Source organism: Pontibacter lucknowensis (assembly GCF_900156415.1).
In the GTDB taxonomy this organism is placed as follows: Bacteria; Bacteroidota; Bacteroidia; order Cytophagales; family Hymenobacteraceae; genus Pontibacter; species Pontibacter lucknowensis.
The window spans coordinates 288,358-345,467 of record NZ_FTNM01000001.1 but is presented as its reverse complement, the minus strand read 5'-3'; the positions used below and the strand labels follow the sequence as shown (position 1 = coordinate 345,467).

The window sequence follows — 57,110 nt, the reverse complement described above, 5'->3', positions numbered from 1 at the left end:
TGCCAGAAAGTTGAGTTGGCGGCATGCTGGCTCAGGTTAGTCTGCAGGTTCTCCTTTGTAAGCTGGGTGAGGTCATTCTTCTCAAAGTAATACTGTTTCCCGTTCTCCCCACGTATCGCGTATAAATTAAGCTCACCTCCTGTAATGGTTTTCAGGAATACATGGCGCATCTCTCCAAAGTAGGTCACCTTCCGGGCGACGAACTTCGTACTGTCACTATACCCAAATTCTGTTAAAGCCCCGGCAGCGTATGTCTCAAGCAGGCTTTTTTTTGATTTTTGATACCCAACCTGGAAGGGCTTTCTCGGATCAAACTGTATATACCCATCTGTATAAACAGTATCACCCTGCACAATGTAGCCTCGTGACTGAGCCCTGGAAGAAGACCAGCCCAGAAGAAGCACAAAAAGCATGGAGAAGGTAAAGCAACTAATTTTGCTGTTCATTGAATAGGGAGTAGGAAATCGAAGTGATTTTGAGATAAATTTGCGAGACTAAAAATAGATATAATATTATATAGTTTTTTAGCCGAACAGATTAATTAATTTAGGAAAATGCCGAAATACAATTTAACATGGCAGGCATCTGACGTGCAGTTACTGGAGGCTTTGTTGCTGGCGACAGGGGGTGAGGGAGGTGCTACACTACAGGACGTTTTGCTGATGGGCGACGCTGTCGATGGCACTGTTTATTCACTGGAAGAAATAACGGAGGGATTGGAGAAACTTACTGCTGTTGGTTGTATCACGGTACAGAAAAATAAACTATCCTTGTCGCCTGAATTTCTAAAAGAGTATGAACAGGCTACTTTGGACGAAGGGCTAGAGGAGGAATCTGTCCGGCCCCTGGAAAAGCTACTCCATCAGAAGGCGGTTACAATGGAGGCGATAGAGCAGGTGCGGGCTAATGTGCTGAAGAAGTACAAGTTAAAAAACTACTATCAGCAGTACCTGGAGCAGTATGGAGGCTAATGTACTAAGCTGAAAGAATTGGTGCTTTACAGGTGTGCCAACTTAATTTAATCTTCAGTATTGTGAAGGCTTGTATGGGCTTGAGAATAACAGAAAAGCCGCTGGATTCCCAGCGGCTTTTCTGTTTGTATGCTATTCAATCAGTAGCCTATTAGCTGATTTTCTCAAATCCCAGGTATGGGTGCAGCACCTTCGGCATGTTGATACCGTCCGGCGTCTGGTTGTTCTCCAGGATAGCAGCTACGATACGCGGTAAGGCGAGGGCGCTACCATTAAGCGTGTGCAGCAGCTGCGTCTTGCCTGACTCTGTTTTATAGCGCAGTTTCAAACGGTTAGACTGGTAAGTCTCAAAGTTAGAAGCGGAGCTTACCTCCAGCCAGCGGTTCTGAGCGGTAGAATACACTTCCATGTCGTAGGTGAGGGCAGAGGTAAAGCCCATGTCGCCGCCGCACAGGCGCAGCACACGGTATGGCAGCTCCAACTTCTGCAGCAATCCCTGGATGTAGCTGCTCATTTCCTCCAGCGCTTCGTAGGATTTTTCAGGCAGCGTAATCTGTACAATTTCTACCTTGTCGAACTGGTGCAGACGGTTCAATCCGCGCACATCAGCACCCCACGATCCGGCCTCTCTTCTGAAGCATGGCGTATGCCCTGCGTTCTTGATCGGTAGTTGCTCCACCGGCACAATCACGTCACGGTAAATGTTGGTGATTGGCACCTCGGCAGTCGGGATCAGGTATAGGTTGTCTTCTGTGGCGTGGTACATCTGGCCGTCTTTGTCGGGCAGCTGGCCAGTACCGTAACCAGAGGCTTCGTTCACCAGGATTGGCGGTTGTACTTCCATGTAACCGGCTTTCATGGCCTCATCCAGGAAGAAGTTGATGAGCGCACGCTGCAGGCGGGCACCTTGCTTTTTGTACACTGGAAAACCAGCGCCGGATATCTTGTTGCCCAGCTCGAAATCGATGATGTCGTACTGCTGGATCAACTCCCAATGTGGCTGCGCGCCTTCGTGCAATTGCGGAATTTCACCGTGTTGGAGAACTACTTCATTGTCTTCGGCTGTTCTACCTTCAGGAACACTTGCATGCGGAAGGTTTGGTAACTTGTATAATGCTTGCTGTATTTGCTCTTCGATGGCAGATAGCTGCTCAGCCAGCGATTTAGTCTGCTGCTTTAACTCGGATGTTTCTGCTTTGGAGGCTTCGGCTTTTTCGCGGTCGCCGTTTTTCATCAGTATACCGATCTCTTTAGAGATTGCATTGGCACGGGCCTGCAGCTCATCGTGCTGGCTCTGCACCTGTCGGCGCTGCTGGTCAAGAGCTACAATGGCCTCCACTTCCTGAGCGGCATTTTTGTAGTTTTTCTTGGTCAGTCCAGCTATCACCAGCTCTGTCTGCTCTCTTAAAACGTTTAGCTGTAGCATAGTTTGGGTCTTTGTATAGCTGCAAAAATATACTTTTTTAGGTTGTAAGCGGCATTTACGAAATCTTTTAAGGAAAAACTGAAACATTTTCAACAAAAACTCCGCTAATATTTGTTAATTAATAAGCATTGCAATAACATTGCAGTGCAATTTATGGCAGGCCCTTTCCTGAGCCGCACAAAACTCTATCGCATTCATTCATTTTCCGAATTATAAGTAAAGCTCTCGCTGCGTTCGCCCAAGCGTGCCAAGCAGGTTAATTTAACTACCATACCACATTTATGTACAAAATTGAAGAATTGAAAGATAGGCTTCTTTCAGAACTCAAGGAAATTGCAGAAGACCTGGGTGTCAAGAATTTCAAGAAACTCAGCAAACAGGATCTGGTTTACAAAATCCTTGATCAGCAAGCCATTACCCCTCCCGAACAATTGCCGAAAAAAGTAAAATCCTCCCCTAGCACAGCCGCCGCAAGCGAAACCGAAGCTACTGAAAACACAATTACTACCAGCGAAGAGCAACCGGCACCTGCCCCCGCAGCGCCAACCGAACGAAGACCTGCCCGCGAAGCAGCCCGCCGCGAACAAACAAGCCCGACTTTAGTGCAACAGCCGGCACCTACCAAGGACCATGGTCCGCAGCGTGAGCGCGTAACAACCCGCCGCGATAACCGCAATGATGCCGGTAATCCGCGTGAGCAGCGTCAGGAGCCGCGAGCAGAGCGCACAGAGGCACGTCCGGAACGTGCTGAGAGACCGGAGCGTACAGAAAGACCAGAACGTGTTGAGAGAACGGAACAACGTCCTGAACGCACTGAAAGAAGCGATAACCGTGCAGAGCAGCGTGAGCAGCGCCCTGAGGTAGGCAATCGCAGCGATAGCCGCACCGAACAGAACCGTGGCGGTGACAATTTCCCTCGTCGCCAGCAACATGCGGCCGCAAACAGTAACAACTTCCGTGAGTTTGACGGAATAATCCTAAATGAAGGTGTGCTGGAATTGATGCAGGATGGCTACGGCTTCCTTCGCTCTACGCACTATAACTACCTGGCTTCCCCAGATGATATCTATGTGTCTCCTTCTCAGATCAAATTGTTTGGTCTTAAGACCGGTGATACTGTAAAAGGACAGATCCGTCCGCCGAAAGAAGGGGAGAAGTACTTTGCTCTGTTGAAAGTGGATTCTGTGAACGGACGTACCACGGAAGAAATCCGTGACCGTATTCCTTTCCAGCACCTGACGCCGCTTTTCCCGGAAGAGCGTCTGAAGCTTACTACCAGGCCAAGCCAGCTTTCTACCCGTATACTTGACCTTTTTGCCCCAATCGGTAAAGGGCAGCGTGGTATGATCGTGGCACAGCCAAAGACAGGTAAAACGGTATTGTTGAAAGAGATTGCCAACGCCATTTCTGAAAACCACCCGGAAGTATACCTGATGATCCTGCTCATAGACGAGCGCCCTGAAGAAGTAACCGACATGGCACGCAGCGTGAAGGCAGAGGTGATCGCCTCTACTTTCGACGAAACTGCAGAGCGCCACGTGAAGGTTTCGAGCATCGTGCTGGACAAGGCCAAGCGTATGGTAGAGTGCGGCCACGACGTAGTAATCCTGCTCGACTCCATTACACGTCTGGCGCGTGCCTACAACACGGTAGTGCCTTCGTCAGGAAAGATCCTGTCGGGTGGTGTGGATGCCAACGCACTGCACAAGCCGAAGCGCTTCTTCGGTGCTGCCCGTAACGTAGAAAACGGCGGATCCCTGACCATCATCGCTACTGCCCTGATCGACACAGGTTCTAAGATGGACGAGGTGATCTTCGAAGAATTTAAAGGTACCGGTAACATGGAACTGCAGCTGGACCGCAAACTGGCCAACCGCAGAATCTACCCTGCTATCGATGTACCGGCTTCGGGTACACGTCGCGAAGACCTGCTTATGGACCGCGACGAACTCAACCGCATCTGGATTCTGCGCAAGTTTATGTCCGACATGAATTCCGTAGAAGCCATGGAATTCCTGAAAGACAGAATGCAGGGTACTAAGAGCAACGAAGAGTTCCTGATCTCGATGAACGGATAAGGTTACCCCAATAAAAGAAAACGCCCCTTTGCTACTAAGCAAAGGGGCGTTTTCTTTTATTGGGGCTGATTGAGCGATTACATTAAATAGCTAAATGTATTAACTCAATCACTCAATCTCCCTCAACTCCAAAAAGGATAATCAGGGGTAGCCAAGAGATAGACAGTATACGTCAGCACCACGCCATATACAATGTGTGCGAAGATAAGCGTGATCAGGTAAGTGCGAAGGGAGATGAGCGGCGGACGAGGGTGCACCAGGAAGAACAGATACCAGATGAACATCGCCATCAGGCCATGGGCTAGCCCGAAAAGCAAACCCCATGAGGCATTGATGAGACCTACCTCTGAGTGCCACAGCGCAATGTAGAACAGCGCAAAAATGATCCCGACCAAGTAATGCGCCACGGTGCCGTATACCTTGGTGCTGGTCGCCATCGAGAGAGAGCCGTCGGGTTGGGTGCGGTTGGTAAGCATGGTGCCCAGTATCCGGATCACCTTCATAACACGGTGCGTCACAAACGAGAGCAGGTACAGAAAGGCAGTCATGGCGGCGGTAGCGGCAATGCCTCCTATTACAGCGTAGAGTAGTTTCATGGTGCGACAGTTTTTGCTGTTATACGAAATCAGACTGTGTAGTTACAGGAAGCCGGCCGATACGGACCTTAGCCACTATACATGGAGCGCAGTAGCAGTATCAGGAAAAATGCAAAGCTGATGCAGAGCGACGAGATCTTGTTCATGCGCATCGTATTCTCGAAGTTAACTTCTTTTGAATTCTGCCACGACTTCCGCACCCAGCTCAGAAAAAAGAAAGTGATGGGCGCGGTGCAGAGCAGGAAGACCAATATGCTGATCAGTTGCCCCTGCGCCAGGTATAGCCCGACCAGTAAGGCCGCTCCCAGGCCCAGGGCTATACCTGCAAACACAAATGTGCCCCGTATACCTAGTAGCAAGCTCAGTGTTTTATCACCTCGCTCACTGTCTTCCTGATGCTGATAAATTTGAGTAAGAGGATATGAGCCACAGAGAAAGAGCGTGCTTACCAACGCAAACCAGATATTAGGCGATTGCCAGATGAGCTCAAGGTCGAGATCGGCCCCGACCTGTACCATCACAAAAGTAAAGGCGCCCTGAAACACTGTGACGACCAGCGTGCTGATGACAGGATATTTTTTTAGCCGAATATCCCGATCGCTGTAAGCTTTGGAAACCAGCAGGTATAGTCCGACCATCAGGGCAAACAGAGGCGAAAGCATAAAGCTGAGCAACAAGGCTAGCACATCGAATAAAAGTACCAAGTGAAACAGCTCCTGCGTGACTTTGGGAGGTCTGCGGAGCCCACCGATGCTGCTTTCGTCGCGGTCGTGGTAGGAGTTGTAGCCGTTGCTGGCAGGGTATACCAATATGTGCAGAATCAAGAACACGGCCGCTGCCCGCCACAAGGTATAGCCATCCACCACACTGAGCGCAAACCAGTACACCGGCATCAGGTATACCGAAAACGGTATCCGCATCAGGGTCAGAGCACTGCTGTATTTTCCGATAACAGGTATAGCGAGTGGTTTCATAGTTTCATCAATTCTCAGGACAGCCCAGCAGGTAGATGACTTGTCTGCCCGGTCCGCTCCCCACTATGCCGCTGCGCCAGGTATAGCCGGGCGGGGTATCGACGCGGGACAGCAACTCGTCCAGCATCCGGGGGTTGTACAGTCTGAAAAGAGATACCAAGCCATCCCAAAGTATACCTAACGGGATGATTGGTATAAGGTACGTGAACAGTAGCCTGCTAAGTTTAAAAGGACGGATAAAAGGAGTTACCAGCAGGATAATGATCGGGAAGGTAAGCAGAAAGATGATCAGTTCGGTCCAGGTTTTGCCGCCTCCCTCAAAAATGCCGATCGGCGCCCGTTGATCGGCCGCATTCTGCAAAATAGCGACCGCCTGCTGTGGTCTGAAATGGTGAAAAGATGAAAAGATGGTGCGTACTCCTTTTATCTGAGGAGGTACATCCGTAGTATCAACAGGAGAGGCAATGAAATCGATCAACCCACCGGACTGGTCCTGCAGGAACTCGTAAGCACCTAGGTTGGGGTATCGGTCAGATAAAGTGACACGCACAGGCACGTTCATGCGCTGGCTCAGTGCTTCACGTATACCTGCTATGCCACCACCGGCACCCGAGCAAAGGTCAGTGAAGTGCGTTTGGCCACTGCGACGGAGCAGGTCCTCCAGCAGAGGTATGGCAGGGCCGTAAGCGCCAAGCTTTGAGATCATGAAGCGGAGGAAGTCGAGCATGCCCTGACGGAAAATGTGGGGAAACCAGGGCTGGTCTTCAAGCTCGAATAGGTGCAGGCGGAAGTTCAAGGGCAGCAGCGATTGTTTTGTTCGCATACTGCCTGATGTCTCTAAAAGTTGCTACGGAAGCGTTGTACCACGCTGGCTCATCCAGGGGTGCAGCTCCATGATCAGCTTGCCGGCTTTTACAGCAGGATCTGCTTCAGTCAATGCCTTTGCCTCTTCCAGGGAAGCCACATCAAAAATAAAAATACCACGCAGCTCGCCATTGTCCAGGAACGGGCCGGCCATCACCAGTTTACCATCAGCAGCCATCTTACGAATATGCGCCATGTGTCCGCGCTGGATGCTGTTCACCTCAGCCGTGTCGGTTGGCTGGTATGGGCCTTTTTTGAGCAGGGCCATGTAGTAGGTCTTCATCTGGCTCATGTCCATCTCGCCAGATTTTTTAGGTGTCTCCTGAGCTGTAGCGGCCGGAGCTTTTTTTACGGCAGGCTTTGCTTTTGATTGAGCCTGAGTAGCCAGCGTGCAGCAAACGCTGAGTGCCAGCGCCATTCCGGTTGTTTGTAGCAGTTTCTTCATGAAGATAAAGGTATAGTTTTTCATCTACTTTACCACAACTCCTGCGGCACCAGCCCCAATGCTGAAATTGTCACCAGAGTTGCTGAACAGCTGCCAGTATTCCTCCTGTGGTTTATCCAGATCAGGAGCTAAAATCAGGCGGTCGCCATTCACAAAAGTCAGCGCTATACCGTAGGCGTCTTTTATTTCAGCACTCTCAATCGCCAAAGCCTGACTACTGATCACCAGGCCCTGCAGACGCTGGTCGCGGAGGTTGGCGCCTGGCACTTTCCAGTCGAACTTGGGAGAGGGCAGGCCGGGCTCACGCTTGCGCATGAATACCTCACTGTGCTTGATCGTAGTGCCATCAGCCAACTCAAAGGTCCAAGGGCAGTTTACGGCCAGGGTATAGAGACCCACGTCCAGAATCAATCCTTTTGGGGTGGTGTAGCTGGTTTTGCCGAAGTGGAAGTACTGCACCAGTTCATTGCGGGTAGTCTTGGTCAGCGGCAAACCCTTGATCTTGTCGAAAGCTGCCTGTAGTTGCTCTTGCATGGAGGTATAGGTAATGCTATGCGCAAAGATAGGCAGGGTCCGTCAAAGTTATAACAGCTTCTGTATATCACTGACTAAGTTTTATGCGTTTCTGGGAAAGTATTTGTACACAAAAGGTATATTTGCAGTAGATTAGAAAGAAGCGTTCCGGAAAAATACGGGCAGTCTGCCCTGATGATATAACATGCTGCAAGAGCAAGAAAAAGAAAGAGAAAAGCCACCGGTTAAGAAAAAGAGGTCCGTGTACGGCAGTGTGATCGGCTATACCTGGAAGCTGTTCCTGCTGGGGCTGATGGTGGTGATCGGCTATCTGGTGAGTGTGGAGTACAACTTCTTTTACCTTTTCGGCTCTTCTCCGAGTCTGGACAGGCTGGAAAACCCACGCAGCGACCAGGCCTCAGAGCTTTATACTGCCGACGGCCAACTGATCGGAAAGTATTTCCGTGAGAACCGCAGTCCGGTCGGCTACAAGCAAATGTCGCCTACGCTCATCAACGCCCTGATAGCCACAGAGGACGTCCGTTTTCATGAACATGCAGGTATAGACCCTACCGCCATTTTCGGAGCTGTATACGACAACCTGCGGGGCGAAAGCCGTGGGGGCAGTACCATTACGCAGCAGCTGGCCAAAAACCTGTACAAAACCAGAACCGACGACTCGAAGGGCGTACTGGGCCACATACCTGGCCTTAACATTGTCATCTCCAAAACAAAGGAGTGGCTGACCGCTATCAAACTCGAACAGCGCTATACCAAGGAAGAGATCCTGGCTATGTACCTCAACACGGTAGACTTCGGTAGTAACTCCTTCGGTATTCAGGTAGCTTCCAAAACCTTCTTCAACACCTCACCTGACAGTCTGAAAACAGAACAGGCCGCCGTGCTGGTAGGTTTGCTCAAAGCACCAACCTACTACAGCCCACGCTTTAATCCGGAGAATGCCACCCGCCGCCGCAACACGGTGTTGGGGCAGATGGCCAAGTATAACTACCTGACAACTGCTGAGGCCGACTCGCTTAGCCAGCTGCCGCTGGAGCTGGAGTACAAGGTGGAGAACCACTACGACGGACCGGCTACTTACTTCCGTGGCGCTGTAGCTGACTTTATGAAGGAGTGGTGCAAGCAGAACGGCTACGACCTTTACCGCGACGGTCTGAAAGTATACACCACCATCGACTCACGCATACAGGCACATGCCGAGGCAGCCATGGAGCAGCAGATGCGTACTTTGCAGCGCCGCTTCGACAATCACTGGCAGGGCAAGAACCCGTGGGTGGACGAGAAGAACCGTGAGATACCGAACTTCATTGAAGAGACGATTAAGCGCACCGACTACTACCGCCGCCTTAAGAAGAAGCATGGAGATGATGTGGCCGCGATCAATAAAGAGCTGAACACCCCACGCGAGATGATGGTGTTTACCTGGGATAATCCGGCCCGCGAGAAGAAAATGACTATGTCGCCGTTAGACTCGTTGCGCTACTACAAGCGCTTCCTGCACGGCGGTATGATGACCATGGATCCATTCTCAGGTGAGATCAAGGCCTGGGTGGGTGGCATCAACTACAAATATTTTAAGTTTGACCATGTGAAGCAGGCCCGACGCCAGCCGGGCTCCACCTTTAAGCCGTTCGTGTACGTGGCCGCTATCGACAACGGTTATTCACCCTGCGACAAGATCGTAGACACGCGCATCACCATCAATTACGTGGAGAAAGGGGAGAAGAAGAGCTGGTCGCCTACCAACGCCGACTGGACCTATACCGGTGCTCCGATGACGTTGCGCCGTGCCATGGGTAAATCGGTTAACTCCGTAACAGCGCAGCTCACGGAGCTGGTAGGCTGGGAGACGGTGGTAGACTACGCACACAAGCTGGGCATCAGCAGCCCGCTGGACAAGGTGCCTTCCATCGGCTTAGGGCCGAGTGATGTGTCGGTTTACGATATGGTGGGAGCCTACAGTACTTTCCCGAATCACGGTTTCCATACCGCACCACGTTTCATCACCCGTATCGAGGATCGTGAAGGCAACGTGATCGAGCAGTTTGTGCCGGAGCAGAAAAAGGTGCTGAGCGAGGAAACGGCCTTCCTGATGATGCACATGCTGAAGGGCGGTATAGAAGAGCCGGGCGGCACTTCACAAGCCTTGTGGGAATACGACCTTTGGAAGGGCAACGAGATAGGCGGCAAGACCGGAACAACCTCCAACCACTCCGACGGCTGGTTTATGGGTGTAACCAAAGACCTGGTAACAGGTGTGTGGGTAGGTGGCGAAGACCGTAGCATCCACTTCCGAACTTCCAACCTGGGCGAAGGCTCCAAAACGGCGCTGCCGGTGTATGGACTCTTCATGGAGCGCATCTACAAGGACAAAGACCTCGGCTATACCATGGGGCGCTTCCCGGGACCAACCGTCAAGATCAGCAAGAAGTATAACTGCACCACTGTACTGCCAAAAGCTGAGCCAGACTCCACGCAGCTGGACCTTAATCTGGATATACTGGATCTGTCAGAATTCCTGCAGTAGTAGATTCGTAAAAGCAGAAGTGCCCGCTGAGGATATCCTCAGCGGGCACTTCTGCTTTTAGGTAAATTAGTTTTCAGATTTAGTTCTGATGCTTCTTATAGAATGACTCCAGCGCCTCGTCCAGGTAGTTATACTCGAAGGTGAAGCCGGTCTGTAGCACCTTGTTGGCACTTACACGCTGACCGCTCAGTACTACATCGCTCATTTCGCCGAGCATCAGGTTTAGGGCAAAAGAAGGTACTTTAGGCAATACCAAAGGCTTGTGCATAGCCTCTGCCAAAGCCTCTGTAAACTCCTGGTTCGTTACAGGGTGAGGAGCTACAGCATTGTATACACCAGCAAAGGTCGTGTCTTCTATAGCCCGGATATAAAGGCGGCACAGGTCATCGATATGGATCCAGGACATGTACTGCTTTCCGCTGCCAAGCGGAGCACCTGCCATCAACTTAACAGGACGGGCCATTTGCGGAAGGGCACCCCCTTTGTCGCTCAGCGCTATACCTGTGCGCAGGATGACGGTGCGTATACCTAGGTCTTTGATTTGCCACACGGCTGCTTCCCAGGCTTTGCACACTTCGGCCATAAAGTCTTCGCCATAGCTACTTTCCTCTGACATCAGCTGGTCACCTGAGTTGCCATAAATACCAATAGCAGAAGCCGAAACAAAGCCTTTAACGTGATGCTCATGTTGACGAAGACCGTCGAGCAGTAACTGGGTACTATCTACCCGGCTGCGCAGGATCTCACGCTTGCGCTCTTTTGTCCATTTCTCCTCGGCCAGACCAGCACCCGCCAGGTGAATGATGTAGTCGGCGTACGTGATGGCATTCTCGTCAATAGAAGAATTTTGAATATCCCAGCGGAAGGTCTTGTAGTGGGAGAATTTATCGGGATCTCGGGACAGGTGCGCCACTTCATAGCCCTGATCGATCAGCATCTCCGACAGACGCGTCCCGATCAGTCCTGAACCACCTGAAATGAGTATTTTCCCAGCCATAAGCTTTGATCGATGTTATAAATTATATAGAAATATATCTATACGTGTAAGGACTAACTGAAAGTTGCTTTCACCGATCAAAACCAGCTGGCAGGGCTATGGTTTGCCCAGGCTGTAGTTTTATTTTTTGCGGATGTGGCTCAGGAATTCGCTACGGTACTGCTCCTGCTCAAACAAGCCGGAGTACTCAGCTGTGATCGTGCTGCTGCTCACGTCGTTCACGCCACGGCTCATCACACAAAGGTGATCCGCCTCGATCAGCACGGCCACATTCTCCGTCTGCAGGGCCTGCTTCAGCTCGTCGGCAATCTGCATGGTCATGCGCTCCTGCACCTGCGGACGGCGGGCGTAGTACTGCACAATACGGTTGAGTTTAGAAAGACCGATCACGTGCTCGTTGGGCATATAAGCCACGTGGGCCTTGCCGATGATCGGCACAAAGTGGTGTTCGCAGGAGGAATATACGGTGATATCGCGCTCCACAAGCATCTGGTTGTACTTGTACTTGTTCTCAAATCGGCGGATAACCGGCTTGTTCTCCGGGTGCAGACCACTGAAGATTTCCTGCACATACATTTTGGCAACACGCAAAGGCGTTCCTTTCAGGCTATCGTCCGTGAGGTCGAGGCCCATGGTATGCATGATCTCGCGGAAGTGCCTTTCAATGATCACGATCTTCTCGGCGTCAGAAAGGTCAAATGCGTCAGGGCGCAACGGTGTTTCCAGAGAGCTCATCATGTGATCATCCATCTCTTCCGCTTCTTGGCCCAGGTCCTGGTTATCCATTATATTCAACAAAGTTTCGTTCAGTTTCATAAAGCGTTACTGCCAGTTCATAATCCTGGCTTAATTTTTCCCGCAATCGATTCCAGATCACCATGGCAATGTGCTCGGCTGTCGGGTTCAGCTGCCTGAACTCTTCTGTGTCGAGGTTGAGGTTTTTATGATCAAACTTATCGATCACCTCTTCTTTTACCAGCGTACTCAGCTTCTTCATGTCGTACACATACCCGGTATCCTCGTTCACAGAGCCTGTCAGCTTGACAATAAGCTCGTAATTGTGCCCGTGGAAGTTCGGGTTGTTGCACAGCCCAAAGACCTCGGCGTTTTGCTCGTCGCTCCAGGCCGGGTTGTGCAGGCGGTGTGCGGCATTAAAGTGCTCTTTTCTGCAGATCGTTATTTTCATTGCGGTTCCAACAGGCGGGCCTATGTTATTGTTCGCGTAGGTGAAAAATTCATATTAGGGCTGCCCGGGTTGTAAACTTACAAAGGTAAGCTTCGTGGCCCCCAAACCCAAACAGAACAGCGGCTAAATTAAACCTGCGACTTATATCTGAAATATGCTATGGATTAGCTATTTTCGTAGGTATACGATTGTTCCTGTCTAATCATTATTTCTAAGTATAGTATGCGAGTAAAAGGATTGTTGGTAGCAGCCATGCTGCTGGTATCAGGTATGGCGAGTGCGCAGGTCATGCGTGTAGAGGAAAACGAACAGGTGGTAAGCGGCATCAAGCGCAGCGGCCAGCAGCTGAGCGTGCAGCTGGACCCTAAGTTTGTGGAGAAGATCTGGAAGGATCACTTGTCACAGGAAGCAGGCAAAGTGAAGCATTCGAAAGGTGTTTATACGGTAGAGGAGGGCAAACTCATCAGTATAAGCAAGCAGCCCGTGCGCGTGATTTCCACAGTAGGTACGCATGCCAGCGGCAGCTATGTCTGGTGGTCGCTCGATATGGGCACGACCCATCTCGACAAAGAAGCCACGCCTGAGGTATACGCCGCAGCGGAGCAGTTCATGGAGAACTTTGGCAGAAAGCTGTACCAGGAGGATGTGCTGCTGCAGATCAACGAAGCTGAGAATGTACTCCGCAGTACCAAAAAGGAGCAGGACCGTGTTGTGAAACAGGCCAATGACCTGCAGTTGAGTATCGAAAAGAACAAGAAGCGCAAGCAGGAGCTTGAGGCTGAGCTGGTGCGCAATGCCGATGAACTGCGTCAGCTGGAGCAAAATGTGGAGCTGAACGTGAAGCAGCAGGAAGCCAGCCGCCAGCAGGTGCAGGCGATGGAGCGGGCTGTAGAAGAGGTCAGAGCTAAATTGCGAGATATCAAGTAAGGTATAGTTTCTATACCTCTCATAAAACAGAAAAGCCTCCATAACCGGAGGCTTTTCTGTTTTATGAACTGCCCTGCGATAGACCAAGCATTATGCAGGAGACAAATCAAGGTGCTAGAGCTTCATCCAGCGCTGTATCTCCTGCTCTGCAAACTGCTCATTGCGCCAGCCTACGAACTTACTCCTGGCAGTTGGATTGTGGTGCACAAACCATTGCTGCAGAATCGCTTTAGCGGCCGGGTAGTCAGCCGTAAAGTTAGTGTAGTCTGAGGCATTGATGGTGCGCTCACTCGGCCTGGCAGGTACCGCCACGATCTTATGGTCAAGCTCCCCTTCAGTTTCTAATTGCAGTACACCCACAGGTATCACTTCCATCACAGTGCCTGTAACGACGCTTCCTGTCAGCACGATTACTTCCAAAGGCTTTTTCTGTGCGTTGGTTTCTGTAGAAGGTATGAAGCCGAAGTTGGCAGGGTAGGGCAGGAAAGGGATGACGCGGTCCTGACCAGCCTGCTGCTCTGCTTCAAATGCTTTTGTTTGCCTGTTGTAGTGGAATTTGGTTGCGCTCCCGGCTGGTACCTCGATCACGGCCTGTAACTGTTTTTTGCCATTGTAAGTGGGCAGGGCGGCATAGTCTGTCTGGCAGGAAGCCAGTAGAACCAGTGATAGCAGCAGGAAAGTATAGCGCTGTAGAGTTTTCATGGGTGAAGATCAACAAAGTGTTGCGAAGGTATAGCTGCAAATATAGCAAGCCTGGCCAGAGCAGGTATAGCCCGACCCGCAGAGCAGGTATAAAAAAAAGGAGCCGATCAGTTAGAACGGCTCCTTTTTACTAAAACTATGGAAAACTTATGAAAACAGGTTCTTCAATTATCTTCTTTCCTTGATACGTGCAGCTTTACCCTGCAGGCCTCTCAGGTAGTATAGTCTAGCTCTTCTAACACGGCCTTTTCTTACAAGCTCGATTTTCTCAATAGATGGAGAAAGCAGTGGGAAAATACGCTCCAGACCAATCTGGTTAGACACTTTTCTTACAGTGAAAGTCTCACCGTTTGTGTTTACGTTCTTGCGCTGAATAACAACGCCCTGGAACTGCTGGATACGCTCCTTGTTACCCTCACGGATTTTCACGTGGATGTTGATGGTATCGCCAGACTGGAAAGTCGGGAAAGAGGCGCGCTTGTCTGTAGATTCCTGCTCGATAAATTTAAGTAATTCGCTCATGGCTATGTTGTTAAAGCTAAATATCTTCTTCAAAATTCGGACTGCAAAGATATGTAATTATTTTTTACATAAATATTTTTGCAGAAAAAAAATGTAGGTTTTTGAAACTTATACCTTAAAACTGCTAAAACAGCGGTTTTGAGTGCGTTTCTATACCTGTAAACTATTCGTCGAGCAGGTCTGGCCGACGTTGTTTCGTCCGCTCAATAGCCTGTTCAAAGCGCCACTGCTCTATCTTGGGGTTATCGCCCGAAAGCAGGATATCAGGTACTTTCATGCCTTTGTAATCTGCAGGGCGGGTATACACTGGTGGTGCCAGCAGTCCGTCCTGAAACGAATCAGTGAGGGCAGAGGACTCGTCGTTGAGTACACCTGGTATAATGCGGATAATGGCATCAGCCAGCACCGCTGCTCCCAGTTCGCCGCCAGACAGCACATAATCGCCTATGCTGATTTCGTGGGTCACGTAGTGCTGTCGCACACGCTCGTCCACGCCTTTGTAGTGCCCGCACAGAATAATGACGTTGCGCATGAGTGAGAACTGGTTCACTACCTGCTGGTTTAGTGTCTGCCCGTCAGGCGTCATGTAAATCACGGCATCGTAGTCCCGCTCAGCTTTTAGCTCCGATAGTATCTTGTCAATGGGCTCGATCATCATCACCATACCTGCCCCGCCGCCAAAGGCGTAGTCGTCTATCTGGCCATGCTTGTTGATGGCATACTTACGAAGGTCGTGTATGTGAATTTCTACCAGGCCTTTTTGCTGCGCTCTTTTAACAATAGAATGGCTAAAAGGACTGTCCAACAGGTCGGGCTGGCAACTGATAATGTCAAATCGCATGATAATAGGGGCTACTCGTCGCGGTCGTCGGCGTCGTCAGGGGTGCCGGGCTGGGTGTATACTTCCAGCAGGCCTTCAGGCAGGTTTACGTGCAGCACCTTGGCTTCGTGGTCGGCGCGTACAAACACCTCGTCCAGCACAGGTACCAGCATTTCCTGCCCGTTGTACTCCATGGCCATCAGCTGCTGCTGCGGCATGTCGTAAAAGTCTTTCACGGTGCCAAGCGGGCCGTGGTTCTGGTCTATCACCTGGTAGCCGATCACTTCATGGAAGTAGAACTGTCCTTCTTCCAGCTCCGGGAGCTCGTCGAGCGGCAGGTATAGGCTGACATTGCGGAGTTTCTCGGCTTGCTCGATCGTCTTGATATCCTCAAAGGTGATAATAAAACGGCCTTTCTGCACGGGCTCCATTTTGTCAATAAAAAAAGGAATCAGCCTTCCTTGTTGTTCAAGAAAGACTGATTCCAGATCATCATAATCTTCGGGGTAGTCTACGTCGAAAAACGCAACCACTTGTCCCTTGATGCCATGGGTCTTGACGATGTGACCTAACAGGAAGCAGTCATCAATATGCATGGCCGATGTAATTTATGCTTGTTCTTCAGTAGACTCGCCTTCAGCAGCAGGTGCCTCAGGAGCTTCTTCAGCTTCAGCAGCAGGAGCGTTAGCAGCAGCCTTATCAGCCTCACGCTGACGGATAGCCTCTGCACGAGCTTCTTTCACTTTCGTTTCAGCATCAAGAGCAGCCTTACGCTTCGCCTCTTTCTCAGAGCCAAGTGTAGTACGCTTGCTTTCGATCTTAGCTTCTTTCTCTTTCTTCCACTCTTCGAAACGAGCATCAGCTGTTTCTTGCGTGATAGCGCCTTTCACAACACCGATCTGCAGGTGCTTCTTGTACAGAATACCTCTGTAAGAAAGCATCGCCTTTACAGTGTCAGTTGGCTGAGCACCGTTCATCAACCACTGGAACGCCTTCTCCTCGCTGAAATCGATAGAAGCAGGGTTAGTGTTTGGGTTGTAAGTACCCAGTTTCTCGATAAATTTACCATCACGTGGTGATCGAGCATCAGCTACTACGATATCGTAGATAGCGGCTTTTTTGCGGCCTCTGCGGGCCAGTCTGATTTTAACAGCCATTTTTTATATAAATAGTTAAGTCGGCGGAACCCGTCCGCCAGTTTTTAGAACCGCAAAGGTAGTGATTTTGTGCCGATTAATGCAAGATTTTTTGGGAAATGAATTTGTTGGAAGCCACCCTCAGGTATAAAGCGATAGCTGAACCTGCTCCTTTAGGGCTAAACTGCGCAGACGCTATACCTGTCAGGAATGCCTGTGTGGAAAGCGGATAATCCGTATCAGTTGACAATAGTGTGCCGGCTATACCTGTAGTGACAAAAAAAGCCCTCCGTTGGGGGAGGGCTTTCTTATATGATTAAGCGTTGGCTTTAGCTCTTGGAGGTCTAGCAGCTTTCACTTTCACTGGCTTCAACTTAATGATGCTCAGTTTGTCCAGCGTCCAGATCACTGGCCAGGTTGGATCCACTTCCCACCACTTTACGCCGAAGTTTACGCGGTTAGGCAGTTTGTGGTGGTTGTTCTGGAACAACTCACCGCCTGTTAGGAAGTCGAAGAAAAGCGAGTTGCGCGACTTGTCGTTGTTGTCGAAGTTCTGGTAGCCGTACTTGTGGCCGCTCCAGTTTACGATAGCACCGTGTACCGGGCCCATCAGGAAGTGGATCGGCAACAGCAGGAACATCCACCACTGTGTAGCGAAGGCAATGTAGAATAGCACATAAAATACCCCCCAGCCTATGCGCGAGAAATAGCTATCGCCTAGTTTCTCCAATGCTGGCCACAACGGATAGTCGCCGTCAAAACGGCGCTCCGGCTCCACGCGGTGGTTGAGTACGTCGTTGTAGATGTTTTTGGTCTTCCACATCATCGCGAATGCATTGTTGGAATAATGCGGCGAATGCGGATCACGCTCTGTATCAGAGAAGGCGTGATGCATGCGATGCAAAATAGCATAAGCACGTGGCGAAAGGAAAGAAGAGCCCTGTGCGATGTACGTCAGCAGGTAAAAGCCCTTTTCCCAGAACGGGTTCATGGTGAACATCTTGTGCGCTGCGTAGCGGTGCAGGAAAAACGTTTGCACGAATAAGGAAAGGTACCAGTGCAGTACGAAGAAAATAAGTATGGCCATTAAGCAATTAGTATGTTGAAGTGATTATTAACTGGTTCAGGTATAGTGGAGACCAATGCAGTCACCAAGCCTCCGCAAAATTACGATGTGATTCTATAGAAATAATAAAAACCGGTATAAAAGTTCAGAAAGATGATAAATATCAGTTTTGTTTAATGACTAATGAATAGTGACAAACGGTTTCCAGATAGGAGTCGCCGGCGGTGGGGCAGTAACTTTAATCATGGTTTTAAGTGTAGGGTGCTCAAATTGGAGGCTGCGGGCGTGCAGCGCGATGCTCTTGTCGGGTAGTGGTTTACTGGCGCCATACCTGAGGTCACCGACAATGGGGCAGTTCATAGAGGCCAACTGCACCCGGATTTGGTGAGGACGACCAGTAACGGGGTTCACCTCCAGCAGGTAGTTTTTGTCATGCTGTCCTATCAGGCGATAACTCAGTTCTGAGCGGAGGCCGCTTTTATTCTCACCCGCATAAGCCTTGGTCACGTTGCGGCTGCTGTCCTTGATGAGCCAGTGCACGAGCGTCTGCTCAGGTATAGCAGGCCGGTTGAGCACGACGGCCCAGTAAGTTTTTACGGTTTTTTTGCTCCGGAAGAGTTCGTTGAGGCGGGTGAGAGCTTTGGAGGTTTTGGCGAGCAGCACCACGCCACTCACTGGTCGGTCCAGCCGGTGCACCACACCGATGTATACATTGCCTGGCTTGTTGTACTTCTCTTTGATGTAGGCTTTCGCCAGGTCGGCTAGGCATTCGTCGCCTGTTTCATCACCATGCACCAGTAAGCCAGCCGGCTTGTTTACTACCAGCACATGGTTATCCTCAAAAAGAACATCTAAGGCCATAGGTATAGATCAGAGAAGGGACGTAAGCATGCCGCAGTAATTTAGCTTTAGTGAGGCCTTCTCAAGCGGTGATTGTAATTAATTGAAGCGAATGGTAAGGGAGTTTATACCTGAGCAATGTTACTCCAGGTATAACGCTCTTATTCTTAAACTCCCAAACTTTCTAATTCCTAAACTCTAATACGCTTCCTTCTCGTTCGGGAAGTCTTTGCTCTTCACATCTTTCACGTAATTCTGCACCGCGTCGGTCATGATAGTGTGCAGGTCGGCGTAGCGACGCAGGAAACGTGGCTTAAACTCCTTGTTGATGCCCAGCATGTCGTGCACCACGAGTACCTGTCCATCCACATGCGGACCGGCGCCTATACCTATGATTGGAATCTGCAGCTTTTCCGCTACACGTTTTGCCAGCTCCGAAGGAATTTTTTCCAGCACAATTGAGAAGCAGCCTAACTCCTGTAGTAGGAGCGCATCGTCGATGAGCTTTTGGGCTTCTGCTTCTTCTTTAGCCCGCACGGTGTAGGTGCCGAACTTGTAGATGGACTGTGGCGTCAGGCCCAGGTGGCCCATAACTGGCACACCAGCGCTCAGAATGCGGATGATTGATTCTTTTATCTCAGCACCGCCTTCCAGCTTAATGCCGTGTGCACCCGACTCCTTCATAATGCGGATAGTAGAGCGTAGCGCCTCCGAAGAATTGCCCTGGTAAGAGCCGAAGGGCAGGTCCACCACCACAAAAGCACGGTTCACACCACGTATCACCGAAGAGGCATGGTAGATCATCTGGTCCAATGTGATAGGGAGCGTGGTCTCATGCCCGGCCATTACATTGGAGGCAGAGTCACCAACGAGGAGCACATCAACGCCGGCAGCGTCCAGGATGGTGGCCATGGAATAGTCGTAAGCCGTGAGCATGGAGATTTTCTCACCGCGCTCTTTCATATTCTGCAGCTGGTGCGTGGTTACTTTTTTTACGTCGCTTTTATGAACAGACATAGGATGCTGGTTTGAGTTTGATCCAAAATTATAAAAATCAAAACAAAAACAGCCACCCGATTTGGCAAGTGGCTGTCACAGGGTTTATCGGTTGAAGCCAGACCTGTTCCGGGAGAGCTTCAGGTCGCGCAGCAGGGCAGATCGGGCGTTGATGGTCACATTGTAGCCGCGCATCAGACCAAATGGTCGCCAGCCGATGCTCATCTCCCAGCAGTGCAGGTCGCGGTATATGTCGATGCTGGCGTTAGAGATGTTCTGATTCGTAAAGTCATACCCCGCCATATAGCCGAATTTCCACTTGTCGGTCAGGTTCAGAGTGCCTTGCATACCGATGTTCTGTGTCAGGTTTGGCTCTGTCTGTGCACCGGTTGCCGGAGCATAGAAAATAGTATAGTCCAGGTTCAGCGTCCATGGAATGTTGAAGTCCACATAATCTGGCAGGAACTGATCGTTCGGGTTCAGCATACCGGGCAGGTTAGTGGGAGGGGGCACGTTGGTAGATCGTGCTGCCGGGTTGAAGTTCGCACGCACACTCAGGTTCGCATTGGTCAGTCTGGCCAGTTTAAAACCAGGTCCTTCCAGCATGTAGCGATCAATAGCACGGTCACCTGCCGGGTTGAGTTGGTAGGGACTGAAAGTAGACGTAAAGTTTACATCGAACACCTGGAACAGGCGCGTGTTCATGCTAACATTTATATTGGAGAGCCTCATAGAGTCGGCAGCCAGGTTATAGGAACCGCCTATGTTCAGGTTGTCGATCAGGCTTACCTTTTCAGACTTAGCCTCTGTGGAGTCACTGCGCGAGCGCACTTTCATCTCCACACGGTTGTTGATCTGCATACTCAGGCTGCTTTGCAAGCCCCCTGAAGGCACGTTGCCATTGAAGCGTGGCAGGGTCTGGAAAATGGGCTGGTTCGTCAGAGAGTCTATACCTACCTGGGTTGTTTGGGTGAAGCCGAAGCGGCTCTCGTCGCCGAAGTTAGGGCGGTAGCCATAGCTGATACTTGGAATCATGGTATGGCGGATGGCCTCTACCCGCTTACTCTTAGGGAACTGCACGGTACCGTACACCGTCGTGTTGAGGGAAGCACCGGCACCATACTCGTATACCCTGCCAAAGCTGGCCGTATCAATGCGCACCGCCTGCTGCTCGTCGTCATAGGTATAGGTCAATTTGTTGTCGAACCATGACTCACGGTAATTCACGTTTGGCGTCAGGTTGAAAAAGCGGAATATTTTATAGTTACCCAAACCGATCGTGAAGTTGTGATCGGCGCTTTTACGGCCATTCTTCCAGAGGCGGTCGAGGTTGTCGAAGTTTAGCGCAAAAGAAGTATCCCTGGCGGTACCATCAACAACAGGCAAATTGTTTAGCCTACGGGCTACTACCTGGTTCGATACCTCGTTGCGGGCCCGCACATTGTAGCCAAAGGTAAAGTTTTCATACCACTTGCCGGTGGGCACATTGTCCGAGAAGAGCTCATACAAGCTCATCTGCGTCATGGCAAAGTTAAGGTCAGGCAGCGTGAAGCGCATGATGGTAGGAGCCGGCCTGCCGTCTGCCGTAAAGCCACCGTTGTTCTGTCCCTGGCTCAGCGTAGCAGTGTAGCTGAAAGGCGTGTTCTGTATGTTTTTCTGGTAAGTGATCGTCGAGTTAAAGGTCGGAGTCAGGTAATTGTTTGCGTTGTTGTAGTTCACACGGTTGTGCTGGCTGCTACCGGCCCGCACATTGGCCGTAAAGCGTCCGCGACCTGGCTTCTGCACCGGGCTGTGCGACCAGGTAACAAACGCCGTTCGCTGGCTGGGCGGAAGACCACTCAGGCTGTTCGTAGAACGGTTCGGATCCGCAACATCAGCTTCGTCATTTTTAAAGTAGTCGTAACTGATGTTGAAATTGCCACGGTAGGAGTAGCGCTTGATGTAAGTATTATCAACCGTCACCTTGTACCCGCCGAGCGAGTAGATATCGCCAGTGATGCGGGTGCCGATGTAGTCGTTCAGGGCGAGGTAATAACCGCCATTGCTCAGGTAAAAGCCACGGGCACGTGATTCGCCGAAGGTCGGCATGATCACACCAGAGGAGCGCTTATTGCGCGGTGTCGGGAAGAGGCCGAACAAAAAGCCGAGCGGCGTAGGTATATCGGCGATCACGAGGTTAAAAGGACCTGACATGATCTTGTCGTTCGGTATAGCCTTGATCTTGCCGGCGCTGATGTAGAAGTGCGGATGCTCCAGGTTACAGGTAGTATACTTGTTGTGCAGACCGAAAATCTCGTTTGCCTCATTTTTTTTCACCACCTCGGAATGTATATACCCTTCGCCTTGTTGCGTTACTACTTCAGAGATCCGGCCTCGTCTGGTTTTGTAGTTGTAGGCGATACGCTTGGCTGCATAACTCTCTGCCCCGTCTCTAAATACCGGAGTACCAGTCTCCTGGCCTGTAGAGTCTACCAGGGTGGTAGCGGTCAGGGTGTTGAGGTCGTAGTCGATCTGGATGTAGGCAGCCGCCAGTTCCATGGTACCATAGTCAATTTTGGCATCCCCGTACAGGTGCACTACCTTACGGTCTACCTCAAAGAGGATGGAATCTCTGGCAGAATAATTGATTGTCGTCTCGATGTCGCCCTGTGGTGCGGGAACCACAAGCGAATCCTGAGGCGGCGAGATGTTGACAGTGTCTTTTGGCGTAGCTGTCGTGGTGGGGCGGCGCACCCGCTGACCCAGTACAGGCTGGGCAGAAAGTACGGCGAGCTGCACCAGCAGCAAAAAAATCAAAATGTAGCGCAACTTCTTCAGACTTCCCTAAAGTTTTATTTATTTTGTACAAAGTTATTGTTTTTAACTTTTAACTAACGAGCGTTGTGAGAAATATTGTTACTATTTCAGTTCTGGCCCTAAGTTTACTTCTACTCTCTTCCAGCAAGCTCGAATACCGTAAGGCATACAAGCTGCGCACGGTAGTAATCGATGCGGGTCATGGCGGCAAAGACATAGGCTGTAACGGCAAAGTTTCACATGAGGCTGATGTAGCCTTAAAGTTAGCGCTGCAGGTTGGAGCGTTAATTGAGAAGAACGTGCCTGACGTTAAAGTTGTTTACACCCGCAAGGATGATACCTTCGTGGAGTTGATCGACCGTGCCGGAATTGCAAACAAAAACAACGCGGACCTGTTCATCTCCATTCACCTGAATGCAGGGCCGCCTTCCGCTTTCGGTACCGAAACCTACACGATGGGCCTTCACACCACCAGTGGCAACCTGGCAGTAGCCAAGCGCGAGAATGCCGTAATCCTGCAGGAGGATGACTACAAGGAGAAATACGGTGGATTTGACCCGAACTCACCACAAAGCCACATCATGTTTGCCCTGCACCAAAGCGCATACATCGACAACAGTCTGCGCTTTGCTCAAAAGATCGAAAATGAATTCAAAAACCGGGTTGGTCGCACAAGCCGTGGCGTGAAGCAGGCGGGCTTCCTGGTGCTATGGAAGTCTTATATGCCGAGTGTGCTTATTGAGGCAGGTTTCCTCACAAATCCCGCCGAAGAAAAATTCCTTAACGATAAAACAGGTCAGACGTATATGGCATCAGGCATATACCGAGCCTTCAAAGAATACAAGCAAGAGCTGGAGGCCATGAACTAATGCAAAAAGCAAACTCACCTACGTGAAACTATCGAAAGAAATTAAAGTTGCCCTGCTAGGTATAGTGGCAATTCTGATACTGTATTTCGGGTATGACTTCCTGAAAGGATCCTCGATTTTCTCTAAATCCAACACCTTCCATGTGGTGTATGACAATGTAGATGGCCTGACAGCCTCGAATCCTGTTATTCTGAATGGCATACAGGTAGGGCAGGTTAAGGAAATGACGCTGCTCACTGATCGTGGTAACATGGTACGCGTAGATATTGAGGTGCGGAAGGATCTCCAGATCGGAGACTCCACCATTGCCAGCCTCGGCAACTCTGACCTTTTGGGTAGCAAAGCCATTACATTGCACCTGCGCAACAGCACCAAGATGTTTGATGGCGGTGAAGAACTGATCGCCTTCAAAGAAACCAGCATCGCCGACATGATCTCTTCTAAGTCGGTGCCGGTGATCGACAAAGTAGATACCACACTGGCCCGCGTTAACCGACTGCTGGACAGCGAAGCGAAGGGCAACATTCAGCAGATCCTGGCCAACTCCAACAAGACCACGGAGATGATCAACGACATTTTACGCGAAAACCAGCGCAATATCAATCAGATCACAGGCAACCTGAGTCAGCTTACCTCAGCGCTGAAGCAGACACAAAAGAACATCGACCGGCTTGCGTTAAACATGACTGAGATCACGGATACGCTCAAGCAGGTGGAGATCAAGAAACTGGTGCGCGATGCCAACTCAGCTGTGAACGAGCTGGAAACAACTATCGCCAAACTCAATTCAAACCAAGGCTCATTGGGCCGCCTGATGAACGACGAGGAGCTGTATCAGAACATGAACCGCTCCACAGAAGCCCTCAACCTGTTGCTGCGTGATATACAGGCATACCCGAAGCGCTATGTGCAGTTCTCACTCATTGGCCGCAAAGACAGGTATAAGGTGGATGCCACGGGCCGTGTGATCACACTGGAGGAGGTGAAGGAAATGCAGGACGCCAACCCGGATGAGTTTCGTCGCCCTGCGCCTGACACGGTTAAAGTAGCGCCTGCCGATACCACAAAAAGGCAATAGTGCATCTTATAAAAATTGTATATTTGTGAAATCCGCCCTTAAAGCGGATTTTTCATTGTAAGTAGTCCCCTTATTTATAATAACCCTTTCATGGATATCGAATTCAATAAGAACGAAGACTCTCTCAAGCAGCTGAGTTTCCAGCTGAAAAGCAAACTGAAGAAAGTACACCTGGGCGGCGGCGAGAAGCGCATCGCAAAAGAGCATGCCAAAGGTAAAATGACAGCCCGCGAACGCATCGACTACCTGCTCGACGAAGGAACGGAGTTCCTGGAAGTAGGCGCCTTTGCCGGCGAAGGCATGTATCAGGAGGTAGGTGGCTGCCCGAGCGGCGGCGTAGTGACAGGTATAGGCTACATCAAAGGCCGCCAGTGTGTGGTAGTGGCCAACGACGCCACCGTGAAAGCTGGTGCCTGGTTCCCGATCACGGCCAAGAAAAACCTGCGGGCGCAGGAAATCTCCATTGAGAACAAACTGCCGATCGTATACCTGGTGGACAGTGCCGGTGTATTCCTGCCGATGCAGGACGAGATCTTCCCGGACAAAGAACACTTTGGGCGTATGTTCCGCAACAATGCCGTGATGAGCTCAATGGGTATTGTGCAGATTGCTGCGATCATGGGTAGCTGCGTGGCCGGAGGGGCCTACCTGCCGATCATGAGCGACGAGGCCCTGATCGTAGAGGGTACGGGCTCTGTGTTCCTGGGCGGCTCATACCTGGTAAAGTCTGCTATCGGCGAGACCATTGACAACGAAACGCTGGGCGGTGCTTCTACGCACTGCGAGATTTCGGGTGTAACCGACTATAAGTGTAAAGACGACAAAGAGGCGCTGGATCATATCCGCACCATCTTCGATAAAATGGGTGATAACCCGAAAGCTGGTTTCAGTCGCGTAGAGCCTGCTGCTCCGAAGCTGGATGAGAAAGAAATCTATGGCATGCTGCCAGCCGACCGTACCAAGCCTTACGACATGATGGACATCATCAACCGTTTGGTAGACAACTCAGAATTTGAGCCTTACAAAGAGCTGTATGGTCAGTCCCTGATCTGCGGACTGGGCCGGATCGATGGTTGGGCGGTAGGCATCGTGGCCAATCAGCGCAAGATCGTGAAGAGCAAAAAAGGAGAGATGCAGATGGGGGGTGTGATCTACTCTGACTCTGCAGACAAGGCGGCCCGCTTTATCATGAACTGTAACCAGAAGAAAATTCCGCTGGTGTTCCTGCACGACGTGTCAGGCTTTATGGTAGGCAGCAAGGCTGAGCATGGTGGCATTATTAAAGACGGTGCCAAAATGGTAAATGCCATGGCCAATTCCGTAGTGCCTAAGTTTACGATCATCCTGGGCAACAGCTACGGAGCTGGCAACTACGCCATGTGCGGCAAAGCTTACGACCCACGTCTGATCTACGCCTGGCCATCGGCCCAGCTTGCGGTAATGAGCGGTGCGGCAGCGGCCAATACCCTGCTGCAGATCCAGGTTTCTGCCCTGAAAGCAAAAGGAGAGGAGATTACGCCGGAGGCCGAGAAAGAGTTACTGGAGCGCATCACGGCCAAGTATAACGAAGAACTGTCGCCGTACTACGCCGCAGCCCGCCTATGGATAGATGGTATTATCGACCCGCTGGAGACCCGTAAAGTCATCTCCATGGGTATAGAAGCAGCCAACCATGCGCCAATCGAGAAGCCTTATAACGTAGGCGTAATCCAGACATGATCTTCTTGATGCTCAAATAAAGTTTCAGATTTGACATCTGAAACTTACGGTTTAGAGTACAATAATGAATATTTTATTACCTGATTAAGTTTAAGTATTTCTGTGACAAAGAAGGAGATAAAGGCGCTGATCTCGCTGTTGGATGATATAGATTATGAGGTCGCGTCGCATGTAGAGCAGAAGATTGTGTCGTTGGGCGAAAGCATTATTCCCTTTCTGGAAGAGGAATGGGAGGAAACCCTGAACTCGGACCTGCAGAAGAGAATTGAGGATCTGATCCATAATTTGCAATTCGATGGCCTTTTGCAGCGCCTCAAGGACTGGAAAGAGCATGGAGGACTGGACCTGGTCGAGGGCATGTGGCTGGTGAATACCTACCTGTATCCAGATGTGGAGCTGGCAACGCTGTTAAAAGCGCTGGACCAGCTGTACTTCGACGCCTGGACGAACATGAAGGAGAATATGCACCCTTATGACCAGGTGAAGTCGCTGAACAACTCACTGTTCCGCGAAAAGAAGTTCTCGGCCAATACCAAGAATTTCCATTCCCCATCCAACTCCATGATGCATCTGGCACTGGAAACGAGGCGAGGCAATCCGCTCACGCTTTGTGTCATCTACATGACCATTGCGCAGCGACTGGGGATGCCAGTATACGGTGTAAATCTGCCGAACCTCTTCATCCTGACTTACAAACTGGGTGATGTGCAGTTTTATATCAACGTGTACAACAAGGGCCTCATGCTTTCCAAAGCTGATATCGATAACTACATCGTGCAGCTCAACCTGAACCCAGTGGATATTTTTTACGAGCCTTGCTCCAACATCGAGATCGTAAAGCGGGCGTTGCGCAACCTGGCATTCTCGTTTGAGAAGACCAACGATCTGGAAAAGGCTACTGAAGTCACTAAACTGCTAACAGCTATTACAGACGATGACCCGACGATTTAGTGCTTAGCAATTGCTTGGTCCGGCACAGTGCCTTGGATACATACAGTCATAAAACAAAAGGGCCGATTCTTAACGGAATCGGCCCTTTTGTTTTGTTTACTTAGGCATATTGAGTAAGAGGTCTGTTATACCTGAGTTTATATGTGTAATGTCAGAATGAGCATTATAAACGGCAATCAGTCTGCTTAATAGCGCTTGATCATACAACCGGTCGCACGCTTGTCAGAGGTGCTCACGTTTTTGTTAGCCAGTACTTCGTCAATCACGGTTTTGAGGTAATTGTTACGCACGCCGCTCTCTACCTGCGGACTATCATCAATCGCGCCTTTGTACTTCAGCACAAAGTCACTGCCTGTGTTATGCAGCACGAATACCTCAGGCGTTTTAGTCGCGCCAAACTTTTGGCTGATGCGCTGGCCTTCGTCCGCCAGGTATGGGAAGCTGTAATTCTTGGCCGCCAGGTCCTGTCTGGTATCGCTGCCTTCGCCCGCGCCTACACCTGGGTTAATAAATATAAACTGCACACCACGGGCCGCATAGGTGCTCGAAAGCGTCACCAAACGATTTTCGTAGAGCTTAGCATACGGGCATTGGTTGTCCGTGAATACGACTACTACCGTTTTGCTATTCGCAAAATCACTGAGCGAAACAGCATTGCCCTGCCCGTCCTTGAGGGAGAAGTCAGCCACTTTGCTGCCCAGCTGGTAGCTGCCCTGCGCAAATACACTGGCCGTGACCAGGAACGCTACGACAAAAGAAGCCAGATATTTCATGTTTGTTTGTTTAGGTGAGTATAAGTTGGATCATCGATCTACACTATAAGTGAGTACGTGATTGTGAAGCACTTCGTGATGGATCTGGTACAATTTAGAAAAATTATCGGTAATTACGTGCCCCTGCAATAAGTTGTTTTCAGGGCCATGAGACGGCTCCACCAAGAGGTTCTCCTTAAAAATAAGCTGTTTTTGACTGTACATCTTGTACAAAGTTTCTTTAGCGCTCCAGTACAAACAAGTCTGCTGCTCATCAGCAGCGGTAAAAACCTTTTCCTGCTCAGTCAGAAACTTGTCGGCCACCCGCAGCGCCTTTGCACTTACCTGTTCAATATCTATGCCAACATCATATTTTTCGGATAGAATGACGGCCGCCAGACGGGGGGAGTGTGTGATGGAAAGCTGGAACGGAGCTCCTGCGAACACCGGTTTGCCCGTAGCGTCGCGCAGCAAAGGCAGCGGCTCGCTGGTGAACTGCTGCAGCAACTGGTAAGCCAACGCACGACTCGCCAGCCATTCGCGCTGCCGCCTCGGGTGTGCCTGACTCAGGTTCTCGTCAGGTATAAGGTGGGCCGGCAACAGAGGGCGCAGAGCCTCCGGGGCTTCGTCGAGAAGCCACACACCCAGTAAGGTATGGGCGTCAAGTTCGCGGGTCTGGAGCAGCGGCATAGCGGTAATTTTTGGTCAGCAACGAAAGGGTTCGCTGCAATTGTTGTAAATTTAGCTAAAATTAAGCGTAACAGATAGAAGAGATGGCCAGCAAGATACAAGTACAGAAAGTAGCCACCCTGACAGGTCACCGCGATTGTGTGTATACCCTGGAGGGCGGTGCTGCGCCTGCCACCGTTTATTCGGCAGGCAGCGACGGTATGGTGGCTGCCTGGGACCTGAACAAACCCGAAAACGGTGAACTGATAGCAAAGGTCACTACCTCGGTATATGCCCTGCGGTTTGTACCGGAGCGAGACCTCCTCCTGATCGGGCAGAACCTCGAAGGTCTGCAGGTGATCGATCTGAAAAGCAAAGCCATCCATAAATCGGTGGCTCTGCCCAAGGTGCCTATTTTCGACATCGCTTACGTGCCCGAAACAGGACAGATATACGTAGCGCTGGGCAACGGAGGTATAGCCGTGATCGGGGCTGATGACTTTGAACTACGCAGTATGGTGCGCAAATCAGATCAGAGCGTGCGCTGCCTTGCTTACAACAAAACCACTAACGAACTGGCGGCTGGATATAGCGACAACATGGTACGGATATTCGATGCAGGCAGCATAGAGCTGAAATACGAGTTGCCTTCGCATACCAACTCCGTGTTTACGGTCGTTTACTCACCAGACGGCACGCTATTGCTCACATCGGGGCGCGATGCGCACCTGCGGGTATGGCAGGTACAGGAAAAATACAAGGAGCGCGGCTATGTGATCGCACACATGTATACCGTCAATCATATAACCTACAGCCCTGACGGGCGCTATTTCGCCACCTGCAGCATGGATAAGTCCATAAAAGTATGGGACGCGCAGACCTTCAAGCTGCTCAAGGTTATTGATAAAGTCCGAAATGCGAGCCACGGTACCTCCGTCAACAAATTATTTTGGTCGGCTCATCAGAATCAGTTAGTTTCGTGTAGTGATGACCGCACCATTTCGGTGTGGGATATAAAATTCAGTTTGGATCATGAAGATTACACCCTTAGAAATCAGACAAAAAACATTTGAGAAGGCATTTAGAGGGCTTGACAAGGACGAAGTAAATGCTTTTTTGCTGACCTTATCGCAGCAGTGGGAAAAACTGCTCGATGAGAACAAAGACCTTCGCAACAAGCTGGAGGCGGCTCACCGCGAGACGCAGAAGCTGCGCGAGGTGGAATCTTCTTTATACAAAACACTGAAAACGGCTGAAGACACCGGCAATTCTATTCTGGAGCAGGCGAACAAGTCGTCGGAGCTTAAGATCCGGGAGGCACAGCTGCAAGCTGATCAGCTTTTGAACACTGCCCGCAACCAGGCCCGCATGGTGTTGGAGGACAGCAAGAAACAAGCTGAGCAAATGGTGAGCGAGATGCAGCAGGAAGTGAAAGCCCTGGAGCAGGATTATCAGCGCATGGAGTCTTACCTGGAGAGCATGGTGCGTGATCTGCGCAATCTGGCCAATGAGGCGTTGGAAAAAGCTGAAAAAACAAAGTCAAAACCTAAAGCCAGTACAGCCAGTATTCTTTCAAGAGCGGCGGAACTTCGGGTAGAACAGCCCGAGCTGCTGCGTAACCTGAAAGATATGGAAACAACGACAAACAGACCTATACAGCTGCCTGAGGCCACAGCCACAGCGGTTAGCAATACACCTGCCATTACGAGCAACAATGGTTATGAGCCATTTGGCGATCCGGCACCGGACGTAACACAGCCGCACCCGGAAATACCAAATCCGGTTACTCCTGTGCCAGACGTGCCATCTCCGGAGATCGAACCGCCAAAGCCAGACTACCCGGGTACTATACCTGGTCCCGAAATTGAGCAACCTATACCTGAAATACAGCCTGTAAAACCTGATCAGCCAGAGATTCAGCCGCCCATGACGGAACCTTCGCGCAATAGCCTGGCTGACTGGGCACAGAGCCGCCAGCCGAAACCAGCAGGTTCTTTCTTTGACGAGATAGGTTAGTCAGAAGCTAATGGGACAGATTGCATTGGAAGGGATGGAGTTCTTCGCCTTCCACGGTTTTTATGACGAGGAGCAGAAGATCGGCAACAAGTACGGTATTGATCTGTTCATTGAAACCGATCTCAGACGCGCCGCCGAAAGCGACGACCTGGGAGAGACAGTGAATTACGAAGTGCTGTACGCACTGGCGCTGGAAGAAATGAAAGTCCCGGCCCGCCTGCTGGAGCACCTAGGGCACCGGATCATCGACAAGATCTACGAGCGGTTTCCGTTCGTGCAGTCCGTCAAAATAAATGTGTACAAGTTTAACCCTCCGCTGGGGGGAATTTGCAAGTGGGCCAAAGTTACTTTGGAAGAGGCCCGATAAATTTACTTATTGATGAAAAGCAGCCGGTACAGCAATGTGTCGGCTGTTTTTTTTGTGATACTGTCCCGATTTTAGAAAGGGTGGAATCATACTAGCTTCAGCAACTCTGAAGCCGCTGCAAAAGCCGACTTTTTGCCTGCCTTTACCTGATCGGCTATACCTGGCAGTTGGTCCTTCACCTGCTGATGCGCATAGAAGTTATCCTCCAGTCCTTGTCGTATGGCTTCATACATCCACTGCAGGTTCTGGTCGTGGCGCTTCTTCTCAAAAAAGCCGTTGTGCTGGGTCAGCTCCAGATACTCGGTTATGGTTTGCCAGATGGTATCGAGGCCGGTTTGTTCCATTGCCGAACACACAGACACTTTAGGCAACCAGCCAGAGGCAGCCATAGGGTATAGATGCAGCGCGTTCTGGTACTCGGCACGGGCAGCTTTGGCTTTCATGGCATTCTCGCCGTCGGCTTTGGTGATGGCAATGGCATCGGCCATTTCCATGATGCCCCGCTTTATACCTTGCAATTCGTCGCCGGCACCCGCAAGCATGAGTAGCAAAAAGAAATCAACCATGGCATGCACCGCCGTCTCAGACTGGCCTACTCCCACCGTCTCCACAATGATAGCGTCAAAACCGGCCGCTTCGCAAAGGATGATCGATTCGCGGGTGCTGCGGGTCACGCCGCCGAGCGACTTGCCGGCTGGGGAAGGGCGGATAAAGGCCTGGGGATTTACAGAGAGCAACTCCATGCGTGTCTTGTCACCGAGTATGCTGCCGCCTGTGCGCTGTGAGGTCGGATCAATGGCAAGCACGGCCAGTTTTTTGCCCTGCTCCTGGATCAGGTGATTGCCAAAGGCTTCAATAAATGTGCTCTTGCCCACACCCGGCACACCGGTTATACCTATGCGCACAGACTTGCCGGCATGCGGCAGCACCTGGTTGATGACATCCTGCGCCAGTTCCAGGTCAGAGGCTAGCCGGCTCTCCACCAGCGTGATGGCGCGACTCAGCATGACACGATCACCGGCCAGGATGCCCTCTACATACTTTTCAGCACTGAAACGTTTTGCCAAGGCGGTATAGTGTTAGGTATAGAATCGATTGTATTACAAATTTAGAATTTATGCGTTACGGAGCCAGCTATTTGTAGGAAACAAAAAAAGCCGGACAAACTGCCCGGCTCCGTGAATCAATATTTTATACCTTATCTCACATTAGCAGACCTGCCAGCACCAGACCGTATACCTTGTGGGAAGTTTGGCAGGCCCAGGTCGCTTTTGCGCCCGCCGAGGTGTAGCCCCATGTCTACATAGCCGCTCTCTTTGCCTAATGCGTTTGGCTTATTAATCACGCCAAGATGAATATTGTCCTGACGGGCCACATACATTCTGCCATCCGGCCCAAGCTGGAGTGCACCTATGCGTGGGCTTCCGGAAGTACCCACAACCACGGCTGATTTGGCAATGGCGGCTTCGTCACCTGCCTGTAAGTCGAATTGGATGATCTGTGCTTTTCCACCTCCTTTGCCGTTAGCGGTGCCGTACAACTTCGTGCCATCCGGAGAGAAACACACGCCATAGGCTTCTTCGTAGCCTTTTAACAGGATAGGGTCAGATACCTCGCCGGTGCTGCGGTCAAAACGGAGCACCTCAAAATTGCTATCGCTATCCCACAGAGCCGCTGCCAGTCTGGTTCCATCTGGCGAAGGCACTAAATAACCAATCGCTTTCCGGTGAGCCCCGCCATGTACGGTACCTACGTTGGTCATTATTGGTTCCATGTTCACACCATCAGCCGTCACCAGATAGGCCATGTAGGCATTGCTGTTCCAGCGGTGCGCAATCACCCACCAGTCGCGGTTGTTGCTGTGGCGTATGGCGGTGAGTTTCTCCGTAGCCGGTGCGATCATGAACACGTTGCGGGCGGTTATCGCGCCGTTGCCCTCGTCTTTGTTCATGTTCACGATGCTGTAGCGCAAGCCATTGGACTGCGCCTGTATATCGGTCGTAAAAATGTAGAAGACGCTGTCAGAGGAAGGCTTGGGTATGATCAGGGCAGATTGGGTGGAAGACTTCATGCCCATCAGGCCGTTGCCGTTTGGCATCACGCGGTGGTGCTTGTTCCAGACGGTAATGCCGTTGGTATAGAGCAGCAGGTTGCCGTCTTTGTCAGAGATGGAGGCGCTGCCTTCTTCGGTGTGCAGCCTGCTGGAGGCAACTGCCGTTACGCTGTCGCCTCTAAAAACCAATCCGGCTCCTTTGCCGAAGTACCAGTTGGCTGTTTCACCCTGCGCAAAAGCTGTAAAAGTGCTCAGTAGCAGAGTGGTAGCTATAAGGATATGTTTAAATTGGATCATAAGCGATTTTATAGATATAACGCTCCTGTTGCAAACTGAGTGCCAGTTTCCGGATCAATTTGCAAATCAGGTATAGCAGGTGCCAGCCATACCTGATTTGCAAAACACTACACTTATCCTATAATTGCGCTGCAGACCAGGTATAGCCTATCGGCTTTGCAACAAGGCAGGCTGTCGTTCAGCGATTGGGCGTAGTTCAGGGTATAGCGATATCAGCTTGAGAAACACACCGTTGGTCCAACCAAAGCCGTCCTGGTTAGGATACTCCCCGCCACCTGCTTCGAGCTCAAGGTTTTCTACATTATACTTCTCCACCATTTTGCCTGTACTCTCGTGTACTTCAGTGCCGAGGGTAATCCAACGGGTTGCAATGGTACGGGCCAGTTCTTCGTGCTTATAGTTGCGCAGTGCCTGTATGCTCATCCACTGCAGCGGCGCCCAGCCATTCGGCGCGTCCCATTGCTGGTTGGTGTGCACCAGGGTAGTGGCGAGTCCACCTGCCTTCAGGAAGTCCTGCTGCAGGCGTTCGGCGACGGCAGCTGCCTGGCGACGCTTGGCCATGCAGAAGTATAGCGGGTAAACAGAGGCCAATGTCGGGATGTTGGTGGTAGCGCCCTGCACAAAATCATAATCGTAGAAGAAGCCGTCTGCCTCGTGCCACATGTGCTGGAGTACCGCTTTGCGGCGGGCCTTGGCTTTCTGGCGGAACAGACGCGCCTCAGCAGGGCTACGCTCCAGTTCAGCCATCTCAGCTAGTGTCAGCTCCATGTGGAAGAGCAGTGAGTTGAGGTCTACAGGCAGAATGTCGGTGGTATGGATCGTGTTCAGGTTTTGCTTGTCGGCGAACCAGCGGCTGCTAAAGTCCCAGCCCGACTCGGCGGCGGCTCTGATGTGGCGGTATACCTCCTCCGGCTGCCTGCCCGACTCCTGGGCGATGTGTACGTCTTCTTTGTAAGCCTCAGGGCGCGGAGCTGGTTGGTCGTCCCAGTAGCGGTTGAGGATGCTGCCGTCCGGCAAAAGCACCACCCGTCGGTGAGTCGGGGTAGCAGGGCTAAGCTGCTCGGCACCATCCATCCAGAACGCGTATTCTTTTCGAAGTGCGGAGGCATATTTTACCAATACATCGCGGCCCATCTCCTGGGTGAGCAGATGCAGCATCAGCGCATAAAAGGGCGGTTGGGAGCGGCTGAGGTAATAGCTGCGGTTGCCGTTCGGTATATGACCGGTGGTATGGATGAGGTGCGTAAAATTGTCGACCATGTGCTGGATGAGGGCTTTTTCGCCGCTTACCTGCAGCCCCAGCATAGTGAAGAAGCTGTCCCAGTAGTAGATCTCCTGAAAGCGGCCACCTGGTACCACATAGGCATGGGGGAGGGGCAGGAGCGAGCCACCGCTTTCATCAGGCATGCGGGTGAGCACAGGCCAGAGTTGTCGTATATGTGCTGTTACGGAAAGACTGGTGTCGGTCGTGAAATTAGAAGAAGGCTGCGTTGGTAACAGAAAATGCTCCAGCACGAACTCCTTTAAATCGAAGCCAGGCTGCGCACGTTGCTCCCGGTAAGCCTGCAAAATATGCGCTGGTTCCTGCAGAGGCACACAATCGGCAAAGGTTTTGGAATCCGGGAAAACAGGCAGGAGCTGCACATCGCGAAAAAGCTCTTGTAAGTCGGTCTCCGGTCGGTACTGGGCCTGTACCGGGGAAGGAGTGAAAATGTAAGATAAAAGCAAAAGAATCAGATTAAGTAAGAAGTATGATTTTTTTGATTTGCCTTGCTTCATGGTCAGCGCATTTTATATGAATCTGTATTCATACGAATTAAGGAAGCAAGGGGTCAAGTATACTATTATGCAACCTATTACACAAGCTCTAAACCGAGAAGATTATTTGTTTCCTGAATACCTACTGGAAAATCTTGAAATTGTATGGAGCAATCTGTTCGTTTGAAAGTATTACTATTGCAATATAAAAAAAAGCGGGAGACCGTCAGGTTGGCTCCCGCTTTTTAGTTTAATTTCATATCTATTTGAATGACAAGTGCTTACATAGTAGTGCCCCCTGTGGTGTTTCCGCTCGTAGTGCCGGTTGTGGTGGTGCCGGAGGCGTCTGTCCCTGTGCCGCCACTGGCGTTCTCAACCCGGTTGTCTTCCAGCGAATCGCTGTTTATGTCCCGGGTTTCAATAGATTGATTATCCGGTACAGATTGCTGATTCTCGCTCCCGCAAGATGTTAACAGCAAAGAAGCTGCGCCCAGGCATAGGCCGGCAGTTAGTGAGGTCCATTGTTTTTTCATAGTCTTATATCAGTTGTAGAGTATTGTGGGAATTATATTCTGGTTGCGGCAACTAAAAGGTGCCGCAACCAGAACTTGGTTATAACTAGTTGCCAGTGGTGCTACCAGAGGTCGTGCCAGTCGTAGATCCACCAGTTGTTGTGCCGGTTGTAGTACCCGTAGTGGTGCCGGTCGTAGTACCTGTGGTCGTACCAGTCGTAGTTCCGGTTGTTGTTCCAGTAGTAGTACCTGTAGTCGTTCCTGTTGTCGTTCCAGTGGTTGTACCCGTTGTCGTTCCTGTTGTAGAACCAGTCGTAGTTCCCGTAGTGGTTCCGCCAGTTGTAGTGCCACCCGTTGTGGTTCCGCCTGTCGTACCTCCAGTAGTTGTCGTGCCGGTAGTTGTCATACCACCTGTAGTTGTACCGGTCGTCGTGCCTGTCGTAGTTCCAGTGGTAGTGCCTGCTGTAGTACCGGTGGTAGTGCCTGTTGTAGTTCCGGTGGTAGTGCCTGTTGTAGTTCCGGTCGTAGTGCCCATTCCGGCAGTATCTTCAGGCATAACATAGCCATTACCTTCTATGCCGGTTTCCTGTGTGTTGCCTTCCGTGGTTTCAGGTGGCATTTCTGAGTTACCACCCTGTTCTCCGCCGCAGGAGGACATAAGAAGAGCCGAACTTATAAAGAGAGAGGCAGCTGCTGTTTTCCAAATCATTTTCATAGCATAATAGTTTTTAAGTTACACATCCTCTCTTTTACGGTTAATTTGAAGATGCGCTACAGAAATATGCCGGTAATAAATGGGGGTTACTACTTAATTATCAATAAGTAGTAATGTCAAAACGACACAAAAAGGCGATTTAGCGACTAAATGGATGCCGCATGAAGGATACCTGTCCCATGGCGTCTTTCTCGTAGCGGGCTAAGGTATAGGGCGCAAACTGCGGATCGAAGTTCTGTTGTCCGGGCTGCACCTGATCCGGTGCAGGCTGGCTGTTCAGGAAGAAGTATACGCGCGTGGTGCCATACTTGGTGTGCGGCATATAATTGCCGTACTGCTCCATCTCCTGCCACAACGTGTCGGCCACCGTCACGGCATAGATCCTGACGATCGGGCCGGTATTGTTCTCGTTGCGGTAGAAGGCTACTTCTTTGAAATCGCCTTTCAGGTCATCGACACTGGGTTGGGAGAAGGAGTCGTAGATGAAGAAGATGACAAGAACAGCGGAAATAGCAAGAAGAAGATATTTGATTGATTTAGATGACATAGCGGAGTTTTGTGATTGCTACAAAGGTACGGTTTAAAAAGACCCCTGGCAAAGTACTGGTGTGCCGTATACCTATCAGAACAGGGAGTGTGTCTGATAGAACTTCATCCTGGAAATAAAAAAGCTGCAGCCAACCGAAGTCAACTGCAGCTTTCAAATTTTTTCGTTTAATTCTATTCCTTCACTGCTCTGATCAGCTGCTCCAGAATATTCTGAGCCGCTACAGAGATAATGGTGCCTGGGCCAAACACGCCTGCAGCGCCTGCTTTGAATAGGAAGTCATAGTCCTGGGCAGGTATAACGCCGCCTACGATCACCATGATGTCTTCACGGCCAAGCTTGCGGAGCTCCTCTATCAACTGCGGAACCAGTGTCTTATGACCGGCTGCCAGTGAAGATACACCCACCACGTGCACGTCGTTTTCAGCAGCTTGCATGGCTACTTCGGCCGGGGTCTGGAACAACGGACCAATATCCACGTCGAAGCCGAGGTCGGCGAAGGAGGTAGCGATTACCTTGGAGCCGCGGTCGTGACCGTCCTGCCCCATTTTAGCGACCATGATGCGTGGTCGGCGGCCTTCCATTTCCTCAAACTGGTCGGCCAGTACTTTGGCCCGCTCGAAGTTCTCGTCGTCGGAGAGCTCGGCGGAGTAAATGCCTGAAATGGATCTTATCACAGCTTTGTGTCTTCCGTAAATTTTCTCTAATGCGTCAGAAATCTCTCCCAGTGTAGCACGGTGGCGGGCAGCGTTCACGGCCAACTCAAGCAGATTGCCTTCATTGGACTCTGCAGCAACTGTCAATGCTTGAAGGGCTTCTTCCACCGCCTGGTTGTCGCGACTTTCTTTTACCTGTGCCAACCTGCGAAGCTGCGATTCACGCACCACGGTGTTATCGATGTCGAGGATGTCGATCTCCTGAATCTGGTCCGGACGGAATTTGTTCACACCCACAATCACGTCTTTTCCGGAGTCGATGCGGGCCTGCTTGCGGGCGGCGGCTTCCTCAATGCGCATTTTCGGCAGACCGGTCTCGATGGCTTTGGCCATACCGCCCAGTTCTTCCACTTCCTGAATCAGTTCCCACGCTTTGTGCGCGATCTCGTGTGTGAGGGCCTCTACATAATACGAGCCTCCCCACGGATCCACCACTTTCGTGATGTTGGTTTCCTGCTGCAGGTATATCTGCGTGTTACGGGCAATGCGGGCCGAAAAGTCAGTTGGCAGGGCGATGGCCTCGTCGAGTGCGTTGGTGTGCAAGCTTTGCGTGCCACCTAAGGCAGCGGCCAAGGCCTCCACGCAGGTGCGGGTCACGTTGTTGAACGGATCCTGTTCTGTTAAACTCCAGCCAGAAGTCTGGCAGTGCGTGCGCAGCGCCAGCGATTTCGGGTTTTTCGGGTTGAACTGTTGGATCAGTTTGGCCCACAGCATACGGGCTGCTCGCATCTTGGCAATCTCCATGAAGTGGTTCATGCCGATAGCCCAGAAGAAGGAGAGGCGCGGCGCAAATACATCGATGTCCATACCTGCCTTCAGACCGGTGCGCACATACTCCAGGCCGTCAGCCAGGGTATAAGCCAGTTCGATGTCGGCTGTGGCGCCGGCCTCCTGCATGTGATAGCCCGAGATGGAGATGGAGTTGAAGCGCGGCATGTTCTGCGAGGTATACTCAAAGATGTCCGCGATGATCTTCATGCTCGGCTCCGGCGGGTAGATATAGGTGTTGCGCACCATGAACTCCTTCAGAATGTCGTTCTGGATCGTACCGCTCAGCAGCTCCGGCGTCACGCCCTGCTCTTCGGCCGCCACAATGTAAAAGGCCATGATCGGCAGCACGGCTCCGTTCATGGTCATCGACACCGACATTTGGTCCAGCGGAATCTGGTCGAAAAGGATCTTCATGTCCTCCACCGAGTCAATGGCCACACCTGCCTTGCCCACGTCACCCACCACACGCGGATGGTCGGAGTCGTAGCCGCGGTGCGTGGCCAGGTCAAAGGCTACGGAGAGGCCTTTCTGTCCGCCTGCCAGGTTGCGGCGGTAGAAAGCGTTGGATTCCTCGGCGGTGGAGAAGCCGGCATACTGGCGGATAGTCCAGGGCTTCTGCACATACATGGTGCTGTAAGGTCCACGCAGGTATGGCGGCAGACCAGCGGCAAAATCCATATGCTCGAAGCCTTTCACGTCCTCGGAGGTATAGTAGCTTTTGAGCGGAATCTGCTCCGCCGTTTTCCAGTCCTTTGGCTGCAGCGGGTCTTTCGGACCGTGCTCCGCCTTAGAGACTTTGTTGATATCTATGTTCGAAAAGTCAGGTTTCATAAGTTTATTTTTGAATGAGTGATTGAGTGAATGAGTGATTATTTATAGGATCACACACTTAATCATGCTTCAGTTTTACTTCATTTAGTGAATGCGTGATTTAGTGATTGTTGAATAAGTGATCGATTAGTTGAGTTAAATAATCGTTAACTCGCTCAACCACTCAATCGCCAACTCACTCAATCACTCAACTAACTTGCGTGCTCGGAGGTGATGACCCAGCGACCGTCTACTTTCTTCCAAAGCTGCGACGACACGCCGCCCATCAGCTTTCTGCCTTGCAGCTCGATCTTCCAGCGGTACACGTAGTACACGGCTTCCGGGCTTACCTGCTCGATGTGTAAAGGCTCATAAGTGTACTCGCCCATCTTGCTACGATCGGTGAAGTCGGTCTGGAACATCTCCAGCACTTCCTGCCAGCCTTTTTCAGTACCGTTACGGCTGATCCAGAGCATATCCGGCGACTCCCAGTAGAAGTCCATGGCATTTTCCAGTTCGCCTTTGTTCCAGGCAGCTACCTGCCCGTCGAGGGCTTGTTTTACTTCTGATATTGCGTCATCCATAGCGATGCGTTCGTTTTTTACAGTTTTATCTGTGTGTGTTGTGCAGGAAACTGCCAACATACCTGTGAGCAGGAGAGTGGCAGCGAAGTGCTTAGTTAGCATTGCTGTCCTCTTCCCGGGATAGTCTTTTCTGCACCAGCTCCAGAATGGTAGACATGTCGCAGTCTTCAAAGATGAACTCGTCATAGCCATTGGCTACCATTTCGTCTTTCATCTCCTGTGGATTGTCTGCCATGATAACTGTCGGTCTGTCTTTGTGCCCGCGCAGCCTTGGTCCGAACTCACGGGCGTAGGTTTCTTCTGGCGTAGCCACGACCACTACTTCCGCAGCTGCATGCAGCAACCTGTCGGCCGCCTCGTGTGGATCATTGTATTGCTGCACCTCCGTATCGAAGCCGGCGCAGCTAAAAAATTCTTTCGCAAAAGAAGCATTGACATGCTGCCGCTCGGAGCTGCCGATTACAGCCACAACTGCTCTTGGACGACGCTGTCGCTTGCGCAGGTGCAGTTCGGTAGCCATGCGCATCACCTCGGTCGGGTAGGCGGCGCGGGTTGTGTCAAAATCGGCACGCTGGATCAGCTCCTCCGGGTCGAAATCGATTTTTTCTTTAGGGTTCGGGTATTTGTTGGTGCCCACCAGCACCATGCGGCCCGTGGCTATGTCGCGGAACTTCTGGCGGTTTACTTCTGTGATAGAGCCTAAAATGAAGCCATTGTCATAAGCGGCCTCAAAACCTCCCTGTGCTTCCACTTCTTTGAACAGTTCCCATGCTTTAGAGGCCAGTTCGCTGGTGAGTGAGTCCAGGTAATAAGAGCCGGCGGCAGGGTCTACGGCCTTGTCCAGGTACGATTCCTCTTTCAGGATGATGGACACGTTGCGGGCAATGCGCTCCGAGAATTCGTCTGAGTCCTTGAAGGTGCTGTCGAAAGGCAGTACGGTAAGGGAATCAGTGCCGGAGAGAACCGCCGACATGGCCTCGGTGGTCACGCGGAGCATGTTCACATAAGGATCAAGGGTGGTCTGGTACCAGCTGGAGGTTGTCGTGTGGATGCGCAACTTAGCGGCCAGTGCCGGTTCGGCCTGATAGGCCTCCACTACGGCAGCCCACAGCAGGCGCAGGGCGCGCAGCTTGGCGATCTCAAAAAAGTAATTGGTACCGGCTCCCATGCAGAATTGCATGTTGCGCAGCACCGACTCAAGCGGCTCACCGGCTGTGGTAAGGCGATCGGTATACGCCACGGCGGCACTCAGGGTATAGGCTACCTCCTGTATAAGCGACGCACCGATGCTACTGAAGTTGGTGCCGCATACCGTTACTCCGTAAAAGTCGCTGCTGTCTTTGGTCAGGTCGAGTACCTTGGTAATGGCTTTGTTTTCGGTATCAGTCAGGACTCCTTTGCCCGTCATCGGGTCGTAGTTCAGAAAGCCCTTCAGGTTGCGGTGCGAGATGTTCTGCGCTGCAAGCAAGGTATAGAGCTTCTTTAGAAACGTAGCCGGATCGTTGCTCAGAGTATAGCTGACAGACTGGGCCGTCAGATCTATGCGCTCGGCCATGTAGGAAAGATCAAATGTCGCCGGGTCTTCCACTACGAAATGAACACCGTCGGCGCCTCTGCTCAGGGCGTCAGCCGCTTTGTCGATGGCGGTTTTACTGTTGGTCTCCGCTTTTATCTTCTGGATGTTTTGCCAGCTGTTATCGCTACCTGCATTGCCGCGCAGAAAAGGGAAGTCTCCGGGTTTATGTTGCGCAAAAGGCAGGTGCTGAATGTCTTCGCGGGTATAGTAGGGCTTGATCGTGATGCCTTCGTAGGTTTGCCAGGTGAGGCTTTCGAGGGGTGTTTCGCGCAGGTCTTTTTTTGCGCGTTCCGCCCAGTCGTCTGCCGTTGCTGGCTTGAATTCTGAGAATAGCTTCTGCTCGTCAGTCATCGTGTATGGGTGTTATTTCCGTGTAAATATATACTTTCTCTAGCAGCTTATGAAAAATAGGCGGGGTGCAGTTGTATTATGGTTATGCTTATAACTGTACGTGTACAAAGGAGTGTAGGTATAAGGTATGCTGCTTCGCAGAGACTCTGTTGGCTTAAGGGTCATGATGCCCTGTTATTTTGTTGGCATGCATCGTGCAAAATGTGTAGCTTTAGTATTCCCTAAATTTTATACCTCAACCATGAAGATACCTCAACCCTTGCTTCGCCGGGCCTTGCCGCTGTGCCTCGGTCTGTTCGCTGCTATACCTGCTTTTGCGCAGGACTCTAAGCTATTGGCCAAAGCTAACACCATGGCCGACAAACTGGAACCGAAAGTAATCGAATGGCGCCGTGACTTTCACCAATATCCCGAGCTGGGCAACCGCGAAACCAAAACAGCCGAGAAGATTGCCGCGCACCTGCGCAAACTAGGTATGGAGGTACAAACCGGTGTAGCCCATACCGGTGTAGTAGGCATCCTGAAAGGCGGCAAACCTGGTCCGGTAGTAGCGCTGCGTGCCGACATCGATGGCCTGCCGGTAACCGAGCGGGTGGATCTGCCTTTTGCTTCCAAAGAGCGCAGCACCTACAACGGACAGGAAGTAGGCGTGATGCACGCCTGCGGCCACGATACCCACATCGCCATGCTGATGGGAGCCGCCGAGATTCTGGCAGGTATGAAAAACGACCTGAAAGGAACCGTGAAGTTTATTTTCCAGCCAGCTGAAGAGGGATCTCCGATAGGGGAGGAAGGCGGTGCCGCCCTGATGGTGAAAGAGGGTGTACTCGATAAAGGACCTAAGCCAGAAGTGATCTTCGGCCTGCACATCAACTCCCAGACCGAGGTGGGTATCATCAAGTACACCCCGGGAGGTACCATGGCGAGTGCCGACATCTTCCGCATCAAGGTAAAGGGCAAGCAGTCGCACGGCGCTTACCCCTGGTCAGGTATAGACCCGATCGTAGTGTCTGCACAGATCATCAACGGCCTGCAGACGATCATCAGCCGCCAGACGCAATTGCCGGAAGGGGCCGCCGTGATTACGGTGGGCAGCATCCACGGTGGCGTGCGCAACAACATCATACCGGAGGAGGTATTGATGGAAGGCACGATCCGGGCGCTGGATGTGGAAATGCAAAAGAAACTACACGAAAAGATTAACCTGACTGCCACTAAAATTGCCGAAAGTAGCGGTGCTGTGGCCGAGGTAGAGATTATCCCACAGACCCCCGTAACCTACAACGACCCAACTTTGACAGAGCGCATGCTGCCCACGCTGCACACCGTAGCCGGCCGCGACAAAGTGGTGCTGGCCAAAGCCGTTACCGGAGCAGAGGACTTTGCTTTCTACCAGGAGAAAATTCCAGGACTGTTCCTCTTCGTCGGAGGCATGTCCAAAGGCAAGAAGCCAGAGGAAGTAGCCCCGCACCATACGCCTGATTTTTTTATCGATGAAAGTGGACTGAAGCTTGGCGTAAAGACGCTGACGAGCCTGACACTGAATTATATGGAGGGAAAGGGCAAGAAGTAAGTTGTAAACAGGTATAGAAAAAGCCTCCCTCACCGATAGGTAAGGGAGGCTTTTGTATTTCAAAAACTACTGTAGCACCAGTTTGCCTGTTTCGATGGGAGATAGCTGGCTGGTGAGGGTATAGGTATAGAGCCCAGAGGCCAGTTTAGCCGGGCGGGCGAAGTCGTTTCGGCCTGGCCTCAAGGTATAGCTTGCCACCACCTTACCCGTCACGTCGCGCACCAGCAGGTGGAGGCCCGGCAGGTCGGGTGCCTCGAAGGTGAACTCGCCCCGTGCCGGGTTCGGGTATAGCTTCGGTCTTTCAGGAGGGAAATTGTCGCCGGAGGATAGTGGACGCCGCTGCTCTCCTACATAAAGGTAAGCAAAGGCCCAGTCATGCTCTACTCTGAGCGGTTGCTGATATTGCGGTTTGTCATAGATCGGTCTGCCACGCATGCCAATCAAGTAAGGTTCTGTGCGCTCCATGTCAGCTTCAGGAGTGAAGGTGTACGTTATGGCTAAACCAGCCGCAGTATCCCGGACAGCAAGCGAAGCCTCCACTAGCTTTAACGTATCGATCTCTCCGAACTGTCGGACACTTAGCGGTAAGTCACTCGCCGGGTTTCTCTGTAAGTAAAACTCCAGTTTCACCGGTTGTCCCGGCCAGGTCTGTATGGAACCATCGTGGTTCACCGTCAGGCGGTCTTTGTTTAAGAGGCTCATTTTTGGCTGATCCGTCCGTTCTGTTACAACCAAATTTATGTCAACGATCATGTGGCCTATTTCTCTGCCATTCCGTATTTCTGTGATTTTCACAGCGATCACATACTGTCCTTTCTGATCGGGGTTTGGCCAATGGAATTCTCCAAATTCGCTCATAGTCAGCCCTTCTGGTAACCTATAGCCAGGAATATCGGCAATCTCGAAAGAAGGAGTGCTGTATTTGGGTGTTACCAATTCATAAACCAGGTAGTCGCTATCTTCATCGTATGCCAGAAAATTGTGTGTCCAGGGCTCTCCTGTATAGACAGCGGCAATGGGGACACCGGCCAGCTTTGCGCCATGCAGATTTTGTGTAGGAGCACCGACTTTTACACGCGTAATTATTTTTAAGGATAATTGATCAGTGGGCGCAGGTATGTTTAAGATTCCTCCATTACGATTCTCACCTGTCCAGTGCACTACGTAATCGCCAGGTGCAGCATAGGTATGGCTCCAGGTGAAAACTTCCTTGTCATAGTAAATTGAGTGTTTGATAACGCTGCCTCTTTCAACCCTCACAGTATCGCCATCTCCCATGTATACATATACAAAAGGATCGTCAGCCGGCGATGCATTCAAGGTATAGAGGGTAAAGACAAAATCAAGCTTGCGGGGGTTCTGTTCATCTACTGTGTAGCTGATGTAGCCGCTGAACAGGTGTGTGGCCTGCACTACGATCGGCGCAAAAAGCAAGAGGTTAAAGAAAAAGAGTAGAGCTAGTTTCTTCATAGCCAAATGGTTAGAGATGGAGGTTAATTATAATACGAATTACATGGATGCTTTAGTATTATTCATTTAATTATTTGACTACTTATCGCTTGCTCTATTCGAGCAGTACTTTTTAGAGGACAAATAATTAGGTGAAGGTGGATTTCATATTTGCTGATACAAAAATTAGGTATCAAAAATATAGCCAAAAATTTATATTACTGGGTGACAGCGAATAAGTTTTTATTAAGCGTGAAAGAGAAAATATTCTAGTCTGGCATTTTGCCGGAGCACCGCAATGTTGATAACTTTGGGGATAATTACAGCAGCACCCATGAAGCGCCCTTATTTGAAGTACATTTCCGGCCTGGTTTTAGCCCTGAGTTTAGTTGCCTGTCAGCGGCCACTGCAACCTTCAGCTAATTTGGAGGAGACAGACGTAGCCGTCAATCAAACTATCGCCGCTGACCCAGCTGTAGAAGCACTCGTGGCCCCTTACCGCAAAGAAGTAACTGTGAAAATGTCGGAAGTGGTGGGTACAGCACCCGTGGCCCTGGGCAAAGGTGACTACGAATCGCCGCTCGGCAACTTCGTGGTGGACCTGCAGCTGGCACAGAGCGAACCGATCTACGGCAAGCCGATCGACCTGTCCATCACGACAGAGGGTGGACTCCGGGTGCCACTACCACAAGGCAATATTACCACCGGCCATATCTTCGAGCTGATGCCTTTCGAGAACGAAATGGTGGTGCTCACCCTGAGCGGAAAGGCGGTGCAGCAGCTGTTCGACGATGCCGCTGCCCGCAAGATCATCTATATCGGCAATGCGACCTATACTGTAGCTAACGGCAAGGCACAGGATATCAAAATCAAAGGTCAGCCTTTCGACCCGAATAAAAGCTATACCTTGCTTACCTCCGACTACCTGGCTGGCGGAGGCGATAAACTGGACATGCTCAAGAATCCGCTGAAATACGAAAAACTGGGCCTTTTGCTCCGCGATGCCATTCACCAGCAAATACAGCAGCTCACGGCGGCTGGTAAGCAGGTAACTGCTCCGGCTGGTAAGCGTGTGACTGTCATTCCATAAGCTATACCTGATCATGAAGAGAAGAGACTTTTTGAAGCACACGGCCCTCGGCGCGGCAGGTATAAGCATGCTGGGAATGCCGTTTTCAGCAGAGGCCGCACGCGATGGTATCAAACTGACCATTCTGCATACCAACGACCAGCACTCCCGCATTGACCCTTTTCCAGATGACGGGCGCAAGTATGGCGGCATGGGCGGTATGGCCCGTCGTGCTACCTTGATCAAAAGCATCCGTCAGCAGGAGCCCAACGTGCTTTTGCTTGACTCCGGCGACATCTGGCAGGGCACGCCTTACTTCAACTTCTTTGAAGGGGAGCTTGAATACAAACTCATGACCCAGATGGGCTACGATGCCGCTACCCTCGGTAACCATGATTTCGACATCGGGTTGGAAGGACTGCAGAAACAGCTGCCGCTGGCAGGTTTCCCGTTTCTCACGGCTAACTACGACTTCTCCAACACCATCCTTAAAGGTCGTTTTCAGCCTTACAAGGTGTTCGAAAAGCAGGGTGTACGGATAGGTGTGTTTGGCCTGGGTATAGAGCTGGATGGTTTGGTGAGTAAGAACATGTACGGCGAGACCCTATACCTGGACCCTGTGGAGAAAGCCCGCGAAATGGTGCAGGTGCTGTGGGAGCAGGAGAAGTGCCATTTGGTGGTTTGCCTCTCGCACCTCGGCTATAGCTACGACAACGAAAAAATAGATGACCGCAAGCTGGCGACGCAGGTGAGCGGCATCGACCTCATACTAGGTGGACATACCCATACTTTCATGGATAAGCCGGAGGTGCTACGCCACGAAAACGGCCATGAAACCATGATCAACCAAGTGGGCTGGTCAGGTTTGTTTTTGGGCAGAATAGATGTTACATTCAGCAGAAAATCAAAGAGAAGGACCGACACAAGGACCGCTGTCTTGGCTGTGGATAACCCTGTATTAACTTCGTGAATAAATAATTTTTTGTTTAGAATAAATTAGTCAAATTTGTAACCCCCCGCCGTTAAGGAGAGGTTTGTTGCACCAAACGAATCTTTTGTGTTTTGGAAAATTGGATGATAAAAGACTGTTCAACAGTATGGAGTAACTGTCTACAGGTAATAAAGGAAAATATTGGCGAACAGAGCTTTAAAACTTGGTTCGAACCGATCAAGCCTTTGTCCCTGCGCGACAACGTGCTGACCATACAAGTGCCTAGCCAGTTCTTTTATGAGTGGCTGGAGGAACACTATGTAGGTTTGCTGAAGAAAGTGATCTACCAGGAGTTGGGCAGCGAGGGGCGCCTGGAGTACTCTATCATTGTGGACCGTGGAAATGAGGCGAACAAGCCGCAAACGGTTAATATCCCAACCAAGAAAATTCCGCAGGCTGTTGTTAACTCCTACCGGCCGGAGCAAAATTTCATCAAGAGCCCGTTCGAGTCGAAGACCATCGACCGCAACTTCCTGAATTCGCAGCTGAACGGTGCCTATACTTTCGAGAACTACATCGAGGGTGACTGTAACCGCCTGGCGCGTTCAGCTGGTTATGCCGTGGCCAACAAGCCGGGTACAACCTCTTTCAACCCGCTGATGGTATACGGCGGCGTGGGACTGGGCAAAACGCACCTGGTGCAGGCCATTGGTAACCACATCAAAAACAGTAACCCGGAGAAGTTCGTGCTCTACGTGTCGTCAGAGAAATTCGTGAACCAGTTCATTGAGTCTTTGAAGACGAACAACGTACAGGACTTCGCCAACTTCTACCTGTTAGTGGACATCCTGATCATCGACGACGTGCAGTTCCTGAGCGGCAAGGAGAAAACGCAGGAGATGTTCTTCCACATCTTCAACCACCTGCACCAGTCCGGCAAGCAGATCGTAATGACCTCCGACTGTCCGCCGCGCGACCTGAAAGGACTCGAAGAGCGCCTGCTGTCCCGCTTTAAGTGGGGCCTCACCGCCGACCTGCAGAGCCCGGATTTCGAAACCCGTATGGCCATCATCCAGAAAAAGATGCAGGGTGACGGAATCGATATTCCTGACAACGTGGTGGAATACCTGGCTTACAGCGTGGATACCAACGTGCGTGAGCTCGAGGGTGTACTGATTTCGCTGATCGCGCAGTCGTCGCTCAACCGCAAAGAAATTGACCTGGAGCTTGCCAAGCAGGCCCTGAAGCATATCATCGAGGATGTAGAGACCGAGGTGAACCTCGACTTCATCCAAAAAACCGTGGCCGAGTACTTCCAGGTGAGCCTGGACTCACTTAAGGCCAAAACCCGCAAAAAAGAGATTGTGACGGCGCGACAGGTGGCTATGTACTTCGCCAAGGAGTTTACGAGTCATTCACTCAAGTCCATCGGTTACCACTTCGGCGGCCGCGACCACAGTACCGTGATCCACTCCGTGCAGACCGTATCCGATTTGATCGACACCGACAAGAAATTCAAAGTAAGCATACAGGAGCTTCAGAAGAAGTTTAAGTCAAAGGCAGGATAAGCTATACCTGACCATTTAGCTTCTAAACAAAAACCGCCGCTACTATACCTCAGTAGCGGCGGTTTTTGTTTGTGCTACCAGCAGGCGATAAGTAAAAAGGGAGGGCTATACGTTTACAGGTATAGCCCTCCCTTTTTACTTATCGCCTGCTGGTTCAGGTTATACCTGTTCTATCTTTCTCTTTCGACTAATTAAACTAATTGTTAGGTATAGTTGCTTCGCTTACTTCAAAATTGTGCACCTGTGCCAGTTCGCGAATTCTGCTCTTCACTTTCTCGATGTCACGCTTCTTGCGGATCTGTTTCAGGTCGAGGTATACCTTGTTGCCATCACGCTGCGTAATGCGCAGGGCCATGGGTGACATATGTACCGCTTCAATGTCAGGTATAGCCGTGATCATCTTGGTACGGAACACACCGTTTTTTTGCACAATGTACTCCGGTGTCACTTCAATGTAAGACTGTATGCCAAATACAGAGGTGTTCTGCAGAATCACATAGCCCAGGAACACGACCGCGAGTCCGAAGAAAATGTAGTACAGGTAATTCTGGTCATTGGTTGGGTTGTCGCTTAAGAGGAGCATGGTCGCCCAGGCCAGCCAGAAAAGGGTGAGCACCAGTTGCACTGTGAACGAAAGCTTAGCATTGCGCGAAGGGCTTAACTGTACTAGAAGCGACGATCTTGCATTACCGGCTGTTGGCATATAAAGCTATTAAAGTGAAACAAACGAGCACAGTTCATGTGCAAGCTGCAATATAGTAATTTTATTTTTTTAGTGAGGCAGTCAGTTTTATCTCCGGCACGGCTCCCAATGCTTTTGAAACAGGGCAGTTTGCCTTCGCCTCCTGCGCCAGTTTCTGAAATTCATCGTCCTCGATACCTTCCACCCGGGCTTCGGTGTTCAACTCAATCAGCATGATGTGCGGACCGCCATCCTTCTCACCCAGGTGTACCGTGGCAGTAGTCTGCACTGACTCCGGCTCGTGGTTGGCCTTCTCGAGCAGTGCGCTCAGGAACATGGAGAAGCAGCCAGCGTGTGCCGCGCCAATCAGTTCCTCGGGGTTAGTGGCCGATGTGTCGTCGCCGAAGCGTGAGGCGAAGGTATAGCTCGCTTTGAAGTGTCCTCTGCCTGATGCTACCTCTCCATTGCCGTTCTTAAGGCCTTTGTTCCATTGAGCCTTTGCTGTGCTTTTTTTCATGAGTCTTATCGTTTGTGTTGTTTTTAGATGAATACAATACCTATAAACTACAGGAGACCGTTTTTTGTTAACCCTAAAAATAACATGTGGGTAAAACATGGTGAACGACTATGGCAAAGCCCGTTTATCTGGCTATATTTACCCCTTCTAAAAAAAGAAAAACCATATGGGTGTGAAAGCATGGCTCAGTAAGCCCCTGGCCGCTTACGTGCACAAAAAACACCAGTCCTGGATACAGAACCCGGTAGAAGCGCAGCGAGCTGTTTTTGAGAAGATCATCAAAAAAGCGCAGCAGACCGCCTTTGGCCGCGTTCATCATTTTTCTGAAATAAAGACCCACGCTGACTTCGTAAAAGCCGTGCCCGTGCGCGACTATGAGGGACTGGCCTCTTACTTTAACCGCGTAAAAGAAGGCGAGCCCGACATCCTGTGGCCCGGCAAGCCGATCTATCTGGCCAAAACATCCGGCACCACCTCGGGCACCAAGTACATCCCGATCACCAAAGACTCTATACCCAACCACATCAACGGAGCGAAAGACGCGCTGCTGTCCTACATCCACGAAACAGGCAACTCCAGCTTTCTGGATGGCAAGATGATCTTCCTGTCAGGCAGCCCGGTGCTTGATGAGGTAGGAGGGATTCATACCGGGCGCTTGTCGGGTATCGTGAACCACCACGTGCCTGGCTACCTGCGTACCAACCAACTGCCGAGCTACGAAACCAACTGCATCGAGGATTGGGAGACTAAGCTCGATCAGATCATTGAAGAGACGATCGACCAGAACATGACGCTTATCTCAGGTATACCGCCCTGGGTGCAAATGTACTTCGACAAACTGATGAGGCAGACAGGGAAGCCGATTAAGGATATTTTCCCGAATTTCTCGCTCTTTGTGTATGGTGGCGTGAATTTTGAGCCTTACCGCAAAAAACTGTTCGAGTCGATCGGTCGCGAGATTGATTCAGTCGAAACATTTCCGGCTTCCGAAGGGTTTTTCGCTTACCAGAACGAGCAGCACGACAAAGGGCTGTTGCTGTTGCTGAACGCGGGCATCTTCTTTGAGTTCATACCGACCGATGAGTACTTCAACGAAAACCCGACCCGCCTGACCATAGGCGAAGTGGAACCGGGCGTGAACTATGCATTGGTTGTCAGCAGCAATGCCGGCTTATGGGCTTACTCCATAGGCGATACTGTGAAGTTCACATCCGTGAAGCCTTACAAGCTGATCGTGAGTGGCCGCATCAAACACTATATCTCAGCTTTTGGCGAGCACGTGATAGGCGAGGAGGTGGAGAAGGCGATGCAGCGCACGATGCAAAGCTACTCCATGGTGGAGCTGGTTGAGTTCACGGTGGCGCCCTATGTGAGTCAGGATAAGGGACAGTCTTTTCACGAGTGGTTTGTAGAGTTTTCTATACCTCCTGCCAACATGGAAGCATTTGAAAAGGAACTGAACTCACAACTGCAGAAACTGAATACTTATTACGACGACCTGATCACAGGCCATATTCTGGCTGACCTGAAGATCAGGGCGCTGCCGCAAGGTACGTTCCGGCACTACATGAAGTCGCAGGGCAAGCTGGGTGGGCAGAACAAAGTGCCGCGCCTGAGCAACGACCGCAAACTGGCCGAAGGCCTGATCGAGTCGGCAGGTGCCCTTACTACTAAAACAAACGAATGAAACGAATTGCCATACTTGGCTCCACAGGCTCCATCGGCACGCAGGCCCTGGAGGTGATCGGGGCCAATCCTGATAGTTTTGAACTGGAGGTCATTACCGCCAACAATAATGCCGATCTGCTGATAGCTCAGGCGCTGGCCTTTAAGCCAAATGTGGTCGTGATCGCCAATGAAGCCCATTACGAGCAGGTGCGCGATGCCCTGCAGCACGAGGATATCAAGGTATACGCCGGTGCTACTGCGCTCAACTCTGTTGTAGAGATGGGAACAGTGGACATGGTACTCACTGCCATGGTAGGCTATGCCGGATTGCAGCCAACCATCCGCGCCATCAAAGCCGGCAAAGAGATCGCCCTGGCTAACAAAGAAACGCTGGTAGTGGCCGGGCAGCTGATCACCGACCTGGCCCGTCAGCAGGGCGTGAACATTTACCCGGTAGACTCTGAGCACAGTGCTATTTTCCAGTGCCTGGCAGGCGAGTTCCAAAACCCGATTGAGAAAATCATCCTGACTGCCTCGGGTGGTCCCTTCCGTGGCCGCAAAGCCGACGAGCTGCGCCAGGTGACCCGGGCGCAGGCACTCAAGCATCCCAACTGGGAAATGGGCGCCAAGATCACCATTGACTCGGCATCGCTGATGAACAAAGGGCTGGAGGTGATCGAGGCGAAGTGGCTTTTCGGGCTGAAGAACGAGCAGATCGAGGTGGTGGTGCATCCGCAGTCCATCATCCATTCGCTGGTACAGTTCGAGGACGGCTCCATCAAGGCGCAGCTCGGACTGCCGGACATGAAACTGCCAATCCAGTATGCGCTGGGCTACCCGAACAGGTTGAAGAACGACTTCCCGCGCTTCAGCTTTATGGATTACCCGCAACTCACCTTCGAGCAGCCGGATCTGGAGACTTTCCGCAACCTGCAACTGGCTTTTGATGCGATGGAACGTGGCGGCAATATGCCTTGCATCCTCAATGCTGCCAACGAAATTGCCGTGGAGGCCTTCCTGCGTGAGGAGGTTGGCTTCCTGAAGATGTCCGACATCATCGAGAGCAGTATGGCAAAAGTTGCGTATATTGCGAATCCTTCTTACGAAGACTATGTTACAACAGACAGAGAAACACGTGTTTACGCGACAGAAGTGGCCAGCAAGCTGAGCCTTTCATAGCTCCCGTGGTACGTTAAGTCCTCGTCATAATCATCGATTCTAAATTTATTTCTATTAAATGGATATTTTAATAATGGTGGGCCAGCTCCTTCTAGGCCTTACACTGCTAGTAGGATTGCACGAGCTGGGACACATGTTGACTGCCAAATGGTTTGGCATGCGTGTAGAGAAATATGCGATTGGGTTTCCCCCGAAGATATTTAGCAAAAAGATAGGCGAAACAGAGTATATGGTGGGTGCTATCCCATTGGGTGGTTTCGTGAAGATAACAGGTATGGTGGACGAGTCGCTGGACACAGAGGCGCTCAAGAAAGACCCGGAACCATATGAATTTAGGGCTAAACCCGCCTGGCAGCGCCTGATCGTGATGATGGGCGGTATCATCGTGAATGTGATCACGGGTATTGTCATTTTCATAGCCCTGAACTATTACTATGGCGAGACATACTTGCCAGCCAGCGAAGTGAAGTATGGCGTGCAGCCAAATCAGCTGGGTCAGGAACTCGGTTTCCAGCCTGGTGATAAAATTGTGGCATTAAATGGTCGTCCGCTGGAGAATTTCAACGACGTGTATTCCATGGACATGCTGCTGGACCGTGGCTCTTACTATACTGTAGAGCGCAACGGCAGCCAGGTGGATATACCTATACCTGCCGATTTCATGGACCGCATGGCCGACAACAAGGAGCGCATGGTGTTCATCCAGCCACGAGAGCCGTTCATGGTAGGTCAGGTGGAGCCCAACAGCAACGCTGACAAAGCTGGTCTGAAAGCAGGAGACTATATCAAGTCTGTAAACGGCGAGAGTACCTTATTCTTCAGCGACTTCCAGGCGGCGATGCAGAAGTATGCAGGTAAGCCTGTGAACATCGAGGTAGAGCGTAATGACGAGATTGTGGCCCTGAAAGCTACTGTAAACGAAGACGGCACGCTGGGCTTTTATCAGAAGCCGCTGCTGGAGTACGCCACCCGCGACTTCAGCCTGGGTGAGTCTATTCCGCGTGGCACCAACCAGGCCTTTGGTGTAATCACGGCCAACCTAAAGGGTTTCGGCAAGATATTCAGAGGCGAGGTATCGGCTTCTAAATCATTGAGTGGGCCAATAGGTATAGCGCAGATCTTCGGCGACACCTTCAACTGGTACAAGTTCTGGTCTATTACAGGTATGCTGTCGATGGTGCTGGCCTTTATGAACTTCCTGCCTATACCTGCGCTGGACGGTGGCCACGTTGTATTTTTGACATACGAGATGATCAGCGGCCGCAAGCCTTCGGATAATTTTTTAGAGAACGCTCAAAAAGTGGGCATGGTTTTATTGTTGGGCTTAATGGCTTTTGCTATATTTAACGATGTATTCAAGATAATCTTCTAACCAAAGATTCTTTTATGAAAGCCATCGTGAAGAGCCTCCTAACTATTGCCATTCTTTTTGTTCTATTTGCATTTAATCAAGCCGGTGCTACACCAGTAGCATCGGCTTTTTCTATATCCCAGCAAGCTTCCACAGCTGACACCACCTATTTGGTGCAGCAGGGCGACACGTACTACAGCCTATCGCGCCGATTTAACATCCCGCTTGACTCGCTGCAGAAGTGGAACGGCACGCAGCTGAACATGGGGCAGACGCTATACCTGACGAACCGCCGGGCGAAAGCTAAAACAGTTGCCGCCAAGCCTGCGCCAGCCAGCAGCCAGCAGAGCAACGCCGCGAAAGCACCAGCCCCAGCTGTAAAAACGGCGAGCACCGCTGCCAACACACCGGCTACACCAGCCAAACAGCCTGCCGCCAAAGCCCAGGCAACACCGCAGACACAAGCTGCCAAATCAGCCGCTACGCCACCCGTACAGTCAGCAAGAGCAACCGGCACAGCTAATCCGACAGGTCCGGCCCGTACGCAGGCAAGTACATCGGCTTCAGCCTCTACACTGCCTACGCTGGAAAGCAAGCAAAAGCAACGCATCCTGGTAGTGCCGTTTGATCCATACCTGTACTTTTCAGACGCTGACGATGAGATTGCCCGCCATTCTAAAATCCCGCGCCAGAATGTGCGCCACGTATTCCGTGGCCGACTCAATGCCATGTTAGCACCGGAAGGATACGAAACGATCAACCTGCTGGGGGGCGTGTATCGTGACAGCGTGAGCGAACTGAGTACATTGTATAAGTCGTTGAGCTATGGCTACCAGGACAACAAGCAATCGCGCTACAACCACCAGCCTACGGTAAAAGCCAAAGAGCGTGAAAACGCACTGGATTGGGTGAAACGCCAGAAAGAGAAAGTAAACATCAGAGGCGGACAGCCGGCCACCGTGCCTGTTGCACAGGACGAGAACAAGCACTTCGGTGTGAAAGTGAAGGATCCGAAATTCTTCTCCCACTTCAACGGGCAGTATGGCATCGACTACTACGTGTTCATCAATCAGTTTGAAGTGAAGACCAATTACGAGAACTGCCTTGACCGCGCCAGTTGGAACTACGAGCGCGATTTCCTGGTTCATTACTCAATCTATGACAGCAAGGGAGAGCTCGTGTCAGGCAACAAGGTGAAAGTACCTTATCAGTCTAACATGAACGACGTGCAGCGCATCGTGAGCGACAACATGCCGAACATGGCAAAGCGTGTGCTGGCCGACCTTCCGCAAGCCCAGAAATAAGTATGTTCCGAATCATTCTGGTGGTATTGATGCTCAGCTTTACGAGCCTCACCGCCCACGCCCACGACTACCACGCCAGCATTACCGACGCCCGGTACAACCCGCGCACGCAAAGCCTGGAGGTGGCCGTGAAGGTGTTTATGGATGACCTGGAAAACGCACTGTCTCAGAAAAGCAAATCAAAAGTAACGTATAGCCAGGCGCCGCAAGTGCAGCAGCTAGTGCAGGAGTACATCGGGAGCGCACTGACCTTTGAACTGGAGAAAGGCAAACCGCTGCGCCATACCTTTGTCGGTGCCGAGCAAGAGGCCGATGTGGTGTGGGTATACCTGGAAGTGCCTGTTAAGACGCAAAACCTTACACACCTGTATGTGCGCAATGTCGTGCTGCACGAGCTTTTCAACGATCAGATGAACATCGTGAACCTGGACTACAAAGGAAAGGTCAACAGCAGTCTCTTTCAGAAGAACGACGGCACCCGCAAAATGTCCTTCTAAGTTCGCTGCCTGAGCCACTTCAGCTGCGCCAGGGTGCTGATGAAGACTGTGGCCAGCATAGAGCCTGTCAGAAAGGAAACAACCACCCCCATCATGGAGCGCATAAAGGCGCTGGCGTAAAGTGCATAGCCCATAAAGGCAATGCCCGCCACTGCTATACCTGTCCAGAACAAGAGCTTTTGCTGCTGACTTACCTTGTTAGGTATAGCCACTGTTGGCTGGCGCCAGGTATAGAGCAGGATAAGGAAGCCTCCAACCAAAGTGCTGCTATGCTGTACGATCCGGCAAAGCATGATCTCCTGACCCATCACATGCACCATGCTAGTCAACAGAGGCCACCGACTTGCGAAGTAACCTGTTTCGTGCGTAAAGCTATCCCAGAAGATGTGCGAAGCTGCGCCGATGATAACCGACGTTGCAAACACAAACCAATGCTCCTTTAGATAGGCAATCCAGTTGAGCTGTGCTACAGCCAGGGCGCGGCGTTTCAGCCAATCGGGGAGGTGTGCTACAGCGGGCCGGCGCACGATCAGGTGAAAGACAGTCGCAATGGCCAGCGCAACAGGCAGATTAAAAAACAGCAAGCCTTCCAATGTATGGCCGCTGTGCTTGAAAAGGGGGAGTAACAGGAAGTACTGAAAATCCGGTGCGATGCTGCCTGTGATCAGACCAGTGGCTGAAAACCAGCGGCGGTGCTTAAGCAAAGGAAGTATGGCTGCGGGATGCGCGGCGGTAAAAGGCATAGGGTATGGGGATCGAGGTAAACTACTTTCCTATACCTCGTCCCTGCAGTACTGGTTTTATAAGCCTGAACTCTACGCGTCGATTAATGCGGCGATCTTCCTCCGTTCTCTCTTCACGCAGCGGTTTGCTGCTTCCGTAACCATAGGCATCAATCCGGCCATCGTCGATGCGCACTTTGTGCTGAATGTACATCATGATGGCGTCAGCCCGGTCCTTCGATAGGATCTGGTTGAACTCAGGATCACCGGCGCTGTCGGTATGGCCAGAGATCTCAAGTCGGTAGCTTGGGTTTTCGGCCAGGTAGTAAGCCACTTCGTCCAATATCGGGTGCATCTCCGGTGTAATGTTCGATTCATTCGGCTCAAACTCAATGTTGCGGAATACCATCGGGATGCTGTGGTCGATCACTTTAGTCATGATCTGCAGGGAAGTATCCTGTTGCAAAGCCAGCTCCCGTTCAATGGTGAAGAAATCCGGGCTCTGAATGATCATCATATACCTGGAGTTGTCAATCAGGTTGAAGGCGAAGGAGCCGTCAGGGCGAATGTACTTCGAGGAGATCTCGATACCGTTATCCAGGTCGATGATGGAAATGATACCCGAAAGTGGTTTGTTGGAAACAGAATCGCGCAAGACACCTTCTACTTTCGTAACGGCCAGCGGATGCGCTTCCATCGGCAGTGGGAAAGAGTAAAGTTCCAGATTCTTGATGTCGCTTTCTTCGGAACGGGCATAGTACAGGTTCTGCGACTGCGAATCGATGGTGAAGTAGTATTCGCTGCCACGACCGTTCACAAGTGGGCCAATATTGCGCGGCTCCTGCCACTTGCCTCCTACCAGGTAGGTCTTATAGATGTCGAAATCTCCGAAGTTAAACAGCTGACCGCGGGAGCTGAAGTAGAGGACCTTATACTTTGGATGATAGAAAGGACTCACCTCACTCTGGCGTGTGTTGATAACAGGCCCCATATTCTGCGCCGGCGCCCAAGCCCCGTTCTTCAGCTTATGTGTAAAGTAAATATCTGAAAGTCCAAAGCCACCCAGACGGTCGGAGGCGAAGTAGA

55 protein-coding genes (2 of these 55 only partly in view) are annotated in these 57,110 nt (G+C 51.2%); 20 read left to right on the top strand and 35 right to left on the bottom strand.

Annotation, left to right across the window (positions count from 1 at the left end):
• A protein-coding gene (locus tag BW972_RS01515; RefSeq protein ID WP_143731799.1) for a porin family protein crosses the window boundary here: on the bottom strand, positions 1–446 show its beginning. Its footprint begins 667 nt before the window's first position; only the first 446 of its 1,113 coding nucleotides appear in the window; the start codon lies at positions 444–446; its stop codon lies off the left edge, out of view.
• 108 nt (positions 447–554) lie between these two features.
• Between BW972_RS01515 and BW972_RS01510 the strand changes: the two genes are divergently transcribed.
• Positions 555–971 (top strand): hypothetical protein, encoded by a 417-nt coding sequence (locus BW972_RS01510; protein WP_076420612.1) that lies wholly within the window; start codon positions 555–557, stop codon positions 969–971.
• A gap of 151 nt (positions 972–1,122) precedes the next feature.
• Here BW972_RS01510 and serS read toward each other — a convergent pair whose 3' ends face one another.
• Complete coding sequence (gene serS / locus BW972_RS01505; protein ID WP_076420610.1) at positions 1,123–2,397, bottom strand: serine--tRNA ligase; 1,275 nt, start codon at positions 2,395–2,397, stop codon at positions 1,123–1,125.
• Between the two features lie 281 nt (positions 2,398–2,678).
• Here serS and rho point away from each other — a divergent pair, with 281 nt between their 5' ends.
• On the top strand, positions 2,679–4,475 hold the full coding sequence (gene rho, locus BW972_RS01500) for a transcription termination factor Rho (protein WP_076420608.1): 1,797 nt from the start codon (positions 2,679–2,681) through the stop codon (positions 4,473–4,475).
• Positions 4,476–4,597: 122 nt separating this feature from the next.
• On the opposite strand, the gene BW972_RS01495 is transcribed toward rho, so the two are convergent.
• The 5 genes from BW972_RS01495 to BW972_RS01475 form a co-directional block, all read right to left on the bottom strand.
• Complete coding sequence (locus BW972_RS01495; protein ID WP_076420606.1) at positions 4,598–5,071, bottom strand: hypothetical protein; 474 nt, start codon at positions 5,069–5,071, stop codon at positions 4,598–4,600.
• Positions 5,072–5,139: 68 nt separating this feature from the next.
• The gene (locus tag BW972_RS01490) at positions 5,140–6,045 is read right to left on the bottom strand and encodes a UbiA family prenyltransferase (RefSeq protein ID WP_076420604.1); all 906 of its coding nucleotides are present in this window, start codon (positions 6,043–6,045) and stop codon (positions 5,140–5,142) included.
• 7 nt (positions 6,046–6,052) lie between these two features.
• Positions 6,053–6,868 (bottom strand): hypothetical protein, encoded by an 816-nt coding sequence (locus tag BW972_RS01485; protein ID WP_076420602.1) that lies wholly within the window; start codon positions 6,866–6,868, stop codon positions 6,053–6,055.
• Positions 6,869–6,892: 24 nt separating this feature from the next.
• On the bottom strand, positions 6,893–7,354 hold the full coding sequence (locus tag BW972_RS01480) for a YciI family protein (protein ID WP_143731891.1): 462 nt from the start codon (positions 7,352–7,354) through the stop codon (positions 6,893–6,895).
• Between the two features lie 24 nt (positions 7,355–7,378).
• Positions 7,379–7,888 carry a hypothetical protein gene (locus BW972_RS01475; protein WP_007657430.1) on the bottom strand — a complete coding sequence of 170 codons (510 nt, stop codon included), beginning with the start codon at positions 7,886–7,888 and terminating at the stop codon, positions 7,379–7,381.
• A gap of 184 nt (positions 7,889–8,072) precedes the next feature.
• Between BW972_RS01475 and BW972_RS01470 the strand changes: the two genes are divergently transcribed.
• Positions 8,073–10,415, top strand: a complete 2,343-nt coding sequence (locus tag BW972_RS01470) for a penicillin-binding protein 1A (RefSeq protein WP_076420600.1) — start codon at positions 8,073–8,075, stop codon at positions 10,413–10,415.
• Positions 10,416–10,494: 79 nt separating this feature from the next.
• On the opposite strand, the gene BW972_RS01465 is transcribed toward BW972_RS01470, so the two are convergent.
• From BW972_RS01465 to BW972_RS01455, 3 genes are all read right to left on the bottom strand, one after another.
• Positions 10,495–11,412, bottom strand: coding sequence for a TIGR01777 family oxidoreductase (locus BW972_RS01465; RefSeq protein WP_076420599.1), 918 nt, complete (start codon positions 11,410–11,412; stop codon positions 10,495–10,497).
• A gap of 120 nt (positions 11,413–11,532) precedes the next feature.
• Complete coding sequence (gene folE / locus BW972_RS01460) at positions 11,533–12,228, bottom strand: GTP cyclohydrolase I FolE (protein ID WP_369750920.1); 696 nt, start codon at positions 12,226–12,228, stop codon at positions 11,533–11,535.
• Complete coding sequence (locus tag BW972_RS01455) at positions 12,191–12,598, bottom strand: 6-pyruvoyl trahydropterin synthase family protein (protein ID WP_076420596.1); 408 nt, start codon at positions 12,596–12,598, stop codon at positions 12,191–12,193. Before BW972_RS01455 ends, folE begins: the two co-directional genes overlap by 38 nt.
• A gap of 222 nt (positions 12,599–12,820) precedes the next feature.
• Here BW972_RS01455 and BW972_RS01450 point away from each other — a divergent pair, with 222 nt between their 5' ends.
• Complete coding sequence (locus tag BW972_RS01450; protein WP_040574254.1) at positions 12,821–13,525, top strand: coiled-coil domain-containing protein; 705 nt, start codon at positions 12,821–12,823, stop codon at positions 13,523–13,525.
• 114 nt (positions 13,526–13,639) lie between these two features.
• On the opposite strand, the gene BW972_RS01445 is transcribed toward BW972_RS01450, so the two are convergent.
• From BW972_RS01445 to BW972_RS01405, 9 genes are all read right to left on the bottom strand, one after another.
• On the bottom strand, positions 13,640–14,227 hold the full coding sequence (locus BW972_RS01445) for an inorganic diphosphatase (RefSeq protein ID WP_007657439.1): 588 nt from the start codon (positions 14,225–14,227) through the stop codon (positions 13,640–13,642).
• 168 nt (positions 14,228–14,395) lie between these two features.
• Positions 14,396–14,749, bottom strand: a complete 354-nt coding sequence (gene rplS, locus BW972_RS01440; protein WP_007657440.1) for a 50S ribosomal protein L19 — start codon at positions 14,747–14,749, stop codon at positions 14,396–14,398.
• 163 nt (positions 14,750–14,912) lie between these two features.
• Complete coding sequence (gene trmD, locus BW972_RS01435; protein WP_076420595.1) at positions 14,913–15,590, bottom strand: tRNA (guanosine(37)-N1)-methyltransferase TrmD; 678 nt, start codon at positions 15,588–15,590, stop codon at positions 14,913–14,915.
• An 11-nt stretch (positions 15,591–15,601) separates the two neighbouring features.
• Positions 15,602–16,165, bottom strand: a complete 564-nt coding sequence (gene rimM / locus BW972_RS01430) for a ribosome maturation factor RimM (protein ID WP_076420592.1) — start codon at positions 16,163–16,165, stop codon at positions 15,602–15,604.
• A gap of 12 nt (positions 16,166–16,177) precedes the next feature.
• The gene (locus BW972_RS01425; RefSeq protein WP_076420591.1) at positions 16,178–16,726 is read right to left on the bottom strand and encodes a 30S ribosomal protein S16; all 549 of its coding nucleotides are present in this window, start codon (positions 16,724–16,726) and stop codon (positions 16,178–16,180) included.
• Positions 16,727–17,021: 295 nt separating this feature from the next.
• Entirely contained in the window at positions 17,022–17,792 is a 771-nt protein-coding gene (locus BW972_RS01420) for an acyl-CoA desaturase (RefSeq protein WP_076420589.1), read from the bottom strand.
• A 159-nt stretch (positions 17,793–17,951) separates the two neighbouring features.
• A complete protein-coding gene (locus BW972_RS01415; protein WP_076420587.1) occupies positions 17,952–18,632 on the bottom strand; it encodes an RluA family pseudouridine synthase in 681 nt (226 codons plus the stop codon).
• Positions 18,633–18,809: 177 nt separating this feature from the next.
• On the bottom strand, positions 18,810–19,628 hold the full coding sequence (gene panB, locus BW972_RS01410; RefSeq protein WP_076420585.1) for a 3-methyl-2-oxobutanoate hydroxymethyltransferase: 819 nt from the start codon (positions 19,626–19,628) through the stop codon (positions 18,810–18,812).
• 84 nt (positions 19,629–19,712) lie between these two features.
• The gene (locus BW972_RS01405; protein ID WP_143731797.1) at positions 19,713–22,403 is read right to left on the bottom strand and encodes a putative LPS assembly protein LptD; all 2,691 of its coding nucleotides are present in this window, start codon (positions 22,401–22,403) and stop codon (positions 19,713–19,715) included.
• Between the two features lie 86 nt (positions 22,404–22,489).
• On the opposite strand from BW972_RS01405, the gene BW972_RS01400 reads away from it, so the two are divergent.
• The 4 genes from BW972_RS01400 to BW972_RS01385 all read left to right on the top strand — a co-directional run bounded on the left by BW972_RS01400 (position 22,490) and on the right by BW972_RS01385 (position 27,020).
• Entirely contained in the window at positions 22,490–23,272 is a 783-nt protein-coding gene (locus BW972_RS01400) for an N-acetylmuramoyl-L-alanine amidase family protein (protein WP_076420581.1), read from the top strand.
• A gap of 22 nt (positions 23,273–23,294) precedes the next feature.
• Complete coding sequence (locus BW972_RS01395) at positions 23,295–24,350, top strand: MlaD family protein (RefSeq protein ID WP_007657460.1); 1,056 nt, start codon at positions 23,295–23,297, stop codon at positions 24,348–24,350.
• A gap of 90 nt (positions 24,351–24,440) precedes the next feature.
• Positions 24,441–26,069 (top strand): acyl-CoA carboxylase subunit beta, encoded by a 1,629-nt coding sequence (locus BW972_RS01390; RefSeq protein WP_007657462.1) that lies wholly within the window; start codon positions 24,441–24,443, stop codon positions 26,067–26,069.
• 102 nt (positions 26,070–26,171) lie between these two features.
• Positions 26,172–27,020, top strand: a complete 849-nt coding sequence (locus BW972_RS01385) for a transglutaminase-like domain-containing protein (RefSeq protein ID WP_007657463.1) — start codon at positions 26,172–26,174, stop codon at positions 27,018–27,020.
• Positions 27,021–27,205: 185 nt separating this feature from the next.
• Here the strand turns inward: BW972_RS01385 and BW972_RS01380 are convergent, their stop codons facing one another.
• The gene (locus BW972_RS01380; RefSeq protein WP_007657464.1) at positions 27,206–27,793 is read right to left on the bottom strand and encodes a thioredoxin family protein; all 588 of its coding nucleotides are present in this window, start codon (positions 27,791–27,793) and stop codon (positions 27,206–27,208) included.
• A gap of 30 nt (positions 27,794–27,823) precedes the next feature.
• Positions 27,824–28,462: a 4'-phosphopantetheinyl transferase superfamily protein gene (locus BW972_RS01375; protein WP_007657465.1), complete on the bottom strand. Its 639-nt coding sequence runs from the start codon at positions 28,460–28,462 to the stop codon at positions 27,824–27,826.
• A gap of 83 nt (positions 28,463–28,545) precedes the next feature.
• On the opposite strand from BW972_RS01375, the gene BW972_RS01370 reads away from it, so the two are divergent.
• From BW972_RS01370 to folB, 3 genes are read left to right on the top strand one after another with little or no spacing between them, the layout of a single operon-like run.
• Positions 28,546–29,514: a WD40 repeat domain-containing protein gene (locus BW972_RS01370; RefSeq protein WP_076420580.1), complete on the top strand. Its 969-nt coding sequence runs from the start codon at positions 28,546–28,548 to the stop codon at positions 29,512–29,514.
• A complete protein-coding gene (locus BW972_RS01365; protein WP_076420578.1) occupies positions 29,474–30,457 on the top strand; it encodes a DivIVA domain-containing protein in 984 nt (327 codons plus the stop codon). Before BW972_RS01370 ends, BW972_RS01365 begins: the two co-directional genes overlap by 41 nt.
• A 10-nt stretch (positions 30,458–30,467) precedes the next feature.
• Positions 30,468–30,824 (top strand): dihydroneopterin aldolase, encoded by a 357-nt coding sequence (gene folB / locus BW972_RS01360; RefSeq protein WP_040574257.1) that lies wholly within the window; start codon positions 30,468–30,470, stop codon positions 30,822–30,824.
• 86 nt (positions 30,825–30,910) lie between these two features.
• On the opposite strand, the gene meaB is transcribed toward folB, so the two are convergent.
• From meaB to BW972_RS01315, 9 genes are all read right to left on the bottom strand, one after another.
• Positions 30,911–31,891 (bottom strand): methylmalonyl Co-A mutase-associated GTPase MeaB, encoded by a 981-nt coding sequence (gene meaB / locus BW972_RS01355; RefSeq protein WP_076420576.1) that lies wholly within the window; start codon positions 31,889–31,891, stop codon positions 30,911–30,913.
• Between the two features lie 131 nt (positions 31,892–32,022).
• Entirely contained in the window at positions 32,023–33,174 is a 1,152-nt protein-coding gene (locus BW972_RS01350) for a TolB-like translocation protein (protein WP_076420573.1), read from the bottom strand.
• 147 nt (positions 33,175–33,321) lie between these two features.
• Positions 33,322–34,902 (bottom strand): alpha,alpha-trehalase TreF, encoded by a 1,581-nt coding sequence (treF, locus tag BW972_RS01345; protein WP_234986261.1) that lies wholly within the window; start codon positions 34,900–34,902, stop codon positions 33,322–33,324.
• 311 nt (positions 34,903–35,213) lie between these two features.
• Positions 35,214–35,465, bottom strand: coding sequence for a hypothetical protein (locus BW972_RS01340; RefSeq protein ID WP_076420569.1), 252 nt, complete (start codon positions 35,463–35,465; stop codon positions 35,214–35,216).
• A gap of 85 nt (positions 35,466–35,550) precedes the next feature.
• Positions 35,551–36,159, bottom strand: a complete 609-nt coding sequence (locus BW972_RS01335) for a hypothetical protein (protein WP_076420567.1) — start codon at positions 36,157–36,159, stop codon at positions 35,551–35,553.
• 139 nt (positions 36,160–36,298) lie between these two features.
• The gene (locus BW972_RS01330; protein ID WP_007654488.1) at positions 36,299–36,706 is read right to left on the bottom strand and encodes a hypothetical protein; all 408 of its coding nucleotides are present in this window, start codon (positions 36,704–36,706) and stop codon (positions 36,299–36,301) included.
• Between the two features lie 173 nt (positions 36,707–36,879).
• Complete coding sequence (scpA, locus tag BW972_RS01325) at positions 36,880–39,024, bottom strand: methylmalonyl-CoA mutase (protein ID WP_076420565.1); 2,145 nt, start codon at positions 39,022–39,024, stop codon at positions 36,880–36,882.
• Between the two features lie 191 nt (positions 39,025–39,215).
• Positions 39,216–39,689, bottom strand: a complete 474-nt coding sequence (locus BW972_RS01320; protein WP_007654486.1) for a YybH family protein — start codon at positions 39,687–39,689, stop codon at positions 39,216–39,218.
• Complete coding sequence (locus BW972_RS01315) at positions 39,679–41,514, bottom strand: methylmalonyl-CoA mutase family protein (protein ID WP_076420563.1); 1,836 nt, start codon at positions 41,512–41,514, stop codon at positions 39,679–39,681. Before BW972_RS01315 ends, BW972_RS01320 begins: the two co-directional genes overlap by 11 nt.
• Positions 41,515–41,755: 241 nt before the next feature.
• Here BW972_RS01315 and BW972_RS01310 point away from each other — a divergent pair, with 241 nt between their 5' ends.
• Positions 41,756–43,087, top strand: coding sequence for an amidohydrolase (locus tag BW972_RS01310; RefSeq protein WP_076420561.1), 1,332 nt, complete (start codon positions 41,756–41,758; stop codon positions 43,085–43,087).
• 66 nt (positions 43,088–43,153) lie between these two features.
• Here the strand turns inward: BW972_RS01310 and BW972_RS01305 are convergent, their stop codons facing one another.
• A complete protein-coding gene (locus tag BW972_RS01305) occupies positions 43,154–44,557 on the bottom strand; it encodes a T9SS type A sorting domain-containing protein (protein ID WP_076420559.1) in 1,404 nt (467 codons plus the stop codon).
• Between the two features lie 313 nt (positions 44,558–44,870).
• Here BW972_RS01305 and BW972_RS01300 point away from each other — a divergent pair, with 313 nt between their 5' ends.
• From BW972_RS01300 to dnaA, 3 genes are all read left to right on the top strand, one after another.
• On the top strand, positions 44,871–45,626 hold the full coding sequence (locus BW972_RS01300; protein ID WP_076420557.1) for a 5'-nucleotidase C-terminal domain-containing protein: 756 nt from the start codon (positions 44,871–44,873) through the stop codon (positions 45,624–45,626).
• A 13-nt stretch (positions 45,627–45,639) separates the two neighbouring features.
• Positions 45,640–46,575 (top strand): bifunctional metallophosphatase/5'-nucleotidase, encoded by a 936-nt coding sequence (locus BW972_RS01295; protein ID WP_007654477.1) that lies wholly within the window; start codon positions 45,640–45,642, stop codon positions 46,573–46,575.
• A 104-nt stretch (positions 46,576–46,679) separates the two neighbouring features.
• Entirely contained in the window at positions 46,680–48,104 is a 1,425-nt protein-coding gene (gene dnaA, locus BW972_RS01290) for a chromosomal replication initiator protein DnaA (RefSeq protein ID WP_007654476.1), read from the top strand.
• 196 nt (positions 48,105–48,300) lie between these two features.
• Here dnaA and BW972_RS01285 read toward each other — a convergent pair whose 3' ends face one another.
• Positions 48,301–48,807, bottom strand: coding sequence for a hypothetical protein (locus BW972_RS01285; RefSeq protein WP_234986260.1), 507 nt, complete (start codon positions 48,805–48,807; stop codon positions 48,301–48,303).
• Positions 48,808–48,868: 61 nt separating this feature from the next.
• Complete coding sequence (locus tag BW972_RS01280; RefSeq protein WP_076420553.1) at positions 48,869–49,303, bottom strand: OsmC family peroxiredoxin; 435 nt, start codon at positions 49,301–49,303, stop codon at positions 48,869–48,871.
• Between the two features lie 166 nt (positions 49,304–49,469).
• Here BW972_RS01280 and BW972_RS01275 point away from each other — a divergent pair, with 166 nt between their 5' ends.
• From BW972_RS01275 to BW972_RS01255, 5 genes are read left to right on the top strand one after another with little or no spacing between them, the layout of a single operon-like run.
• Positions 49,470–50,990 (top strand): GH3 auxin-responsive promoter family protein, encoded by a 1,521-nt coding sequence (locus BW972_RS01275; protein ID WP_076420551.1) that lies wholly within the window; start codon positions 49,470–49,472, stop codon positions 50,988–50,990.
• The gene (locus BW972_RS01270; RefSeq protein WP_076420549.1) at positions 50,987–52,150 is read left to right on the top strand and encodes a 1-deoxy-D-xylulose-5-phosphate reductoisomerase; all 1,164 of its coding nucleotides are present in this window, start codon (positions 50,987–50,989) and stop codon (positions 52,148–52,150) included. Before BW972_RS01275 ends, BW972_RS01270 begins: the two co-directional genes overlap by 4 nt.
• A 58-nt stretch (positions 52,151–52,208) precedes the next feature.
• Positions 52,209–53,522 carry an RIP metalloprotease RseP gene (gene rseP, locus BW972_RS01265; RefSeq protein WP_076420547.1) on the top strand — a complete coding sequence of 438 codons (1,314 nt, stop codon included), beginning with the start codon at positions 52,209–52,211 and terminating at the stop codon, positions 53,520–53,522.
• A gap of 14 nt (positions 53,523–53,536) precedes the next feature.
• A complete protein-coding gene (locus BW972_RS01260) occupies positions 53,537–54,805 on the top strand; it encodes a LysM peptidoglycan-binding domain-containing protein (protein WP_076420545.1) in 1,269 nt (422 codons plus the stop codon).
• Positions 54,806–54,807: 2 nt separating this feature from the next.
• Positions 54,808–55,302 carry a DUF6702 family protein gene (locus BW972_RS01255; protein WP_076420543.1) on the top strand — a complete coding sequence of 165 codons (495 nt, stop codon included), beginning with the start codon at positions 54,808–54,810 and terminating at the stop codon, positions 55,300–55,302.
• On the opposite strand, the gene BW972_RS01250 is transcribed toward BW972_RS01255, so the two are convergent.
• The gene (locus tag BW972_RS01250) at positions 55,299–56,045 is read right to left on the bottom strand and encodes a DUF4184 family protein (RefSeq protein WP_076420541.1); all 747 of its coding nucleotides are present in this window, start codon (positions 56,043–56,045) and stop codon (positions 55,299–55,301) included. The genes BW972_RS01255 and BW972_RS01250 overlap by 4 nt on opposite strands.
• Positions 56,046–56,067: 22 nt before the next feature.
• Positions 56,068–57,110 carry the 3' portion of an OmpA family protein gene (locus tag BW972_RS01245; protein WP_076420539.1) on the bottom strand. It continues 943 nt past the right edge of the window, so only the last 1,043 of its 1,986 coding nucleotides appear in the window; its start codon lies beyond the right edge, outside the window — the gene reads right to left on this strand; its stop codon occupies positions 56,068–56,070.

Coding starts and splice junctions, on each gene's coding strand:
- trmD (WP_076420595.1), bottom strand. CDS start 15,590: ATGCGATTTGACATTATCAGTTGCCAGCCCGACCTGTTGGACAGTCCT.
- BW972_RS01425 (WP_076420591.1), bottom strand. CDS start 16,726: ATGGCTGTTAAAATCAGACTGGCCCGCAGAGGCCGCAAAAAAGCCGCT.
- BW972_RS01380 (WP_007657464.1), bottom strand. CDS start 27,793: ATGAAATATCTGGCTTCTTTTGTCGTAGCGTTCCTGGTCACGGCCAGT.
- BW972_RS01320 (WP_007654486.1), bottom strand. CDS start 39,689: ATGCTAACTAAGCACTTCGCTGCCACTCTCCTGCTCACAGGTATGTTG.
- BW972_RS01250 (WP_076420541.1), bottom strand. CDS start 56,045: ATGCCTTTTACCGCCGCGCATCCCGCAGCCATACTTCCTTTGCTTAAG.
- BW972_RS01280 (WP_076420553.1), bottom strand. CDS start 49,303: ATGAAAAAAAGCACAGCAAAGGCTCAATGGAACAAAGGCCTTAAGAAC.
- BW972_RS01300 (WP_076420557.1), top strand. CDS start 44,871: ATGAAGCGCCCTTATTTGAAGTACATTTCCGGCCTGGTTTTAGCCCTG.
- rplS (WP_007657440.1), bottom strand. CDS start 14,749: ATGAGCGAATTACTTAAATTTATCGAGCAGGAATCTACAGACAAGCGC.
- dnaA (WP_007654476.1), top strand. CDS start 46,680: ATGATAAAAGACTGTTCAACAGTATGGAGTAACTGTCTACAGGTAATA.
- BW972_RS01415 (WP_076420587.1), bottom strand. CDS start 18,632: ATGGCCTTAGATGTTCTTTTTGAGGATAACCATGTGCTGGTAGTAAAC.
- BW972_RS01275 (WP_076420551.1), top strand. CDS start 49,470: ATGGGTGTGAAAGCATGGCTCAGTAAGCCCCTGGCCGCTTACGTGCAC.
- BW972_RS01365 (WP_076420578.1), top strand. CDS start 29,474: ATGAAGATTACACCCTTAGAAATCAGACAAAAAACATTTGAGAAGGCA.
- BW972_RS01455 (WP_076420596.1), bottom strand. CDS start 12,598: ATGAAAATAACGATCTGCAGAAAAGAGCACTTTAATGCCGCACACCGC.
- BW972_RS01255 (WP_076420543.1), top strand. CDS start 54,808: ATGTTCCGAATCATTCTGGTGGTATTGATGCTCAGCTTTACGAGCCTC.
- BW972_RS01485 (WP_076420602.1), bottom strand. CDS start 6,868: ATGCGAACAAAACAATCGCTGCTGCCCTTGAACTTCCGCCTGCACCTA.
- scpA (WP_076420565.1), bottom strand. CDS start 39,024: ATGAAACCTGACTTTTCGAACATAGATATCAACAAAGTCTCTAAGGCG.
- folE (WP_369750920.1), bottom strand. CDS start 12,228: ATGAAACTGAACGAAACTTTGTTGAATATAATGGATAACCAGGACCTG.
- BW972_RS01470 (WP_076420600.1), top strand. CDS start 8,073: ATGCTGCAAGAGCAAGAAAAAGAAAGAGAAAAGCCACCGGTTAAGAAA.
- rimM (WP_076420592.1), bottom strand. CDS start 16,165: ATGCATATTGATGACTGCTTCCTGTTAGGTCACATCGTCAAGACCCAT.
- BW972_RS01465 (WP_076420599.1), bottom strand. CDS start 11,412: ATGGCTGGGAAAATACTCATTTCAGGTGGTTCAGGACTGATCGGGACG.
- BW972_RS01305 (WP_076420559.1), bottom strand. CDS start 44,557: ATGAAGAAACTAGCTCTACTCTTTTTCTTTAACCTCTTGCTTTTTGCG.
- rseP (WP_076420547.1), top strand. CDS start 52,209: ATGGATATTTTAATAATGGTGGGCCAGCTCCTTCTAGGCCTTACACTG.
- BW972_RS01295 (WP_007654477.1), top strand. CDS start 45,640: ATGAAGAGAAGAGACTTTTTGAAGCACACGGCCCTCGGCGCGGCAGGT.
- BW972_RS01390 (WP_007657462.1), top strand. CDS start 24,441: ATGGATATCGAATTCAATAAGAACGAAGACTCTCTCAAGCAGCTGAGT.
- BW972_RS01350 (WP_076420573.1), bottom strand. CDS start 33,174: ATGATCCAATTTAAACATATCCTTATAGCTACCACTCTGCTACTGAGC.
- BW972_RS01315 (WP_076420563.1), bottom strand. CDS start 41,514: ATGACTGACGAGCAGAAGCTATTCTCAGAATTCAAGCCAGCAACGGCA.
- BW972_RS01260 (WP_076420545.1), top strand. CDS start 53,537: ATGAAAGCCATCGTGAAGAGCCTCCTAACTATTGCCATTCTTTTTGTT.
- serS (WP_076420610.1), bottom strand. CDS start 2,397: ATGCTACAGCTAAACGTTTTAAGAGAGCAGACAGAGCTGGTGATAGCT.
- BW972_RS01335 (WP_076420567.1), bottom strand. CDS start 36,159: ATGAAAATGATTTGGAAAACAGCAGCTGCCTCTCTCTTTATAAGTTCG.
- rho (WP_076420608.1), top strand. CDS start 2,679: ATGTACAAAATTGAAGAATTGAAAGATAGGCTTCTTTCAGAACTCAAG.
- BW972_RS01490 (WP_076420604.1), bottom strand. CDS start 6,045: ATGAAACCACTCGCTATACCTGTTATCGGAAAATACAGCAGTGCTCTG.
- BW972_RS01445 (WP_007657439.1), bottom strand. CDS start 14,227: ATGAAAACTCTACAGCGCTATACTTTCCTGCTGCTATCACTGGTTCTA.
- BW972_RS01450 (WP_040574254.1), top strand. CDS start 12,821: ATGCGAGTAAAAGGATTGTTGGTAGCAGCCATGCTGCTGGTATCAGGT.
- BW972_RS01420 (WP_076420589.1), bottom strand. CDS start 17,792: ATGGCCATACTTATTTTCTTCGTACTGCACTGGTACCTTTCCTTATTC.
- BW972_RS01510 (WP_076420612.1), top strand. CDS start 555: ATGCCGAAATACAATTTAACATGGCAGGCATCTGACGTGCAGTTACTG.
- BW972_RS01310 (WP_076420561.1), top strand. CDS start 41,756: ATGAAGATACCTCAACCCTTGCTTCGCCGGGCCTTGCCGCTGTGCCTC.
- panB (WP_076420585.1), bottom strand. CDS start 19,628: ATGTCTGTTCATAAAAGCGACGTAAAAAAAGTAACCACGCACCAGCTG.
- BW972_RS01330 (WP_007654488.1), bottom strand. CDS start 36,706: ATGTCATCTAAATCAATCAAATATCTTCTTCTTGCTATTTCCGCTGTT.
- BW972_RS01285 (WP_234986260.1), bottom strand. CDS start 48,807: ATGCCAACAGCCGGTAATGCAAGATCGTCGCTTCTAGTACAGTTAAGC.
- BW972_RS01370 (WP_076420580.1), top strand. CDS start 28,546: ATGGCCAGCAAGATACAAGTACAGAAAGTAGCCACCCTGACAGGTCAC.
- BW972_RS01375 (WP_007657465.1), bottom strand. CDS start 28,462: ATGCCGCTGCTCCAGACCCGCGAACTTGACGCCCATACCTTACTGGGT.
- BW972_RS01475 (WP_007657430.1), bottom strand. CDS start 7,888: ATGCAAGAGCAACTACAGGCAGCTTTCGACAAGATCAAGGGTTTGCCG.
- BW972_RS01480 (WP_143731891.1), bottom strand. CDS start 7,354: ATGAAGAAACTGCTACAAACAACCGGAATGGCGCTGGCACTCAGCGTT.
- folB (WP_040574257.1), top strand. CDS start 30,468: ATGGGACAGATTGCATTGGAAGGGATGGAGTTCTTCGCCTTCCACGGT.
- BW972_RS01495 (WP_076420606.1), bottom strand. CDS start 5,071: ATGAAACTACTCTACGCTGTAATAGGAGGCATTGCCGCTACCGCCGCC.
- BW972_RS01340 (WP_076420569.1), bottom strand. CDS start 35,465: ATGAAAAAACAATGGACCTCACTAACTGCCGGCCTATGCCTGGGCGCA.
- BW972_RS01270 (WP_076420549.1), top strand. CDS start 50,987: ATGAAACGAATTGCCATACTTGGCTCCACAGGCTCCATCGGCACGCAG.